The organism is Thermodesulfitimonas autotrophica (assembly GCF_003815015.1).
Lineage (GTDB): Bacteria > Bacillota > Desulfotomaculia > Desulfotomaculales > Ammonificaceae > Thermodesulfitimonas > Thermodesulfitimonas autotrophica.
Genome location: NZ_RKRE01000003.1, coordinates 115,344 through 172,024, shown reverse-complemented (window position 1 = coordinate 172,024; position 56,681 = coordinate 115,344). Strand labels below are relative to the sequence as shown.

Genomic DNA, 56,681 nt, shown 5'->3' with positions numbered 1-56,681 from the left:
TTATCTCTTTCCTCGAGCTTAAGCCGCCCGTGTAAGAGACCGATCCGGAAAGCGGGGAAGATTTCTTCCAGCTCACGCGCCAATTTGCTGGCGGCCTGAGCGGCAAGCTGCTCCGATTCTTCGATAAGGGGACAGACAAAATAGGCCTGCCGCCCCTTCTCGACCTCCGCCCGGACAAAACGGTACACCCGCCCGAGTTCCGCAGGCCGGAGCCATACCGTCTTGACCGGCTGCCTTCCCGGCGGCAGGGCGTCAATCACCGTAAGGTCGAGGTCACCGTAAAGAGTAAGCGCCAGCGTCCGCGGTATGGGTGTGGCAGTCATTACCAGAACGTCTGGAGTTTTCCCTTTGGCCTGCAGCAACCCCCGCTGCCGCACCCCGAACCGGTGCTGCTCATCAATCACCACCAGACCAAGCCGCTGAAAGGAAACCTCCTCCTGAATCAGCGCGTGGGTTCCCACGACCACCGCCGCCTCTCCGTTAGCCACCGCAGCAAGCCTTTTGAGCCGCTCTTCTTTTTTTGTGCTCCCCGTCAAAAGCACCGCTTCGATCCCGACGGCCGCGTAAAGTTCCCGGAGATTGAGGTAGTGCTGCTCGGCCAGGATCTCCGTAGGCGCCATCAGGGCTCCTTGGAGCCCGTTTTCCGCTGCCTTAGCCAGCGCCAGCGCCGCCACCACCGTTTTGCCGGAACCCACGTCTCCCTGCAGGAGCCGCTGCATCGGATAGCGGCTTTCCATGTCCCGGGCAATTTCTCGCCAAGCGCGCTCCTGCGCCGGGGTTAAGGTAAAAGGAAGGTGCTCCCTTAAGGCCCGGACTTTAGGGCCATCCGCGCCGCAGCGGTGTTCTTTTTCCACCGCCAGCACCCGCTGCCGGTGACGCAAGAGGGCCACCTGAAGCAGAAAAAGCTCTTCGAAAACGAGCCGCCGTCGCGCTTCTTCCGCCTCCGCCATGCTTTCCGGAAAATGAACCGCACATAGCGCCCGCCCCCGTTCCAAAAGGCCATGGGAGGCAAGCAGGTCCGGCGGTAAAATCTCGGGGCAAGATGCGGCCTCCGCCTTCAGGGTGTTAAAAACAACGGTGCGTAGCATGCGCTGCGAAAGTTTTTCGGTCAGCGGGTATACCGGAACGATACGCCCGGTACTGAGCCCCTCGTCCCCTTCCCCCGCTTCAAACTCCGCGACCTGGATCTCAGGCACACCGAAGCCGTATTTCACCTTCCCGGTCACCGTCAGGCGGGCCCCCACCTTGGCCACCTTTTTCACGTACGGCTGGTTGAACCAGACGGCGTAAAAGATACCCCAGCGGTCCCGCAACGCCACCCGCAAGACGCTCATCCCGGAACGGGCGCGCGTTTCCTGAACCGCTACCACCTCTCCCTCCGCAGTAGCCGTTTCCCCTTCCCCGTAGGCTTTCACCGGCCGGCAGAGCGTTCGGTCCTCGTACCGCCGCGGCAGGTGGTAGAGCAGGTCACCCACGCTGTGAATGCCGAGGCGGGCGAGGAGCCGCGCCCGCTGCGGGCCCACTCCTTTGAGGTACTGCGCCGGTTTCTCCCAGATACTCGCCACTTTTGCCCTCCGAACCAGGTTTTTCTTTCGCCGGCACCGGCTTTCGCCCTCCATCTACAACACAGGAAGGAGAGCCATCAGGTGCCCGTTCTTTAACGCAAATTTCCACACCGCGCGCCGGAATCCTACCGGGCCGCTTCGTAAAGATGACTCGCCCCGGAAAGCACCGGTGGCCGTTCGTTGACGGTAAAGAAATCTTTTGTTAAACTGGAAAATGTCAGGCGAAAAACGCATTAAACCCTCTGCGCGCGAAATAATGATAAGCGGAGAGGAGATAGCGGCCGGAACTTAAAAGTCAGAGGCCAAAACTTCGAACGGTGAACCGTGAACCTATTCCGGAGGAGTTATGCTAACAATTGGCTTTCCCCGCGCGATGGCGTATTACTACCTTTACCCGTTCTTTCGCACTTTCGCCGAAAGCCTGGGGGCCGCCTTCGTCGTTTCGCCGCCCACCACCAAGGCAACCCTCAACAAGATGGAATTCTGCCCGACGGACGAGCCCTGCGTCGCGGTTAAACTCCTTTTCGCCCATGTAAAGGAGCTTCTCGAGCGCGATATCAACCATATTCTCATTCCGTGCTTAGTGAGTGTGGAACCGGATAATTTCTGCTGCCCGAAGTTTATCGGCATTCCCTACATGGTGCAGAACGCCCTCCGCGACGACGCCAGGGTGCTTATCCCCCGGATCGACCTTTACCGGGGAGACGACGCCTGGCAGGAGTCTTTTGTAGCGGTGGCGCGAAGCCTCGGCGTCAACTCGCGCCGCCAGGCGCTCGCGGCGCTGCGGAAAGCCGCTATGGTACAGCGCAGATTCGACCGGACGGTGGCGGAAAAACGCCTCACCATCGAAGAGGCCTACCAGCTCTACGACAAGGGCAAGCTCTTCAACGGAGGGCCGCCGAGCACGCCAACAGCAAAAAAGCCGGTAATCGGCGTGGTGGGCCACCCGTACATCCTTTACGACACCATTAGCCTGGATATCCTGAAACAGGTGCGCCACTACGGTCCGGTGCTCACCGCCGAGATGGTGCTGCCGGAAGTGGCCAAAAAAGAAATCGACTCCATCGCCGAAGGAGAGCGTCTCTGGAGCTTCGAGGCGCAGGTTCTGGGCGCGGCGCTCCATTTCCTGCGGCAGCACTTGGTGGACCGCCTCATCCTGGTCGGTTCTTTTGAATGCGGACCGGAGTCGATTATCGAATCGTACGTGGAAGATGAAGCGCGCCGGCAGGGAGTTCCCTTTTTGCTGCTGACGCTCGACGAGCATACCGGTGAGGCGGGACTGGTAACGCGCATCGAGGCCTTTATGGACGTAGCTCCCGAAAAACGGCCGGAGGTACAGGTACCGGTGCCGGCACCCGAGCGCCGGCTTTTGCCCGGCCCGCCGCCCGAACGGATGGTCGTCGGCCTTCCGTCCATGGGGCACCTCGATCTCGCCATCCGCTGCGCCCTGGGCGAGTGCGGCATCGACTCGCTGCCCACGCCGCACGCCTCCAAGGAAATCATTGAACTGGGAAAGGCGCTTTCCCCCGAATTCGTTTGCCTTCCCTTCGTGATCACCCTCGGGCAGATGCGCTACCTCTTAGAGCGCGGCGCTACCCACCTCTTAATGGTCGGGGGAAAGGGAAAGTGCCGGCTCGGCTGGTACGCCCAGATTCAGGAGCAACTCCTGCGAAAGTTAGGTTACGAATTCGAGATGATCATCATCGACTCCCCGGTGCCTTTTGCCCGCCGCTGGAGCAAATTCCGGGGCGCGATTAAGGAAGCCACCGGGAACGCTTCCTGGTGGCGGATCATCAGGGCCCTGTACAACGGCTACCACCGCATCGCAGCCATCGACCGGGCCGAAAAAGAGTGCCACCGCATCCGGGCTTTCGAACGGCAGCAGGGCACCGTCGACAAGCTCTTCCGGCGGTTCGTCCGGGCTGTGGAGCAGGCACCGGATTCCACCACGGTGCAGCAGCTGCTCCGGAACTTCTTAGAGGAAGCCAACAGCATCGAAATGGAGGAAACCAACCCCGTTCGGGTGCGGGTTCTGGGTGAAATCTGGGTGGTGCTGGAGAGCTACGTGAATATGCACTTGGAGCGGCTGCTCGGTCGCTCTACCGACCCCCGGGTCTGGGTGGACCGGGAGATCTCGGTGACCAACTGGTTCCACCAGCATATTTTTCCCACCCGGGAGGCACTGCGCCGGCGGGAAGAAATCAAGCAAGCGGCCAAGCCTTATCTCGGCACCGAGGTTGGGGGGCACGGACACATTAGCGTGGGGCTCACCGCCCTCGCCCGCCAGGAGGGGATCGACGGCATCATCCACCTGATGCCCTTCACCTGCATGCCGGAAATCGTCGCGCAGAATATCCTGGTGCAGCTGAGCCAGCGTTTTGACATCCCGGTCCTCACCTGGATCATCACCGACCAGACGGGCGAGGCCGGCTTCGAAACGCGCATCGAGGCTTTCTTAGACATCCTCAAAGAACGAAAGCTCGCAGGGGGGCTTTAAGGGATGGCCAACTTTATCGGCATCGATGTCGGCAGTGTAACCACGAAGGTAGTGCTGATAGACCAGAAGGAGAATATCCTCTTCGACACCTACCTGCGTACCGAAGGAGGGCCCATCCAGGCAATCCAGCGGGCCTTCAGGCAGCTTTACGAGCAATTAGGGGAGGTCGAGGTCGCCGGCGTCGGGACCACCGGTAGCGGCCGCCGCTTAGCAGGGATAATGGTCGGGGCGGACATCGTGAAGAACGAGATCACCGCCCACGCCGTCGCCGCGCGCTGGGTGGAGCCTAAGGTCGGGACCGTAATCGACATCGGGGGACAGGACTCGAAGATCATCTTCTTTCAGAACGGCGTCCCCATCGGGTTTAACATGAACACGGTCTGCGCCGCCGGCACCGGGTCTTTCTTAGACCACCAGGCGGTGCGCCTGGGCATCCCCATCGAGCAGTTCGGCGAGTACGCCCTGAAATCGACCAACCCGATCAAAATTGCCGGTCGCTGCGGCGTTTTCGCCGAATCAGACCTGATTCACAAGCAGCAGATGGGTTACAAAAAGGAGGACCTTATCGCCGGGCTCTGCTTAGCGCTGGTCGGCAACTACCTGGCCAACGTGGCGCGGGGGCGGAAGATTGAGCCGGTTGTTCTTTTTCAGGGCGGAGTAGCCGCCAACATCGGGATGCGGGCCGCCTTCGAGCAGCGCCTCGGGATGGAGATTGTTGTCCCTGGTCCCTTCAAGGTAATGGGTGCGCTCGGCGCCGCCCTCTTAGCCAAGCGCAACTACGAGCGCCGCCGCCAACCTTCTAAGTTCAGGGGCGCCGCGTCCATTGCCTCCTTCACCTGCATCCCGCGGACCTTCACCTGTGACGACTGCCCCAACAACTGCGAAGTCAACGAGGTTTATATCGCCGGGGAACTGGTGAGCCGCTGGGGGAGCCGGTGCGGCAAGTGGAACAACCTCAACCTTTCCTCCGCCGACCGGAGCGAAAACCGCTGGGGTACAGGGTTGAAAATAAGCCGGAGCTCGTGATAGAATACCTTCACGGTGCTCAAAGGAGGTGGAGAATTTGGCCAGAAGATGCGAAATCTGCGGAAAGACGATTGCCTTCGGGATTCAGCTCAGCCACTCGCACATCCGCACCAAGCGCACCTGGGCCCCGAACCTGCAGCGGGTGCGGGCGATTGTTGACGGGCGCCCCAAGCGGATCAGGGTTTGCACCCGGTGCCTCAAGAGCGGCAAGGTGCAGCGGGCGATATAAGGTTCAACGTTCAACGTTCAGCGTTCAAGGTTAGTTCAGATCAAAAAACTATGAAAAGAATGGAAAGCCACCGGCAGGGTGGCTTTCTTCAACTTCTAACTTCGAACTTTAAAACTGCTTCATCAGGTTGGCCATCTCGATCGCGCTCATCGCCGCCGCAAAGCCCTTGTTTCCGGCCTTGGAACCGGCCCTTTCGATGGCCTGCTCTAAAGTATCAGCGGTAATTACCCCAAAGATCACCGGCACACCTGTTTCGAGCCCGACGCGGGCAATGCCCTTGGCCATCTCGCCGGCAACGTACTCGAAGTGCGGGGTCGCCCCCCGAATAACCGTACCGAGGCAGATCACCGCGTCGTAGTCGCCGCTTTGTGCCAGGCGCTTCGCCACCACCGGAATCTCGAAGGCGCCCGGAACCCAGGCGACCGCCACGTTTTCTTCGCTTACCCCGTGCCGGTAGAGGGCGTCAAGCGCCCCACCGAGAAGTTTTTGGGTGATAAACTCGTTGAAACGGCCGACCACGATGCCGAACTTTAGCCCCTCGCCTACCAGGTGCCCTTCAAAAATCCTGGGCAACGCCAATCCCTCTCCTTCCGCGTATTTTCCCGGATTCACTTCGCCCCTGCGCCACGCGTCTCCGCGTCGTTCCCTACCAGGGTAAGCAGGTGACCGAGTTTTTCCTTCTTGGTCGCCAGGTAGAAGCCGTTTTCCTTGCGCGGCGGAATCTCAATCGGTACCCGCTCCACCACTTCCAGGCCGTAACCCTGAATGCCCTTGATCTTCCGCGGGTTGTTGGTCATCAACCGCATCTTCCGCACGCCGAGGTCGACCAGGATCTGTGCCCCGATACCGTAGTCCCGGAGATCCGGCGGGAAACCAAGGGCTTTGTTTGCTTCCACCGTGTCCTTTCCCTGGTCCTGGAGCTCATAGGCCCGGATCTTGTTCAAGAGCCCAATGCCCCGGCCCTCCTGACGCATGTAGAGCAACACCCCGACGCCCTCCGCCGCAATCATCTTCAGCGCGCGCTGGATCTGCTCCCCGCAGTCGCACCGCAGCGAGCCGAAAACATCTCCCGTCAGGCATTCCGAGTGCACCCGCACCAGGGGTGCTTCCACCGACTGCAAATCGCCCATTACGAGCGCGATGTGGCCCTTGCCGTCCAGGAGGCTTTCGTAGGCGACGGCCGTAAACTCTCCGTACTTCGTCGGCAGATGTGCGGAACCCACCTGCCGGATGAGCTTCTCCGTCCGCCGCCGGTAACTGATAAGGTCCGCAATGGTGATGATTTTCAGCCCGTGCTTTTTCACGAATTCCAACAACTCCGGCACCCGGGCCATGGTCCCGTCGTCCTTCATTATCTCGCAGATAACGCCTGCGGGATAAAGTCCTGCCAGCCGGGCCAAATCCACCGCGGCCTCCGTATGGCCGGCCCGCCGCAGTACCCCGCCTTCCTTAGCCCGTAAGGGGAAGATATGTCCCGGGCGGCGGAAATCCTGAGGCCGCGCCTCTGGATCGACGATCTTTCTGATGGTAAGCGCCCGTTCGTGGGCGGAGATACCGGTCGTTACCTCGCGTGCGTCCACCGAAACGGTGAAAGCGGTCCCGTGCGGGTCGGTATTATTGGTCACCATGGGCGCAAAATCAAGCTCTTCCGCCCGCTTCTCCGTGATCGGCACGCAGATGAGGCCCCGCCCGTGAACGGCCATGAAGCTTACCGCCTCCGGGGTCGCCTTTTCGGCAGCCATCACGAGGTCGCCCTCGTTCTCCCGGTCTTCGTCATCCACAACCACGACCATCTTGCCGTCACGAATGTCGGCAATCGCTGCTTCAATCGGATCAAACATTACTCCGCCTCCCCCGGTTAAATAAAACCATGCTCTGCCAAAAAGCTTTCCTCCACGCCCCGCGGCTTTGGCGCCCGCAGGAACTTTTCTACGTACTTGCCGATCAGGTCGGCCTCTAAATTTACCGTATCCCCGGGCCCTTTAAAACCGAGCGTCGTCACCGCGGCCGTATGGGGAATAACCGAAACTGTAAAGCCTTCCTCCCAAGCCTCCACCACCGTGAGGCTGATCCCGTCAACCGCCACCGACCCCTTCTTGATCAAATAGCGGGCTACCTCCTGCGGCGCAGCGATGGTGAAAACCCAGGCGATCTCCCGCTTTTCTTTGCGTAGGATCCGGCCCACGCCGTCAATGTGTCCGGTGACCAGATGGCCCCCAAGCCTGTCGCCCAGCCGCAGCGCCCGCTCGAGGTTCACCCTGGCGCCAACAGCCAACTCACCTAGGTTGGTCTTCGCCAACGTCTCCGCCATCACGTCGGCGGTGAAACCCTTATCCTGCAAACTCGCCACCGTCAGGCAGACACCGTTAACCGCAACGCTGTCCCCCAAACGAAGGTTTTCCATTATCCTGTCAGCCCCGACCACCAGCCGGGCCGAAACCGCCTGCCGGGTGACCCCCCTGATCTGACCAAGTTCCTCGATTATGCCGGTGAACAACCGCAACCCGTCCCTTCCCAGAGCGGATAGGCCTCGATGCAGAGGTCGCTCCCGAACTGGCGCAAATTCATCTCCTTCAGGCGAATCGCCCGGGCCAGGTGCCTAATCCCAGTCCCGCCGACCGGGCTGATGGCGCCGTGGCCGCCAATGATGAGGGGGGCGATAAACCAGACTATCTTATCGACCAGCCCTTGGAGGAGAAAACTCGCATTCACCGTGCTCCCACCTTCGACGAGGAGGCTCGTAATCTCCCGCTCTCCCAAAGCAGAGAGCAGGAGCCCGAGGTCCACCGCCGGTCCGGGACCGCAGACAAGCACCTCCGCCCCGGCCTCCCGCAGCGCCGCCACCCGCTCGCCCGGCGCCATCTCCGTCACGGCGATCAAAGTAGGTGCTGTTGACTCCTGGGTAAGCACCCGGGCAGTAAGCGGCATCCGCGCGCGGCTATCCAGAATCACCCGTACCGGATCCCGTCCCCCCTCAGGTAAACGGGTGGTGAGGGAAGGGTCATCTTTCAAAACGGTCCCGATACCGACTAAAATAGCGTCGCAACTGTCGCGGAGCTCGTGAACATAGCGCCGCGCTTCGGGACCAGTTATCCACTTCGATTCCCCCGTGACGGTGGCAATCTTCCCGTCAAGGCTCATCGCCGTTTTAAGAATCACAAAAGGCCGCCGGGTAGTGATATATTTGACGAAGGCCTCGTTCAGCGCGCGCGCCTCTTTTTCCAGGAGACCGGTAGCGACCTCAATCCCCGCCTCGCGCAGCCGGGCAAAACCTTTTCCCGCCACCAGCGGGTTGGGATCGGGCATCGCTGCCACCACCCTCTTGATCCCGGCGGCGATAATCGCTTCGGTGCAGGGTCCCGTCCGCCCCGTGTGGCAGCACGGTTCGAGGTTAACGTAGAGAGTGGCTCCCCGCGCCGCTTCCCCTGCCGCCTTTAAGGCCTCAATTTCGGCGTGGGGCAAGCCCGCCTGGCGGTGAAACCCTTCACCGACCACCTGCCCGTCCCGCACAACCACGGCCCCGACTAGCGGGTTGGGGCTAGTCCGCCCCCGCGCCCGCGCGGCAAGCTCAAAGGTGCGCCGGAGGTAATCTTCATCCGTCAGTGGCTCCGTCATAGATCTATCTTTCCGAACTTAAAATACGGCTATTGCCGAAATCTGTCGCCGAAAGCAGCGCTTTTGCGATTTGTAGTTTCATTATAGGTAGGAGGAAGAGAAGGTGTCAAGCCAAACAAATCTGAGGGACCGCGTCAACCTACTGTGGGAAACCTCACCGATCCTGAAGCAGGACGAGTTCCCAAACTGAGGGCAGGCCCGGCAACATTAGCCAGGAGTTTTGCATACTCCGGCCCCAGTTTTTTGAGGTAGGCAAGGATTTTTAAATCAAGAAGCTCCTCCTGGTCATTTGGGGCAGCACACACACTCTCCTTCCCTCCTCTGCGGAATAGGGCATCCCCTTGGTCCTCTAAATCCCGAACAATTCTTCAGCATTATACCTCGCAATCCGAGCAATGATTTCTGGGGGAGCCCCGCTCAATTCCAGATACCGCACAGCCTTTGGCACGCTCAGGGGATCGTTGGGTTTGAGATTGCTGTAGTCGCTGTTCAGAACACCGCGTTGGAAACGTTCCAGATGGTTCAGTAGTAGATGGGGCGTAAGCCCTTCTTGGCGAATAGTGAGCCCGGGAACGGCCCCAAAGTCCTCGATTAAGTCAACAATGTCCAAGTTAGCGTGGTCGATGACCACCTTTCCGGGTTCCATCCCGACGGCGGCAGCAATTTCAATCGTCTTATTGGTTATCGCCACCCTATCCTGGGGCGGGGTATGAATAATTACCGGCACCCCGTACTCCTTGGCTATCTTCAATTGCTCCCTAAGGACGTCCTGTTCCCGCTGAGTCCCCTCATGCAGGCCTATTTCTCCTAAACCAATGACGCCATCCATCTTCAGATAGTTTGGAAGGGCGTCGATCACCCTGGGCCAGTCTTCCGGGGTTCCCATGGGGTGAACACCGACAGCGACGAAAAGTTTGATGCCATTTTGGGCAGCATTCTTCATCGAAAGGGTTAACATTTGGTGAAAATGATCAAAGAGGGTTTCCGTATGTTTGGCCCCGAAAAATATGGAGCAGCCGATAATCTTTTTTACGCCGGCGAGGGCCATGTTTTCCAGCCCTTCGTAAGGAAGCAACGAAACGTGTATATGGGAATCTACAATTCCTTCCATAACGATTTCATTACCCCCTTATTGTGCTGGATCGGGTCCCTTCTTTTTGTCGCTGTATGTTTAAATTGTATTGAAACGCAGGTACATAGTCAGGGCTTGATGTAGGCGTACCCTTCAGCCTGTTTTCTGGCAATTTCTGTTATGCCGGCCGGTACAACCGTTACGAAGTTAGGGAGGCTCCGCTCGTCGATAGACTGAGCTTTGAGAGCGTTCCTACATGCGGCGAAGTTTACTCCTATCTCTGACAATTTCTTCATCTGCTCCGTTAGCGATCCGGTAGCTGGTCCGCAACACTGACCACCACCCCCGGCCAGCAGGCACCTGCTCCTGAAAACGGAAACCGCCTCACCGTTGGCTACTACTTCGACGGCGGCGTTTCCTTGCCCCACATCGTTCAAAAAATTAGTGATGTTTACGAGTACCCTTTGCCACCGGTCGGATTCGTCAATGTGAAAAAGGACTTTCAGCTTATCCATCCTTGGACCCCTCCTTTGTTAAAATGCGGACTGGAGTTTATTTTAAAATACCTTTTGCCTTAAGATACTCAGGTAACTGGTCCGTACCAACGACATCCGTGCCACCGCTGTTATACACCCAAAGTCTATCTTTCAAAATAACAACATTGCAATGCGCTTCACGGTCAACAGCACATGCATTGCCACAGCCACTGATGGTGATGTTTCCTTGTAAATTGCCAGCGGAGACTATGCGCTCGGCCATAGTATGGACATCACCAACACCATTTTTACAGTACCGCGCGCCGATGCACGTCTTGATTCCTTCGCCATTCCATGCCAGCGCTGCCTTTAGGAATGGTAGAAGGCCCATCCGGTTAATAACTTCGGCCAGTCGCTCGTTCTGGGCAACCCGAAGGTAGCCTTTAGCTATCCGTTCGACAGTTTCGACTAGATGCTCTTCCTTGATAACCACGTCCAGCCGAGTACCCAATTGGGGTTGACGTCCCCCTTTGCCCCCAAGGTAAAGCCAGTACCCGTCCTGGACAGCAATGATACCTAGGTCGTTTAGTTGCGCCTCCACACATGAATTGGGGCAGCCATTCAGGGCTATCTTAAATTTTTTTGGCGTCGCCATCCCTGCAAGGCGCTGGTTGATTTGTTCTGCCAGAGGAGTAACATCACGGATAACGTGCTTGCAATACTGACTGGAACACACCTTAACGTTTCGCACCACAGGGCCGATATCAGCCAAAGGTAGATGGACCTTTTCTAACTCTTCGGCCACCTGATCAAAGTTCTCGGGTTTTATGCCGAAAATCATAATGGCTTCAGTAACCGTGAGCTTAGCTTTTCCATATTGCTTGGCCAGCCTGTATACGGCCTCTATCTGTTCAGCCTCTAGATAGCCGTTAACAGGATGAATTAAGACGGCGTAAGTACCATCCAGCTGCTGGATAAATCCCTTGTTGCCGTACTTTCGAACCATGGTGATCACCCACCTCCTTGTACCAAAAAGAACAAGTATTTTTCCCCTAAAATCAGCCTCTTCGGCCACACCTACAGGATATGGAATTGCGAAAATTATAAAACCAAAAGTCGAACTGTGTCAAGGCTTAATAGGCAAACGGACCATGCCAAAATTTAGTAAGCCCCGTCCTCCGGGGCCAAGAATAAGGCGGGCAGACCACAGCTGAAATGAGGATAAAAGGGGATTAAAATAGTGCGCGGCTGGAACCAAAGGATAGAGCACGGCTGGGGCAGATAGCCACACAGGAGCCACATTTGATGCAGTCATTGTCCCCCATAATTCCATCGCTCCGGTACTTGTACGGCATCAACTGCATCGGGCAAATCCGGGCACAGGCTCGACAGTCAACGCAGGATTGGCTGATGAAAAGGGGCTCCTTGCCTTTAGAGAGCCAGTAGCTAAGGGTACCCATAGGGCAGATATGGCACCATGCCCGGGGGTGAATAATCAGACCCAGGATAATCCCTGCTATAGTGGTAATAGTGAGAATACGTACCAAGGCCAGTCCCATGGCCGCCCCATCGCCTTTGGCCAAGTACCATTGTACTCCGATCATGACGAAAATTAAACCCAGCATGAATACCCGCACGGCGCGGCTGCGCAAAAAAGCAGGGATGATTTTTCTACGGGACAAAGGCCTGATAAAGAGATCATAAAAGGCTCCTCGGGGACACATCCAGTCGCACCAGGCCCGCCCCCGAAAAACCGCCACCCCCACTGCTCCGAGCATACACCCGAGCAACAAGAAGCCTATCCAGGGGTAAAACCATCCTACTACGGCTACCAGGGGTAAACCCACCCAAGTAAAGCTCTGCCGAAGTTTGCGCTGCTTTTCTTTTTCCTTGAGCATAACCCTGCCTCCTTAGGGGGATTAAAATCATGGGCTTCTTTTACCCGGTACCAGATTTTTGCGTTGCAATGCAGGAACATGATACCCTTACGGGTATCTGTGGTTTCCAGATTAACACAGGCCTAATGCAATGTCAATACCTTAAGCTTACACGAAATTTGCGACTAATAATCACTCGACGGAGGTTAAACTTTAATATACCATAGGGGGGTATGGTTTGCTTGGAAAGGACGAAGGATTCTCCGTTACGGGCTTAAGGTCGGGGCACCGGTTCCGGTAACGTTGGCCTGGCATAACCCGCAGGAGTGGTACGGGCTCCGGTTACCTCAGCTTTCCCGCCAAAAGGAATAACAGCTATACCCGGAAGCCATTTACCTAAAGCGGGGGTCACTTATGCAAACTTACTCGTCAGTCCACCGGATGCACCGGGCGGGACAGGCAAGCATCGCCTCCAAAATGCACTCCTCGCTATCCGCACCAGAATTGACTACCTGGGCAAACTTGCCCACCTCGTTCATTTGAAATACTTCCGGACAGATGACCACGCAGTTACCGCACCCGTAACACTCGCTTACTTCGATATAAGGGATTTTCACCATCTAAAAACCCTCCGCCGCAGGCATCCGCCACCGCACGCTTTCACTATAGATATCCCCGCCGTAGATATCGTTGGCCACTAAAGCCGGGAAATCTTCCACGATAAACTCGTGGATCGCCTCTGGGCCAAGGTCGGCATAGGCAAGCACTCGTGCTTCTCTGATTGTCCGAGCCAGCAAGGCCCCCGCCCCGCCGTAGGTAACGAAGTAGACGGCCCTGTACTCGGCCAGCGCCGCCACCACCTTCGGGGAGCGGTAGCCTTTGCCGATCATCCCCTTGAGCCCCTGCGCCAAAAGCGGAATCGTGTACGGGTCCATCCGGCCAGATGTAGTCGGCCCTGCCGCACCGACTACTCTTCCCGGCGGTGCCGGCGTTGGACCCACGTAGTAGATGACCTGGCCGGCAAGGTTTACCGGCAGCTCTTCCCCCCGGCCCAGCGCCTCAACCATCCTTTTGTGAGCAGCATCCCGGGCGGTGAGCAGCCGCCCACTAATTAAAACAGCCTGTCCCGCACGCAGGCTCTCGATCGCCGCGTCGGTCAAAGGTGTGGTTATTCTTAGCGAGTTCAATCTCTAACCTCCCCTGAGCACCGTTTCAGTTCCGCCGCGCGCTCATAAAAATTCTCACGTCTTTTCGCCCAGGTATTTATGCTTCTCCTCGGAAACATCGTTTTTACCTTCACGGTCTGCCGCCGAGCCGATGAGTCGCCAGATACCTTCCGGAAGTACCGCCGAGCGGTGGCGCGCCGCGTGACAGTTTAGGTTCACCGCCACCGGCAGGCTGGCGATATGGCAAGGGTATACTTCAACGTGCACCGCCAGCGCCGTCACCCGGCCGCCCAGTCCCAGCGGCCCGATCCCGGACCGGTTGATTGCCTCTAAGAGCTCCGCTTCAAGCGCCGCTACCAGGGGATCGTCGCTGTGGCTGCCAAGAGGCCGCAGCAGCGCCTCCTTCGCCAGCAGCGCCGCCTTTTCCATCGTGCCGCCGATGCCCACGCCAACGACCAGGGGCGGGCAGGCATTCGGCCCCGCCTTTTCCACCACATCGAGAACGAAACGCTTCACGCCCTCAACTCCGTCGGCCGGTTTTAGCATCCGCAAAGCGCTCATATTCTCGCTGCCGGCTCCTTTAGGCGCCACGGTGATCTTCAACCGGTCGCCGGGCACGATCCGGTAGTGGATCACCGCGGGAGTGTTATCGCCGGTGTTCACGCGGTCGAGCGGGTGGCGAACCACCGACTTCCGGAGGTAGCCTTCGCTATAACCTTGGCGTACACCTTCGTGCACCGCCGCCTCCAAATCGCCAGCGATATGGAGGTCCTGCCCCACTTCCAGGAAAACTACCGCCACCCCCGTATCCTGGCAGAGCGGCATTCCTTCCTCCTGGGCAAGCCGCGCATTGGCCAAAAGTTTATCCAGCACGTCCCGCCCCCGCGGTGATTCCTCCCGCTCCCGCGCCGCTTCCAGTACCTGCAGCACATCCTCTCCTAACGTTACATTTGCCTCCCGGCAGAGACGCGCCACCACTGCGGTAATCTCTCCTGCTGCGATCGTACGCAAGCCGGACCCTCGCTTTCTAAAACAAAAAAATCCCGTTCTTTTAACAAAGTAGCTGATCAACGTAGCGCCCCGAAATGGCTACTCCTCTTTCGGCCCGTTATCTCCCGCCGCCTCCGGGGCAGAAGCTGCCGGCATCTCCCCTTCGGGAACCCACCGGTTCGAAACGAGAAAAGCAAGCAGGCGGTCCATGGTCTGGGAACTTATCACGTGCTCCATTCGGCATGCATCCCGCTCCGCGACGGATGCCGGCACTCCCAAAACCGCAGTCAGAAAATAAAAGAGGGCCCGGTGGCGGCGGCGCACTTCCGCCGCCTGCGCCCTCCCTTCCTCGGTAAGCCAGACCGGCCCGTATCTCTCTTGAGTCACGAGCCCCAGACGCTTCAAATGACCCAGCGCCTGAGCGACACTGGGTTTCGCGATTCCGAGCCGTGCAGCGATGTCGGTAACCCTAACCACCTTGTTAGTGTCCGCAAGCTCGAGAATCGCTTCGAGATAATCCTCGAGAGCAGGGGAAAAGCCGCCCTCTTTTTTCACGTCTTACATATCTCCTACCAGGGTTGTACCAAGTCACACCTTCATTATAAAGAAGGCTGCCTCCCCCCGCAACCTAAACCACCCTGTTCTATGCCGCCGGTTTGACCGCCGCCACCCGCAGGACCGGCCCCCGCAGATAGATGTTCGGACCGGTCTCGAGATACCCGGTCACCGTGAGTATCTTACCTTCGTTCGCCTTAAGGAGCCCGGCGGTGAGCCGGTCAGCTGGGTCCGGTAGGAGCACGTAGGTCTCCTTGTCGGTCACCAGCTCCCAGTGGGGCTTCTCCACCGCGCTCCAAGTGAGCTTACCGGTAACGGCGACCGTCTCGGTGTAAAGGCCGAGCCGCGCGGCGAGGCGGTAGAGGATCGCCGCCGCCTGCGCCCGTGTCACCGGCGCCTTGGGCGCGAAGCGGTTTTCGCCCACGCCGGACATTAGCCCCGCCGCCGCTGCGGTGGCGACCGCCTGCCGCGCCCAGGGGGCGATCCTTTGGGCGTCGGCGAAGGCGGGGGTGAGGTCCTGGGTGCTGATGCCGGCTGCGCGCAGGGCTACCGCCGCCAGTTCTTCGCGGGTGAGGGTATCGTCGGGCCGGAATCTGCCGCCGGCGCCGACCATCAGGCCTTTTTGGTGGACAGCCGCAACCGCCCCGGCGTACCAGGCGTCAGGCGGCACGTCGCTGAAGGCGTCTCCGTGTGCGGCGGCTTTAAGCCCCAGGAACTTTGCCAGCAGCGCCGCTAACTCCGCCCGGGTGAGCGGTTTTTCGGGTTTAAAGCTGCCGTCCGGGTAGCCGGCGATCACGCCCCGCGCGGCCAGCACGCCGATCTCCTGCGCTGCCCAATAGCCGGGCAGAATGTCGGGGAAGGGCACGGGAGCGGGCCGCAAGGCCGCAGTGGTGAAGCGGAAGCTGTAGTCCCGGGTAAGGTTTATCCCTTCTAGATCTTTTATGGCGTCGGCCGGGAGGAATAAGGTGTAGGGGGTGCCGGAAGTGAGTTTGGCTACGGGTTTGAGGTAAAGGGTTTTGCCCTCAAGCTCCTTGGTGAGGGCCATGCTTTCGCCAGCGGCGTTTTTCAGGTTAATGCGCTCCCAGCCGCTGCCGGCCCGCACCGCCTCGCTGAAGGTGATGGTAATCACTGTGTCTACAGGAACGCCGGTGGCCCCGTCCGGCGGCACGGTCCGCTCCACCCGCGGCACGGTGTACCCACCGCCCCCGCCACTCAAAACCGGCCGCACGGTTACCCGGCAGGTGGCGGCGGCCCGGTTGCCGGCATCGTCGTAAACGGTGAGGGTGACGGTGTAGCCGCCGGGCTGCGTGTAGGTATGGGCGGCGTAGGGGTAATCGCTGCCGGCGGTCTGCCCGTCGCCGAAGTCCCAAAGGTACAGGGCGGCGTCGCGGGAGCCGGTGGCGTCAAAGATGATCTCTTCACCGGCGCTGGCCTCCCTGTCGGGTCCGGCCGCGGCTGCCGGCGGGGTGTTGTCGACAATGAAGCTGAGGTCGGCGCCGGCAGGGGTGAAGTTGGCGTCGGCCGCCCAGGCGGTGATGGTGTGCACGCCGTCGGGCAGGGTGTGTGGGTCTAAGGTGTAGGCGGCGGTGAGAACACTCGGGTTGTTGTCCGCCGGGACGCTCGCCAGTTCGTAACCGTCAAGGAACCAGTAAAATTCGCTGATGCCGTCGGGGTCGTAGGCGGTAGCGCTGACGGTGAAGAGCTCTTTGAGTAGGCTGCCGGAAGCTGGGCCGCTGATGCTGATTTCCGGCGGGGTCTGGACAAGGGCGGTGAGGCTTAAGTTTACGGCCTCGCCACCGGGCGGGATTTCTTTAGCGGTGATGGTGCAGGTCCACGCGCCGGGCGCGGGGTTGTCGACTGTGTAGTAGGCGTAGGTGGGGCCTTTGACGAAGCTGTAGTCGGGATCGGGGCTGTCAGGAGTGAGGGCGCGGCCGTCGGGCCGGGTGAGGGTGAGGTCAAAGTCGCTGCCGGCCCAGGTGATGCCGAAGGTGGCCTGTAAGGTGCCGGGCGCGACGGTGAGGGCGCGGGTCCGGGTTTCGCCTGCGGCGGTGAATTGCTCGCTCTCCCGCTCCTGGGCCTCCCCGCCGGCGACGGCGGCGCTCAGCTCCTGGTAGATGGCGGTGAGCGCCTGGGCGTCCGGGGCTTCAAAGTAACGCCCGCCGGTCTCCTGGGCGATGCGCTGCAGAAGCACCGGGTCGGTGTCGCTGCCCAGACCGATGGTGTAGACCCGGATGCCCTGGTCTTGGAGCTGCCGGTGGAGGTCGTCGTAGTAACCAACACCATCGGTGAGAAGGATGATCGCCTTGCGCACCTCGGGAAGTGAATCGCTCTCCAGTTCTCCGGCACCGACCACGAGCCCCTCCTGGATATCGGTGCCGCCCCAGGCAAATACCTGGTCCACCGCCTGCTTTAAGCTCTCCCGGTCCGCCGGACCTTTGATCTCCCGCAGGGCGGCGAAGAGGTAAGCCTCGTGGTTGAAGCCGACTACCGCTACCTTCTCGCCTTCCTGCATGAGGTCGATGAACTGCTTGGCGGCTTCTTTGCGCAGGCCCTGCGGGTCGTTCCAGGACATGCTGCCGCTGCAGTCGATGACTAAAGCCACGTCCACGGCCGGCCGCTTCACCCCCGGCGGGTCGATGAAGACGGGGGAGGTGTAGGCGATGCTCCCCGACTTTTCCATACGGGCGATTAAAAAGGCCCCGGCCGGGTCGGTCTTCCAAATGAAGGATTTTTCGCCGGACTGGTGCAGCAGGTCGGCGTAAAATACGGTTTGAAATTTCCGGGCGCCTTTGCCGAGAGAACAAACCCGAATGCTGCTGCCTGCCGGCGCCTTCTCCCACCAGACGGTAATCTTCAGTTCCTGCCCGGGCTTCGCCTTGACGGTATCACCCGGAAACGCCGGCGGCTCCCCCGCGTGTTTGGTATCGTGCGGCTCATCGGCTTCCCAAACGGTGATTTCCTGCCCTCCGACAGGCTCTACCGTAAGCGCCACAAAGGGCCCGCCCAAAGTGGCCACCGTATGGCCTTTCTTAAGAGCGTTGAGGATGTCGTCTTGGTTATATGCGGGTTTCTTATCCTTGAAAAGGAGGTAGGTGTAGGAGGAGCCAAGGTTAGGCCCAAGAATCCCTCCTATTGTCCCCGGACCGTTATGGTTGTCGCTGCCGCCGGTAACGAAAAAGTTAACACCCTGCCGGAGAAGATTATAGTAGAACTTCCCTGCCAAGGTGTCGAGCGTCTGGTCCCACTCCCCGATTACTCCTGAAGAATCCTGCCGCCGAGGCCCCGAGAAGATCTCCATTCCCTTAACCACCCGGCCGGCAAGAGGAGCCCCTCCGGACCGGATCGCACTCCAGGCATAGGGAGTCCAGGAATCTTTGCCAGCCGGGTGAGCAATATAACCAAAAGCACCGGCAGCACCTACCTCCTCCAGCGCTTTTCTTACGTCCTTCCGCGGCGGAAACCTATCCCAAAGCTTTTCCTTATATAGCACCTTATCCCCAGAATTAACTAAATAACCTGCATCTTGTGGGGCACCAAGCTGAATTATTTCTTCTCGTTTTTCAGATTCTTCCCATAGCTTCAGCTTCTTTTCTGACGTATCTTCGAAAGGAATCAAAACCTTCGCTACATTATCATCCGTCAAGCCGTAAACCAAAAAATGCCCCTCTGTATGGGTACTATTACCATTACCTACAGTTAGCTCGATGCCAGGAATGACCTTAATGTTCAACCTTTTCTGAGCGTCTTCTATTTCGTTTTGCCTAAGTTCCCAATCCGATACCGTAAAAAGCGGAACGATATTTGCCATTGGAAGCATAACGTCGCTATGATCGGTTACCGAAAAAGCGACTGCTTTTCCCAAAACCTCCTGAATATTTCGGGCTGCGCTCTCTATCGTTCGTTCCGCAGTCATAGAAAGTTCATCCGAATACCAGGTATGAACGTGCCCGTCAAAAGGTATCCGCTCGAAAGGAAACCCTGCTGCCGATGCCAGCGGTAACAGCACGTCACAAAAGAGAACAAAAACCAATAAAATAGCTGTAAACTGTATCTTATTGTTTCTCGGCATTTCTTTCTGCCTCCCCATCTACTGGAGAAAGCTGTTGTTTCTCCAAAAAGAAAAGCGGTAAACTTGTTAAAATAAAAACGATAAAGCCATACAGAATGAGTCCGTTCGGGTATCCCCAAAGGTCATAAGAGGTAAAAACGGGAAAATAAAGATGACCCATTAAAAGCATAAAGAAACATAAGAAAACAGGGAAAAAGCACCATAAGAGACCACCAACGACAGCCAATACCCCAGTCCAGTAAAATTTCCACTTTAGATTCGCACTATTACCCGTAGTAGCCCAAACAGTACCTAGTCCGGGGACTACGAGGTTCAGCATAAGTCCGAGAGCAGAAACAGTCAAAATCTGCAATCTTGAACGGCGTGCCGCGTCCCAGATACCGAAAACCCAAAGAATAATGTATGAAGGAAGGAAATAGATAAAAAACCGTGAAGGTGAAGCATCTACCGGATGATTAAACGAGGCGGTCCACATCACAAAGAGAATGCCCTGCCCTATAGGTACACAAACAGTCGCCAAATAGAGCAACAGGCCCACCAGAAAACGCCCTTGGACCATTTGCCCGGCGCCAGTCACTACTGCACTGAGAGCACCGTGCAGAACCGCTTGCCCTTTGAACGTCAGTTTCGGCGCAACAAACGAACCCAAAACCCAACTCAATGCAAGGAAAATAATGGTTATTGGGAAGAGGGTTAAGTGACAAGTAAGCGCCTCTATCCAGGCAATTGGCGAAAAACTCCACCAAGCAAGCATCTTTTCCCCTCCCCTACTGCACTACCGCAAACTGGCCGGGGCGCGTCACCATGACCTTTACTCCTCCCGCCTCGCCGGTAGTAACAGGCAAAGACGCCGCCGCACTCGCTTCGCCCCCCAAGGCACAAACCTTGACGGCGCCCGCGTCGGCCGTGCCCACGGTAAAGGTCAACTCTGCCGGCCGGTTGAAGAAGGGGCCGGAGAGACCCCGGCAGCGCAGCCAGACGACGGGGCCGGCAAGCTGACCTGCACCCGGCAGTTCCACCGGCGGCTCAAGCGCAAAAAGCCGCACTAAAACCGGACGCGCGGCCGGCAGCGCTCCCGGCGGGAGGTAGAGCCGCGCCACGCCGGGGAGTTCCAGTTCCCCGCCTGCCGCCGGGTCGATTTCAGCGGCGGCACACTGCAGGACCCGGAACCCAGCGCCTCCAGCCGGCCGGTCCCTGCCTTCTTTTGCAGGAGCCAGCGCCGTCTCTGCTTCGGTTCTATTAGAGACGCTGCCATTCCCGCCGCCCGGTCTCGCAAAATCAACCGCCTCGCTCCAAAAACCGTCCCGGTACGCGGCCGCCCTGACGGTTAACGCCCCGTCGGCCCCAACCTGAACCGGCCCCGCATACTTCACCGCCGTAGCGCTCACCCGCGGGTCGCTCCCGTCGGTGGTGTACCATACCTCACCGCCCGCGGCGCTTTCAAGGCGTAAAGTCGCACCGGTAAATCCCCCCGCCGGCGGCGCCGGCAGGTAAGCGGCTGCCGCCACGCCGTAGGTGCCGGTACTACCCACCGGCGCAAAGAGGTGCCCCCCTTCGGGCACCGCTGTTACCGGGTACCACCCGCGCTCGCCTTGGCAGAGGAAGACCCCGGTTTCCCCGGCAGGCAGGCCCAATTGCACCGGCGCCGGCAGCGCCGCCCCGCCGGTGTCCAGGTAGACGGCGAAAGAAATACCGGTAGTGCCGGAAGCTGCCGGGGTAACGGTAAAGGCAAGCGCCTCCATTCCCGGCGGGAAGGCCGCCGGGGTTACGTCAAGGTAAACCGTCTCTCCTACAGGGAAAAACAGCCTGACGGCGCCGCCAGCGGCGTCCCGGTAAACGGCCCGGGTAACGGCGCCGGGCAGGCTCTCACCCGCCACCGGGATAGGGGCGTAGACCGCCGCAGCAGCAGAAGCGTAAGTCCCCGCCGAAACGCCGGGGTTCTCGCCGGGCGCGCCGGCAGCGCGGGGGCATAAACCAGGCCCCAAAACGAGGGCTAAAGCAAGAAGGGCTAAAAATAAGGGCGCCCGCGCCGGTCCGCGCCAGAACGCCCGCCCCGGTTTCCCCCGGAATATGGATTTTCGCAACAACCGCGCCCCTAAAGAAATCAGGCGGCCCTTTTCAACGCCGCGGCGCTGACAGGCAGACATTTTGCTTCCCAAGGGCATTGGTCTCCCTCCTCCGGCTGGCTACCCGGGTAATTTTCGCTGAAACCAACCCGCAATGACTATTTAAGCTAATTGGCGTCTTTTTCCACGCCAGATTGACCAAATTTTACTTAGCCCTGCACTACCTGTCAAGAGCCAAAACCGCAGCGGACCGAGGCTATAAAACGTTCACGGCGCCGCTGGAAGTACTCCTTGTTGAAAACCAGGCGCCACCTTGAGGTCCGTTCAGCGTTCGACGTTCGACGTTGATAAAAGGCTGAAGTCCATAGCAACTAAATCGTTGAGTGCAAGACGTAGTTCTGCAGCAGCTGCCCGGTCACTTTCAGCCCCGGAGAAAAACTGACGCTCACCGGCGGGCTGAACGGGCCGCGGTACACCCAAAGCAGCCCGCGATTGTAGCGGACGTAGTTCTCAAGCTAAACCGGCGAAGCTTCTCGCAGAATAAGCCGTAACCGCAGCAGCACTGCCCCCAAAGGGGTTTCCTGCTAAGGCAGGGACAACAACCAACGGAAGACTGACCGTGCCCCGAAAAAACAGACTCCGTAACCGCTGAAAAATCAGATCCACCTCCTGGAAGCTGGAGACTTGGTTATCCTTCACCCGGACCTCTACCCCAGCCGGGTTTCAAGTCCTTGCAGGTAGGCTTGAAAACGTATTAATACCTGTAAAGTGCGCCTTCTCCGCCAGCGGATCGCGACAGTCCGGATCCAGCTCCCGGAGAAAGTCCGATAAAGAGCCATCATCCCTATCGGGATTCCCGCTGCACCAGAAGACCTACCGGTAGAGAACGGCCTCGCCGGCAGCGTAGCTTCCTTTTTCGCAGAGATCGTCGCGCAAAAGACAATGGAGGAGCTCTTCTTCAATAACCTGTTTCAGCCCTCTCTCTACCAGTGCCCCTTTTTCGGTTCCGTCTGTTTCTGGGCCGCCAGTTCGAAAAGTAAGCACGGCTGGCTGAATGCCGGAGGGCAGCGATTCCAACGTGCCGAAACACCTGGCCCATAGGCCGAGTTCCTGTGGAGTAAGCTCAACCTGTGGCTTGACCTCGAGGAGGAGCAAACGGGATAAACGAAGATGCAGCAAGAAGATCCCGTTTGGCCTTCAAGTGCGCTGCCATTCGGTAACATCTTTCGACTTCACTCGCACCACTTCTCGGTGTGTGCCCGCGCCATTTCGCAACGTGTAGCGTAATGTTTCTCTTTATCCTTCGGTGTAGCAGTTTTAAGGTTCCTGGTTAGATCTAGTTTCTTCCCCCTTTGCTTTTTCCTGCTCGTTCAGCAAATTTTCCCACCAACTGGAGTCCTGGCGACCGGATGCGTCCGGCGCATTCCCATAGCGGCAACTCCTTCCGGGGGTCCTCCGGTACCGTTTTGGTTCCCATTATAATGATAATCTCTCTTTGACCGCAACCTCAGCTACCGGTTTTTGCCCCAGAACCACGTCAACCCGCGGCCCTTTTACCCCGTAGCGGCGCTCCCAGCGGGGTAACAGCGCGAGCGCGAAATCCACCAGGGCTGGATCGAGCTGCAGGCCCCGCACCGCCTGAAGCTCGGCGCGGCACTCCGCCCACGTCCGCGCGGGCCGGTAGGGCCGGGCAGAGGTCATGGCGTCGATAGCGTCGCAAACGGCGATGAGCCGCACGCCCAGAGGAATGGCTTCTCCTTTAAGCCCTAGCGGGTAGCCCTTACCGTCCCACCGCTCGTGGTGGTGAAGCACGGTGCGGGCAACCGCTTTGAGGCGCGGTGACCGGCTCAAAATTTCATAGCCGATCTCGGGATGCCGCTGCATCTGCGCCCACTCGTGCGGGAAAAGCTTACCCGGTTTACGCAGGATATTATCCGGCACACCGATTTTCCCAATATCGTGCAGGTGGGCGGCGAGGTGAAGCCAAACGCACTCCCGGCGGGAGAGGCCCGCGCGGCGGGCCAGATCCCAGACCATCTCCGCCACCCGCTGCGAGTGACCCCCCGTATAAGGGTCCCTCGCCTCCAGCGCCGCAACCAAGCATTCGAGCGCCGCGTGAAAGGGATCGCTTCGCCACCACAGCAACATCCAAAGCCCTCCTTTTTCTCCTATCTCCCACCCCCCAACAAAAACCCATACGGCAAAAGCGCGCCGCCCGCTACCCTTTAACCGCAGCCTTCGTCTTACCGGCGGGCGCCGCCTCTGCCGGCACCGGTAACGTCGGAGCGCGGCCGCCATTTTTCCCCGCCGCGCTACCGCCGCTACCTTCAAGGGCAGCGTCGGGGAAACCGCCGGATCGAGAGCGCAGAAGGAGCTCGATCAGCCCGGCTAAGATTGCGTCCGCCCCCGCCGCCTGGCTTTCCTGCGGCAGAGTAAAGAGGGCCGTCGCCACCGGTAGCGGAAAGCCACCGTTACGCCTTTCCTTTTCCCCTTCAGGCGCGCCGCGCAAGCCGCGAATAACGCACCGACTGGTCACAGCCATCCCTCCTTTGCCATATCTTCTTTGCTCCGGCCTACCGCCCCGCGCCCATCGCCCTTTGCAGAGCCGGGGCAATTTCCGACCACGCCCGGGGCGCGAAAATGATCCGTTTCTTTTGCCGCCTCGCCTCTCTCTTTAGCGCCGCCACGAGCTGGTGGTTTACATAATCGGTCAGCACCAGGACTACCGCGTGCCGCTTAGAGATGCAGATACCCACTTCCCTTTTTTTTCGCCCCGTAACGTGCTCGGTGGCTTTGAAGCCGAGCGCCCGGAGCCGCTCCGGGATATTACCCAGCCGGTCACCGCCGACAATCAGGATTCTCATCCCGATTACCTCCTTTAGTTAGGTTCTCCTAACTTTTAGGGATTCAAGGGGGCCGGGCGCTGTAGCCCGGCCACCCAAGGGAAATCTACCGTTAAGCGCTAGCCAAGACCCAACAGCCGGCCCACCTGGAAGATCAGGCAGGCCACCAGCCACCCGAGAGCTAAGGTGTAAGCCGTGGCGAAGGCCGCCCAACCCCAGCCGGCCTCCCTTCGGATCGCCCCGATCGTCGCCACGCAGGGGATGTATAAGAGCGTCAGCGCCATAAAGGCGTAGGCCGCAAGCGGGGTGAAGTGGTGCTGGACGGCGGCTTGCAAACCAGCCTCCTCAACCCCGTAGACCGTTCCCAGCGTCCCCACTACGGCCTCCTTCGCCAGGATGCCGAAGAAGAGCGCCACCGCCGCTTCCCAGTGGCCAAAGCCGCACGGGGCGTAGATAGGGGCCAGCAGGTGGCCAAGGCGCGCTATGACACTTTGCTCTACGGGCGCGCCCCACGGGACGTTTGAGAGCAGCCAGACCAGCACCACCACGCCAAAGATAACCGTCCCGGCCTTTTTAACGAAGGCGGCCCCCCGCTCCCACATGTGGATGAGCGTCCCCTTAAAGGTGGGCAAGCGGTAAGGCGGCAGTTCCATCACGAAGGGTGCCTGCTCCCCTTTAAAGAGGGTAACCTTGAAAAGCATCCCCATCAGGACCGCCAGGATGATGCCCAAAAGGTAGAGGGAGAAAACCACCAGCCCCTGCCGCGCGCCAAAAAACGCCCCGGCGAAGAGGACGTAGACCGGCAGGCGCGCCGCGCACGACATCAGCGGCGCAACGAGAAGCGTGATCAACCGGTCCCGCCGGTTCTCGAGCGTGCGGGTGGCCATGATGGCGGGAACGTTGCAGCCGAAGCCAATTAGAAGCGGGATGAAAGACTTCCCGTGCAGGCCTAAAGCGTGCATGAGCCGGTCCATCACGTAAGCCGCCCGCGCCATATAGCCGCTATCCTCAAGAAAAGAAAGCCCCAAAAAGAGGAGGAAGATCGGCGGGATAAAAACCAGGACCGAACCCACGCCCCCGATGATCCCGTCTTTCACCAGCGAGGCCAGGACCGGGTTGGGAATGGCCGCTGCCCGGCCACCGAGCCACTCGAAAAAGGCCTCGGTATAACCAACGAGGGGACCACCTAAGGCGAAGGTGAACTTAAAGAGGAGCCACATCGCCCCCAAGAAAATAGGGATTCCGAGCAGGCGGTGGGTCACGACCTGGTCGATCTTGTCCGATAGGGTAAGCTTCTCGGCCGCCGTCTTCTGCCGGCTGACCGTCTCCCGCACCAGCCCGGCGATGAACCCGTACCGGCCTTCCGCCACCAGCGCCGCCGCGTCCTCGCCCGTCAACGCCGCCAGGCGCGCGGCGCTCTCCTCGACCAGTTTTAAAAGCGCGGGGTACCGCTCAAAGCGCCGCCGGACCAACTCGTCCCCTTCCAAAAGTTTCACCGCCACCCACCGCCTGGGCAGCCCGGCGACGGCCGCGGCGTACGCCGCAAGCGCCGTTTCCAGCCGTGCCAGCTCTGCCTCCACCTCCCTGCCGTAGGGAACAGCCAGCGGCTGCGGGGAACCCTCCCGCGCGCGCTTGAGCGCCGCAGCAACCAATTCCTCCATCCCCTGTTTCTTGGGCGCCACTGTCGGCACCACCGGCACCCCCAGAAGCGCGCCTAACTTCGGCACGTCAATCTTCAGCCCCCGGCCAGCCGCTTCGTCCATAAGGTTGAGAGCCACGACGAGGTTTGCCCCCATCTCCAGAAGCTCGACCGTCAGGTAGAGGTTGCGCTCGAGGTTCGTGGCGTCGACGATATTGATGATCACGTCGGCCTCCCCCGCGAGGATGTAGTCGCGGGCGATGATCTCGTCTTCGCTGAAGGCACCTAACCCGTAAACCCCCGGGAGGTCCACCACCCGCACCGCCTCGCCCGCATAAAGCATCTGCCCCTCTTTTTTCTCCACCGTTACGCCGGGCCAGTTGCCCACGTGCTGGCGCGCACCCGTAAGGTTGTTGAAGATGCAGCTTTTCCCTACGTTCGGGTTACCGGCTAAGGCTACCGTCACCCGCGCTGCCTCCTTGAACTTTGCTTTCGCGGCCTGTCCCGCCGGCACACCCGACGCCGCTTTTTCCGTCCGCGCCGCTGCCATATTGAAGCCCTCCTTTTGTTAGTTTTACCTAACTCTTTGCGTAAAAAATTCTCTCCTCAACCGAGCACCTTCTCTACCAGAATCCGCTGCGCCACGCCCCGACCAAGAGCCACGCGCCCCGCGCCTAAAGAGACGATCAGCGGCCCGCACATCTGGTTCTGCACAACGCGCACCTTCTTGCCCGGGACGAAGCCCAGCGCGGCCAGCCGGGCGTATAGCTCCTTTCCCCCACCGATCGCCCGGACAATCCCCTCCTCCCCGGCCAACAGCAACCGCAACGGTAGTGGGGCCACCTCACTTCACCTCCACAAACACCTTCGCCGCTTCGCTCTTCCGGAGCGTCAGGGGATGCCCCTTTACCTGCACCGCGATCGGGTCACCTAAGGGCGCCACCGCGGTAACCGCTACCTCCCGCCCCGGGACCACGCCCATAGCGAGCAGCCGCTGCCGCAGGCTCCCGGTAGCCTCTAGCCGCACTATCTTACCCCCTGCACCTACCGGAAGCTCACTTAACGCTTGACTAACTGGTACCATCACGCCATCACTCCTAACCAGATAAGTAAGGTCAATCTAAAGAAGTTAGTGCATCCTAACTAATCAGATTATGCCGCAGTAGAGCCGTGTCTGCAAGCGGCACCTGAAGCTATTTGGCCGCACTACCGTCGTAAAATCAGCGTTTTTCCCGCTACAAATAGTTGACACAGCATACATAAAAACATTACTATGGTAACGGACTTACGCTCATAATTTTGTGTAGCGGCTGGCAGGAAGGCCCGGGGGCAGGAGCCACCCCCGTTGCCGCACCAGCAGTGACCGTTCCGCTGTTAGCGGGCAAACCGGCCGCTTTCCCTGCCGCTCGGGGAGGGGATTACCCATGAAATACCAGCATATTTTCGGTCCCGTTTTCTCCCGCCGGCTGGGCAAATCGCTCGGCGTGGACCTGGTGCCGTTTAAAACCTGCACCTACGACTGCATCTATTGCCAGCTCGGCCGAACCACCCGCAAAACGCTTGAGCGGCAGGCGTTTTTCCCGGTGGCAGCGGTGCTACGCGAGGTGGAGGCGAAACTCGCCGCCGGACCGCCGCCCGATTACATTACGCTTTCCGGTTCGGGCGAGCCGACGCTCTACAGCGAGATCGAGGCAGTCATCGCCGGACTGAAGAAAATGACCCGGATCCCGGTGGCCGTGCTGACCAACGGCTCACTCCTCTACCAGGCGGAGGTGCGGCAAGCCCTCCTGCGGGCGGATGTGGTGCTGCCGTCCCTCGACGCCGGGGACGCCGACCTTTTTAATTACGTGAACCGGCCCCATCCCGCCCTCAACTTCCACCAGATGGTCGAAGGCCTGATCCGCTTCCGGGAAGAATACCGGGGAGCGCTTTGGCTCGAGGTCTTCCTGCTTGGCGGCGTCACCGCCATCGAAAGCGAGGTCCGCAAGTTGGCCGGGTGGATAGCGAAGATAAAACCGGACAAAATCCAGGTCAACACCGTAACCCGCCCGCCCGCGGAGGAGTTTGCCTTTGCCGTGCCGGAAAACGAATTGCGTCGTCTCGCCGCTGGCCTCGGCAAAAATGCAGTCGTAATTGCGCCGCACCGCGAGGCCACCGTTAGCGAAAAAGCCTGGCCCCAAGAGGACGAGCTCCTGAATGTCCTTGCGCGGCGCCCCGTCACTCTGGAGGAAATCGCCGCCGGGCTGGGGATTCACCCCGCCGAAGCGGCAAAGCGAGTCCAGGAACTTCTCGCTACCGGAAAAATCAAATCCCAAAAGCAGGCTGGCATCATCTATTACCTGCCGGCTGGCCAGTCTCACTAAAAGGAGGGAAGAAGATTGCCCACCTATGATTACCGGTGCCAAAAGTGCGGGCACGTTTGGGAGGCACGCCTGAACCAAGGAGACACTCCGCCCCAGAGCTGCCCGCGCTGCGGGAGCAAAGAACTCCAAAGGCTTTTCCCTGCGCCCCACGTGGCGAAAAGCGGCAGCCGGCCCGGTGGGCGGACGTGCTGCGGCCGGGAAGAGCGGTGCACCACGCCCCCGTGCACTACCGGGGGCGGCTGCCGGAAGAGCTGACCCGAAACGGGCAAAAGTAGGCTCTTAAAATCTCCCGACAAAATCGCCGCTAAACCCTTGACACGCCCCCTGGCCGCCGGATAAAATTGTCCTCAGTGTTACGTAAAGGTAACTCCTTCGTAACACTGGCGATGGGGTTCGCCTAACGCGGGATGCTGATGACCCCTGGGTCTTTTACCGGGGGTCATTTTATTTTCCAAAAACGGGGGGAGAAACCATGGATTTGTGGCTGCAGGCAACGGTATGGATGGGCTTGGCTTTTTTGGCCTCGTTGATCTCAATCCGGCTCGGCATCTCCGTGGCGATGGTTGAGATCTTCGTCGGCGCTCTGGGGGGAAACTTCTTAGGCGTCCACCCTACGCCCTGGATCAACGCTTTGGCCGCCGTCGGCAGCGTGGTCCTCACTTTTCTAGCCGGTGCTGAGGTGGAACCGGCGGTACTCAAACAACGCTGGAAGGAAAGTCTCTCCATCGGGTTCGTTAGTTTTCTCCTGCCCTTCCTGGCGGCGATGGCCTATGCTTACTACGTGGCCGGTTGGAACCTGGCAGGCGCAAAGATTGCCGGGATCGCCCTCTCTACCACCTCGGTAGCGATCGTTTACGCGGTGATGGTGGAAACCGGGCTCAACCAGACCGAACTCGGCAAGATCATTCTGGCCGCCTGCTTCATCACCGATCTCGGTACGGTAGCGGCGCTCGGCGTCCTTTTCGCCCACTATAACCTCTGGCTGCTCGCCTTCGCGCTGGCCCTGGCGATAGTCCTCCCACTGCTTGCGCCTCTTTCCCGGAAGGTCTTTGCCGCCCTGGCCGACCGGGTGAGTGAACCGGAAACAAAGTTTTTCTTTCTGGTTCTTTTTGGCCTGGGCGCCTTGGCCGTTAAAGCGAACAGCGAAGCGGTGCTGCCGGCTTACCTGGTAGGGCTTGTGGTAGCCACCGTTCTCGCCGGGCAGAAACAGTTCGTGCGCCGCCTGCGGGGTCTGGCTTTCGCCTTCCTCACGCCCTTCTACTTCCTGAAGGCCGGTGCGCTCGTCTCCTTCAAGGCCCTGTGGGCGGGGCTCGGCTTGGTCGTTATCCTGTTAGCGGTGAAAATGGCGGCCAAACTCGTCGGCGTCTGGCCGCTCACCGCCGCCTTCTGTTTCGGCAAGAACGACGGGGTTTACACGACCCTTTTAATGTCTACAGGGCTCACTTTCGGCACGATATCCGCGCTCTTTGGCCTCACCCACGGCTACATCGACCAGCAGCAGTATTCCGTACTGGTCACCGTGGTTATCCTAAGCGGGGTTATTCCCACGCTGATCGCCCAGGCTTTCTTTAACCCGGAGGTTAAAAAAGAACAGATCCCGGCGGTAGGTACTGCTCCCGTAGAAGAAGCCTTGCCGCCGCGGGCAAGTGAAGGAGGGAAATGAAGGTGTTTGAAAAAATCATCGTGGCTTTCGACGCCTCGCCCCAGTCCTTTGCGGCACTGCGGGTCGCGCTGGAAATCGCGCAGAAATTTGGGGCTACCGTGACCGCGGTCTCCGTAGTGCGGCTGCCGGAATACGCCGGCACCCTCGACGAGGTGGACGAAAATATCCAGCGCGCGCGCCAGTACTACGAGCAGCCGCTCCGCCAGGCCGCTTTCCTAGCCGCGGAAAAAGGAGTGGAGCTAAAATCGGAGGTTCTTTACGGCCACACCGGCGAGCGGCTGGTGGAGTTCGCCGCGGCCGCAGGGGCGGACCTGATCGTCACCGGCGCGCGGGGGCTAAGCGGCGTCAAGCGTTATCTCTTGGGCAGCGTCTCGAACCACCTGGTCAACCATGCGCCCTGCCCGGTGCTGGTCATCCGGGATAAGGAATTAGGCACATAGGGAACAGCGCCACCGCTACCGGAGGGAATAGCGCGGTGCCGCTTACCTACTTCTGCCAAAAGTGCTGGCGGGAAGTCCCGGCCGGCGCGCGAGGCCCGTGCCCCCACTGCGGGGCGCCGCTGGACGACGGCGCCAGCTACGCGGAAAAGCTTATCCGGGCCCTTGATGCGCCTGAAGCCGCGACCGCCTTGCGGGCGGCCTATCTCCTGGGGAAGTTGCGCGCAGCCGCCGCGGTGCCCGCGCTCGCGGCTAAACTAAAGGAAAGCCCAGACCCCTACCTGGCGGCTGCCGCCTGCGAAGCGCTGGGCCAGATCGGCACGCCGGAGGCAGAGGCCGCGGTTTGCGCCGCCCGCAAACACCGGTTTGCCACCGTCCGGCGGGTGGCGGTAAAATACTGCCACAAACCCTCTTCTGGAGAGAAAAGCGATGGTTAACATCATCCTGCTCGGCCTTGTCAGTTTCTTCACCGACGTGAGTTCCGAGATGGTCTACCCGCTGGTGCCGCTTTTCCTCACCGTCCAGCTCGGCGCCACCCCGGCCATCGTCGGCGTGATCGAGGGTCTGGCGGAGAGCACCGCCAGCCTGCTCAAAGTTTTTTCGGGTTACTGGTCCGACCGCCTCGGCCGCCGTAAACCGCTCGCCATCACCGGTTACGCCCTCTCCACCCTCGGCAAGGGCCTTTTTTACCTATCCACCTCTTGGGGCTGGGTTCTATGCGGGCGCTTAGCCGACCGCTTCGGCAAGGGGGTACGCACCGCGCCCCGGGACGCCCTCATCGCCGATTCCAGCGACCCGCGCGCCTACGGCTTGTCCTTCGGGCTGCACCGGGCGATGGACACCTTCGGCGCCGTCGCGGGAGTGGCAGCGGCCTACTTTCTCCTCCGGCACGCGCCAGCCGATTTCCGCCCCGTTTTTCTTTACGCCGTCATTCCCGCGGCCATCGGGGTATTCTTGCTCTTCTTCGTCCGGGAGAAGCGCGACCGGCGTTCCCGGACCGCCCAGCGTCTCAACCTTAACTGGCGCGAACTCGACCCGCGGCTCAAGGCCTTCCTGGCGGTGGTTTTTCTTTTCACTCTCGGGAATTCCTCCAACCAGTTCCTGCTGCTGCGGGCGCAAAACCTGGGCTTCCCGGTGCGGGACGTGCTCCTCCTATATCTTGTTTATGTAGGCGTCTACGGCCTTCTCGCCTATCCGGCAGGGCGCCTCTCCGACCGGGTCGGCCGGCGGCGCCTTCTGGTATGGGGTTACCTTACCTACGGCTTGGTTTACTTGGGCTTCGCCCTCGCCCGGCAGCCGGAAACCCTGTGGCCGCTCTTCGCCGCTTACGGCCTCTACTCGGCGGCCACCGAAGGCGTGGAGAAAGCCCTCGTCGCCGCGATTGCCCCGGCGCACCAGCGGGGCACGCTCATCGGGCTGCACGCCACCCTGGTGGGCATCGGGCTCCTCCCGGCTTCGCTTTTTGCCGGCTTGCTCTGGAAAATACTCGGCCCCGCGGCACCCTTCTATTTCGGCGGGGCGATGGGGGTCTTAACCGCCGCGGCCTTGGCCGTGGTCCTGCGCCGGCCGGCGCAAGCGCCCAGCGGGCGAGAGCGCCCGTAAAAACTCTTCTTCCGCAAGCCTTTACCGGAAAGGGGGATCGGGTTATGGCGCTTACCGCAGCCCGCGAACTGATTAACCGGACCGCCGCTTACATCGAAAGCTGCCGGGTGGCAGGCGGCGGCTACTACTTCGCCCGCATCCCGCCCGGAAGCCCGCACGATACCTTTTACGCCGTGGCGACGCTGCGGTGCCTCAGTACCGCCCCACGCGACCCGGACGGGGTGGCCGCCTTTTTTCAGGAGCTTTTTAACCGCGATGCCCTGGCAACCCCGCCGGCGATTTACTACGCCGTAGAGACTCTCGCCCTGCTCGGTAAGCTCACGCCGGCATGGCAGCCACTCGGCGAAAAGCTGCGTTCCCTCCAGGAACCGGCGGGCGGCTTTTGGGTACCCCAAACCCTATGGGTGGAAGCGGCTTCGCGCTTGGAAAACACCCTTTACGCAGTAGCGGCCCTCACGCGGTTGGGAACACCTTTCGCGGCGGCGGCGTGCGCCTCCTTCGTTACCAGGGAACTGACCGCCGCCCTGACGAAGGGAGGGCTGCCGTCCTTGGCCACAATCCACGACGCCGTGGCGATTCTCTCGCTGCTCGGGCAGCCCGTGCCCGACAGAGCTGCCCTCCGCGCCTACCTCTACGACCTCTGCTGCCAGGAGCCCGGTTTCCTCGAACACTGGTACTACATAGTAGCGACGCTGCAGCGCCTGGGCCACCGGCCGCCCGTCCCCGGAAAGATTGTCGAGTTTGTAATGGCGTGCGAACGCGCCCGCGGCGGCTTCGCCCGCTCCCCGAGCCCCTGCGCCATCCCGACGATTCTCAACACCTTTCACGCCGTAGCGATCCTCTGCGGCTTGGGCGCGTTACCCAACGGTCGGTGTTCACATTACCGATGGATAAGGCGAGTCGATGCCGCGCTGCACTCCATTCTCGCAGACCGCCCACCTCTTAGGAAACGCGATGAGAGGTGATGGAAGGCTCAGCGCTCTTGCCAAGATTAATGTTAGGTTTAATCTAGCTCGCACGGCCAGGCCTGCAGGCCGCCTTCTAAAAACTTTACGTTAGTGTAGCCTGCGCCCTCCAAAATACGCTGGGCCTCCCAGGCCCGCGTGCCCATGGCGCAGAGGACGACAACTTCCTTATCCCGCGGTACCTCTTCTATCCGCTGGCGCAGCTCGTTTAAAGGTACCAGCATGACTCTTTCATCCTCAATATACTTGGCGTTAAACTGCGCAGGCATGCGCACATCCAGCAGTACCAGGTCCTCTCCAGCATCCATCCTGGCTTTTAACTCGTGCGCCGTAATGGTCTTGGCCAGGCCGGAGAGCTTGTTGCGCAGGGTGTTGGCCGCGTGCTGTACCGCATCAATGGGCGTGGAGAAGGGCGGGGCATAGCCCAAATCCACGCTGGCCAGGTCATCCACGGTGCCGCCAAAGTAAAGAACTGTAGCCGCCACATCAATGCGCTTGACCGCCTCGCCGCCGCCCATGGCCTGAGCGCCCAGCAGCCTGCGGGTGGCCCTGTCCACAATTAGCTTGATGAGGAGGTTGTCATGGCCAGGGTAATAGTGGGCCCAGTCGCGGGTAGCGTTAACCACCGTCTCCACGTCGTAGCCCAGCTCCCTGGCCTGGAACTCACCGAGGCCGGTGCGGGCAATATTAAAGCCCAGCACTTTCAGTACAGCGGTACCCAGCACGCCCTTAAAGCGGCTCGGGATGCCCGCCAAGTTATCGCCCACTACTCTTCCCTGGCGGTTGGCCGTAGAAGCTAGGGGAATGTATACCTTATCGCCGGAAATTAAATGTACATTTTCCACGCAATCACCGAGGGCGTAAATGTCGGGGTCGCTGGTCTGCAGGTACTCGTTGACGGAGATGGCGCCCGTTTTGCCAATTTCCAGGCCAGCAGCTCGCGCCAGCTCTACATTGGGGCGGACACCTACAGCCACGATTACCAACTGCGCCTCTAAGGTTCCCCTGTCGGTTACCACCCGACTCACGCGGCCCTCTTCATCCCCTCCCAGGCGCAGCACCTTTTCGCCCAGGTGCAGTTCCACACCTTGCTCCTCCAGGCGCGCTGCCAGCACCGCCGCCAGTTCCGGGTCCAGAACCCCCGGAAGCACCTGATCCTTAATTTCCACCACGGAAACAAACACCTTGCGCTTGCGCAGGGCGTCCACGGCCTCCATACCGATAAGGCCTGCCCCGATGATCACTGCTTCGCTGACACCTTCTAAATCCTCCACGATCTTAAGAGCATCTTCAGGGTGATTGAGACGGTGCACCCCTTTTAACTCGAGGCCGGGAATGGGAGGTATAACGGGGTTTGAACCGGTAGCCAACACCAGCTTATCGTAGGGAAGGGCATAGTTTTCCCCGGTTTCGAGGTTAGTCACTACTACCTCTTTCTTTTGCCGGTCGATCACCCTGGCCTCGGTACGCGTTAGTACCCTAACCCCTTTTACGCGGGCAAAAAACTGCTCGTCCCTGATGACGCCGTACGGCGTGGTGAACAACTGGTTGAAGTCCTTGACCTGGCCGGCAATGTAAAAGGGCATACCGCATCCCGCGTAGGAAATAAACCTGCCCCGCTCAATGATGGTTATCTCTGCATCCGGCATCAGTCGCCGGGCGCGGGCCGCTACTTTCGGCCCTGAAGCTACCCCACCAACAATGACAATCCTGCTCACGTCCCGGAACATCCCCATTCGTCTTTTTCTGCCCATTGTATCTCCTACCGTAGAGGAGAGTCAAGGGACCGCCGTTAAGGAAAAGGCCCCGGCCGGGCTGGAACCTTATAAATACATCAAGGATTCCCGTAAGTAAGCGCCCCTGGTTAGTGTAAAGGTGGCTCCGTACCCAATTTAATCTTTTGTCAAAATTTGTCTGAAAAAGCATATTTCAAGACTTAAAAATTGGCCTGTATTTCCATTCCAAGGTGGCGGGGAAAATAAAAACGGAGGTGAAACTTTTGCCGAACCAAAAGCAAAAGCGCCTTTTGGTCCCGCAGGCAGCCTCCGCGTTAGACTTATTTAAAATCGAGGTGGCCAACGAGCTCGGCTACCCCACCTACGGCTTCCCGGCGATCACCCCCGAGAATTACCGCGAGGTACTCCGGCGGATGAAGTACGAGGTCGCCGGGGAGCTTGGCCTTGACCGCTTCATCCGGGAAGGCTACTGGGGCGATGTCCCCGCCCGCCTCTGCGGCGCCGTCGGCGGCCGCATCGGCGGCAAGATTGGGGGAAACATGGTCCGCCGGATGATCAAGTTTGCCGAGCAAAACTTGGCGCAGCCGCGGTAACCCCGCGGCTTTTCTTTAAAATTTTTTAAACTAGGTAAATAATCCCAGCGCTTTCTAATATACCTGCGAAATACGCTTTTAATACCCCTCTCAAGACGGCTGCCTGGGAAAAACACCTGCCGTCTGCAACCTCTCTATAATCGCGGTATTTATTTCGTCTTTGACCTTCACCGCTTCCCGAAGGTCCGCAATCGTAAAGATGCCCGTTAGCCGCACCTGGGTTTCGGTAAACTCGGTCAGGTACACAGCCGGCGGCGGTGCGGGTAAAACCGCCGGGTGCTCGGCTATCACGGCCCGTACCGCCTCTTTTACGCGCCCGATATCAGCCGCATAGGGAACGCCAAGGGTAACCCGGACCCGGACACCAGGATCCGGCCGCGCGTGATTAATGATCCGGCTGGCTACGAGGTCCTTGTTCGCCAGAACCGCTACGGTGTTATCCAACGTGAGGAGCTTGGTACTGCGGGTGCCGATCTCTATGACGTCCCCGATTAGGGGGGTTCCTAAAACCTCGATGCGGTCGCCGACCTGGAAGGGCCGGTCGAGCATCAGGATAACGCCCGCGACCATGTTGCTTAAGGTTTCCTGGGTGGCGAAAGCAATCGCGAGGGAAGCTACGCCCGCTGTTGCCAGGAACCCCGTCAAGTTCACCCCAAAGTGCCCCAAGGCGACCGTTACCGCCACAAAGTAGATGGTAATCCGCCCCGCGTAGCGGAAAAGGGAGAGGAACTGGGGGTCAAAAGAGGGGTGCTTCGCGAGACTCCGGAGGTACCAGTCGAAGAGAACACCGAAAATCCGGTCGACCCACAAGGTAAGGAAAAAGACGATGAGCAAGAAATTGACGCGATCAAGGTAGGGGAGAAACGAAGCGGTGCGGTACTCCGGTCGCACCGCGAGGTAAGCCCGCCCCACGTAAAGAAAAAGTACAAAACCAACCAACCCCAGCGGGCGGGTCGAGATAAGCGCCAGCCGCTCCCCCACCTCGCTGCGCAGGGCATGGGTAAGCCGCAGCAGAAGAACCCGCGCCAACCGGCTTAGAAGCCAGGCGGCTACTCCTGCTCCCGCAAGGTAAAGGAGAATAAGCCCAATCGTTACTAAAAGCTGGGGCCGGAGCATCTTTAACCCTCAGGAGTCAAGCTCTTTGAGGTGGCCACAATCGTTGAAAAGCATTAAAATTGCTTTCCCTTCCTCAAAAATCTCGATAATGTTAAGCGCGGTATTATCCTGGCGCAGCCGCCAGTACTGGTTCAGGTCCATCCGCAAAAACGAACCGATTGCGGCCCGGATCGTCCCCCCGTGCGAGACGACCAGCACCTGCTCACCGTCGTGGCGCGCAGCGATCTCCAGGAGCGCCCCCACAGCCCGCGCCGCCACCTCCCGCAACGTCTCGCCGCCGGGCAGCCGCGTCTCGTATGGCGCCGTCCACCACTGCTGGGAGATTTCGGGGAAGCGCGCCTTGATCTCGTCCCGCGTTAAGCCCTCCCAAGCGCCGAAATTTATCTCCCGGAGCGCCGGCACCGGGACCACCGCGCCGCCGTGGGGCTGCGCGATGATCCGCGCCGTCTCCGTCGCCCGCATAAGGTCGGAGGCGTAAAAAGCCGCGAAACGCTCGTTTTTCAGGCGCCGCGCGAGCGCCTCAGCCTGCAAGATACCCCGTTCGTTAAGCGGCACGTCCGCGTGTCCCTGGTACCTGAGGCTATGGTTCCAAATGGTTTCCCCGTGCCGCACAAGGTAAAGCCGCGTTCCCAACGGGGTAAGACCCTCCCTCTGCAAGAAATCCCCTTTTAAATTCTAACCCTGCCCGGGGGCCGCGCGCAACACGGCGCCCAAAGTCCCCACCAACCGCTCGTTTTCCGCCCGGAGGCGCACCGCCACCCGGATAAAACCGCCACCAAGTCCGGGAAAGTTGGCGGTATCGCGCACCAAAACCCGCTCCTGCGCCAATCGCCTGGCAAGCGCGGCGGAAGAAAATCCCGTACCGCGAATATCGAGCAGCAGAAAATTCGCCACTCCCGGCACCACCCGCACGCCGGGCAAGGAAGCAAGCGCGCTCGCGAGGTATGCCCGTTCGGTCGCCACCACGCGCCTGCTTTCGCTAATGTATTCTGCATCCGCCACCGCCGCCACACCCGCCACCTGCGCCAGCGAATTGACGTTCCAGGGGGGCAAAAGCGAGAGGATCTCGCGCTGCAATGGGGAAAGCGCCACGAGAACGCCCAGGCGCAAACCGGCCAGCGCAAAGAACTTGGTAAGTGAGCGCAAAACGACCAGGTGTTCCCAGCGGGGCAAAAGGTTGAGCGCCGTCAACGCCGCGGCGTCGGGGAGAAAATCGAGAAAGGCCTCGTCCACCACGAGGTAGGCGCCCGCCCGCGCTGTCGCCGCCGCCAAACGCTCCAGTTCGTCCGGCGCCAGTAACCGACCGGTGGGGTTGTTGGGCTGGCAAAGGAAAAGGGCGTCCGCCCCGGCGAGGGCCGCGGGGAGTTCTTCCCAAGGGAAGGCGAAGTCCTCTCCCTTAAGGTAAAGGTACCGGATCTCCCCGCCCCAGGCAGTGACACTCAGCGCGTATTCCGCGAAGGCCGGCGCCGGTACCACCGCCCGCCTGATACCAAGGGCCGGCACCAAAAGATTGATGAGTTCCGCCGTCCCGTTTCCCGGTATCAGCCACGCCGCCGGAACACCCAAGTAAGCGCCAAGCGCCTCCTTGAGCGCCGTGCACTCGGGGTCCGGATAGCGCCAGATTTCGCCGGCGGCCGCCTGCAGGCAAGCCAGCACCCGCGGGGAGGGCCCGAGCGGGTTGATGTTGCAGCTGAAGTCGAGGTATTCGTCCGGCCACCCGCCCCACTCCCGGGCCGCGCGGTAGGGGTTACCGCCGTGGTGCTGCCAACGCGTCAAGCTCGTGTTCAAGGTTCACGCCCTTCCCTCCAAGCAAAATTTGGGGCCACCTGCCGGCAGGACGCCCGGAAGGCCGCGCAGGAAGCGACAAAGCGCCGCGCCATCGCCGGCCGGCTTAAGAAGTGCGGGTGGAGGTAAGAGGCCACCAGGTTTTGGTAAACCGCACCGTCCACTTGCGTCTCGCCCCGCCAGTTAACCAGGCGGTAGGCCGGGGGTAAAGCTTTTCCCCAGTCAATCCGCGAGTAGTGAAAGACGTGGCCGCGGACCTTCTCCCCGCGATCCAGGAGGGGGCTGGGAGCCAGCGCTTCCGCTTCGACGTAGCCGAGACGCTGCAGCCGCTCCGTCAACACTACCCGCCCCGGGAGCACCCCTACCAGCGGGTAGGTGGCGCCGCGGTAAATGACCGCCGCGCAAAGGTAGAGGAGGCCACCGCACTCCGCGACCATGGGCATCCCGGCCGCTACCGCCCGTCTAATTTCCTCCTGCAGCGCAGTATTTGCGGCGAGTTCCCCCGCAAAGACCTCGGGGAAACCGCCCCCAAGATAAAGACCAGCGCTCCCGGGGGGCAACGCCTCGTCCCGCAGGGGGCTGAAAAAGGCAAGCTCCGCGCCGGCCGCTGCGAGAAGCTCCAGGTTTTCCGGGTAGTAAAAAGAAAAGGCAGCATCCCGGGCTACGGCGAGCCGCACCTGCGGCGGCGCAGGGACCTCAGGGAAAAGGGTTTTTTGCGGCCGGGGGACGGGTGGCGCCGCGGCCACCCGGAGGACCGCTTCCAGGTCCACGCCCTTCGCTACCGCCGCCGCGAGTTTCCCGATGCGCTCTTGTAACGCCACAGTCTCCTCTGCCGGCACCAGACCCAGGTGGCGCGCGGGAAGTTCGAGTCCCGGGTCGCGGACGAGGTACCCGAGAACCGGCACCCCCGTTTTCGCTTCAATCGCTTCTTTAACGAGCGCCGCGTGGCGCGCGCTTCCAGCGCAGGTGAGGATCACCCCCGCCAGGCCGAGTTCGGGATCGAACTCCCGGAAGCCCAGCACTACTGCCGCTGCCGAAGCAGCCATCCCCCGCACGTCGAGGACCAGCACCACCGGCGCACAAAGCAGTTTGGCTAAGTAGGCGGTGCTTCCAGGGCCGCTTCCCGACCCGATGCCGTCGTAGAGGCCCATCACCCCTTCGATAATGGCGATATCCGCCCCGCACGCGCCCCGCAGAAAAACTTCGCGCACCGCGTCAGGCGGAAGCATCCAGGTATCGAGATTCCGGGAAATACGCCCCGTAGCCGCGGTGTGAAAGCCGGGGTCGATGTAGTCGGGCCCCGTTTTGAAGCCCTGAACCTTCAGCCCCCGCTGCGTCAGCGCCGCCATCAGCCCCACGGCAACCGTCGTTTTGCCCGCGCCACTCGATGCTCCCGCGATAACTAAGCGCCGCATAGCCAAAACCCCCCTTACAGCCCGAGCCAGCGGTAAATCTCCCGGAGATTGAGGTGTTCCCGGACTGCCGCCGCCAAGCGGTCAAAGCACTCCTCTTTGAGCCGCGCGAAGGAGACACCGTAATCCACCGGTGGGAGGCCGCGCCGCCGGCGCAGCAGGTTGAGATACCTGCGGCGGAAGCCATCCGCCTCGAAGAGGCCGTGTAGATACGTCCCCCAAACCGCCCCGGCAACCGCCCCTTCGGCGGCGGTCCCGGACGGTACCTCCAGGGTAAAGATAGGAGCCGCGCCCGCCCCCCGGAAGGTTTCCCCGGCGTGAATTTCGTAACCAGAGACCTTCTCGCCCGCAAGCGGCGCCAGCATTCCCGCCCCAGAAACAAAACCCACCCGCCGCACCGTTACCTTCCCCGGCCGAAAGACCGTCACCACGTCAAGGAGGCCGAGCCCCACGTGAACCCCCGCTGTGTCCTCCAGCCCGCCCGGGTCCTGCAGCTCCCGCCCGAGCATCTGGTAGCCACCGCAGATACCTAAGAGCGGCAACCCGGCCGCCGCGCGCTCCCGGAGCACCGCCACCCAGCCGGTGGCGCAGAGCCAGCGCAAATCGGCCACGGTATTCTTCGTTCCGGGCAGGATGAGGAGGTCGGGTTGCCCCACGCAGCGCGGGTGGCTCACGAAACGGAGCGAAACGTCCGGCTCCGCAAGCAGCGGGTCGAAGTCGTCGAAGTTGGCGATCCGGGGAAGGCGCACCACCGCGATGTCGAGCGCCGCATCGGGGCGAAAGAACCCGGCGCCCAGGCTCACCGAATCCTCCGCCGCCACCCCCAAGTCAGGCAAAAAGGGGAGCACGCCGAGCACAGGCCGGCCCGTTTTTTCCTCCAGAAAACGAAGGCCAGGCGTTAAGATTGCTAAATCCCCGCGGAACTTGTTAATCACCACGCCCCGAACCCGGGCCGCTTCTTCCGGGAGGAGGAGGGCAAGGGTCCCGACTACCTGGGCAAAAACCCCGCCCCGGTCAATGTCGGCCACGAGCAGCACCGGCGCTTCTGCCAGCGCCGCCACCCGCATATTGGCGATGTCTTTTTCCCGGAGGTTCACCTCCGCCGGGCTCCCCGCCCCTTCGATCACAATCACGTCGTAGTCCTTGCTGAGTCGCGCGTAGCTCTCCCGAACCGCCTGCCAGGCGCGGCTAAGACAGTCTTCCCGGTAGCCCTGCGCGGTAAAATCGCCGACCGGGCGCCCGTGGATGATCACCTGCGCCACACTATCGCCCTTGGGTTTGAGGAGCACCGGGTTCATATCGACGGTCGCAGAAGTGCCCGCGGCTTCCGCCTGCACCCCTTGGGCGCGGCCGATCTCGCCACCGTCGGCCGTAACGTAAGCGTTCAGCGACATATTCTGCGCTTTGAATGGTGCCACCCGGTAGCCGTCCTGCCGGAAGATCCGGCAGAGCGCCGTCACCAGGATGCTTTTCCCGGCGTTCGAAGCGGTGCCCTGCACCATTAACGCCCGTGACACGGCCCGCACCCCCGCAAGAATTAATAGGCAGCCGCAGCTAAGCTGAAAAGCGCATTGACCACTGCCGCCGCCACCGCGCTCCCGCCGCGCGTCCCGCGCAGCACCACCGCCGGCAGGTCGGTCGCCAGCAGTGCTTCCTTCGCCTCCGCCGCCCCGACAAAACCGACCGGGGCCCCGATCACGAGCGCGGGGCGGATGCCGACCCGGTAAAGTTCCAGCACGCCGTAAAGCGCCGTTGGCGCGTTACCCACCGCCACCACGCTTCCAGCAAGGGTCGTCTGCAGAAGCCGGATGCCCGCGAGCGCCCGGGTAACGCCATCCCGGGAAGCTTCTGCCGCTGCGCCCGGTTCCGCTACCGCTACCCGGATCTCCGTTCCTTCCGGAAGCCGCCCCCTGATTCCCGCTGCTACCATCTGAACGTCGCAGACGAGGCGGGTCCCCTGCCGCAGCGCAGCAACGCCCGCCGCCACCGGAGCGTGGTGGAAAACCAGGTGCGCCACCACCTCCGGGTCCCCGGTGGCGTGCACCACCCGCCGCGCCACCAGGAATTCCTCCCGCGAAAGGACGCGCCGCCAGGGCGCAAGAAGCTCCTCGATGATCGCCATGCTCTGAGCTTCGATCGCCCGGGGATTACAAAGAAACTCCATCCCGCACCTCCGCAATCCGCTCCGCCACAATACCTACGATCCGGGGGTCAAAACCGATGTGCCGCGCTAAGACAAACTCGACTCCCGGATACGCACTGCTTAAGTCCGCTAACTCTTCCGGGATATCCTTCCGGATGTGGAGCCCGTCCGTTAAGAAAACCGGGGCGACAATCACCTTTCTCGCTCCCGCCGCCACCAGCTTAGCCGCGGCCCCGGCAAGGTTTTGGCGCGCCGCTTTGGGGTTCATCCAGGCCGGCTCAACCCGTGCCCCAGGAAATATTTTGGCAATTTCGGCGGCTACCCGCTCCAAGAAAAGGTTCGCTTCGTCTACTGCCGCCCGGCTCCCGTGCCCGAGCACAATTATCCCTTCCAAAAAGGAATCCTCCTTCCTAAGCCAAGGCAGAGGCTCACCGGTTGGTCCCCCGCCCCAAAATTTCGTTTACCCGCTTCAAGAGCTCCTCAGCGGTAAAAACGGCCTCCGGCGGCTCCGGCGGCCGCCGGACCACCACTACGGGGATCCCCAGATTAAGCGCCGCTTCCATCTTGGCGTCTTGGCCCCCAACCGCACCGCTCTCCTTCGTAACTACGACCGTGGCCCCGAAAGCGCGAAAAAGCGCCGCGTTGAGCTCTACCGGTAGCGGCCCTTGCAGCGCCACGATATCGCGCGGGGAAAGCCCCGCTTCGCGGCAGGCGGCAATGACCGCCGGTTCCGGTAGCACCCGCGCCACTACACGGCACCCCGCCGCCCGGGCCACCGGGAGGAAAAGGGGTAACGTCTTGCTGCCGGTGGTGAGAAAAAGCACCGGCCCCCGCGCCACTGCCTCCCGAGCCGCCGTGGTAAAGTCGGCACAGGCAATAACCCGTGGGTCAGCGGACAGCGGCGCCTGGGGACGGGTGTAGCGGAGGTAGGGCACCCCGCACTTTGCCGCCGCTCGGCTGGCGTTGCGGTGCGCTTCCGTGGCGAAAGGGTGGGTGGCGTCAACGACCAGGCGAACTCCTTGCTCGCCGATAAGCGCCGCCAGGGCCGCCGCGTCCCGCCGGCCCACTACCACCGGCCCCGCAAAACCCTCACCCGCCAGCGTTGCCCCGTAGGGTGTCGCCACGCTCACCAACACCGGCCAGCCCGCCGCTGTCAGCGTCCGGGCCGCCGCGCGCCCCTCGGTCGTACCGCCGAGAAGAAGAATCACCAGTTGTACCCCCGCGGCGTAATCATTACGCCGTTAGCCACATAAGTATGGGAGTTGCCGACGATCACCGTAGCCCGCATATCGACGGGATGCGCCGTCACCGTTGCCAGGTCGCAGAGCACCTTCCGTTCGCCCGAGCGCCCCGCGTCCCAGACGATCCCCACCGGCGTTGCTGCCGGCCGCCCGGCCCGAAGGATCGCCACCGCCTCCAGCCACCGCTCTTTTCTCTTCGTGCTGGAGGGGTTGTAGAGCACGAGCACAAAGTCGGCCGCCACCGCGGCCTCCAGCCGCTTGACAATCACCGGCCAAGGCGTGAGCAGGTCACTCAGACTCACCACGGCAAAATCGTGGCCGAGCGGCGCCCCCAACAAGGCCGCGGCCGCTGTAGCCGCCGTCACCCCGGGCACCACCGTTACCGGTACTCCTGCCGCCGCGGCCACCTCCAGGACCGGCGCCGCCATGCCGTAAACGCCCGGATCGCCACCCGAGAGAACCGCCACCCGCGCACCGTTTGTCGCCCGCGCCACCGCCGCGCGCGCCCGCGCCACCTCTTCCCGCATCCCGCTCGGGACGACCTCCTTACCCGCGAGCAGGTCGCCCACCAGCCCCAAGTAAGTGCGGTAGCCGAAAACCACCTCGGCCCGGGCCAGCGCTTCCTTAGCCCGCGGCGCAAGTAAACCCGGATCCCCCGGGCCGATCCCCACTACGGCCAGGGAGCCACCCCTACCGCTACCGTCACGCGGGGGAAGATGGTCTTCCGGACCACGAGCCTCTCTGCTCCCGCCGTTAACGCTGCCAGCTCGCATACGTTTCCCACCCCGATCTTTTCTTTCACCCGCTTACTTTCGCTTACCGCGCCCGGCCCTAAAGCCGCCTGCACCCTTTTTAGTGCCGCTAACGGTAAAAACCGCACCGGAACGCCGAGTTCCGCCGCCGCCTCCTTCAGACCCGCCTCATCCTTTTTTAGCTCCACCGTGGCCAGCTCCCGCAACCCCAAAAGCGGCAGGCCCGCTTCCGCCATCGCCAGCGCAATCGCCTGCCGGATCGCGGCTCTCCCCGTCCCCCGCCGGCAACCCACCCCGACAACGTAGCGGCGCGGGCGCAAGAAGAGATAGGGACCCGGCGGTGGCGTCACCTCCTGCTCCGTAACCAAGAGCCAAACGGCAAACCCTGCCGGTGGAGGCGCGCCGGGCCGCCAGCGCAGGACCGCCACCTCCGGCGGCCAGTGGTAATCAACCGGCGGCACCGCCTCGTCCCAGAGTAGCGCCACCCTTTCGCCGTCTAACAGGGCCCGGGCCACCCGCGATAGGTTGGTGCGCGGCTCAAGCGCGAGGTTAAATTTGGCCGCGAAGAGATCCACTGCCGGGCGCCCCAAGGAATCGCTCGCCGTAGTGACGACCGGGCAGGCACCGAGCGCCGCGGCTATTTCCTCCGCCAGGGCGTTGGCGCCGTGGTGGCCGCCCACCAAAGTGACCGCGAAGCGCCCTGCCTCATCCACCACCACTACCGGCGGGTCGGTGAATTTGTCCGCGAGGTGCGGTGCCACCAAGCGCACCGCGACGCCCACCGCGCCGATAAAAACAAGCGCCTCCACCCGCGGGAAAAGCGCCGCCACGCACTCCCTGACTGAGCGGTAAGGCTCCCCCACGCCGAGCTTAACTGGCGCGTAAATCGCCACCCGTCGCTTCTCTGCGGTTGCCGCTATCCGCTCCGCCAGGGCGTAGCCCCGAGCGCTCAAGACCACAATGGCCAAACCTTCCCGCACCTTCACGCGTCGCCCCGCTTCCGGTAACCGTGGCTGAAGTTCGGGTCGTAAAGGCGCGAAGGCTCCCCTGCCGCTTCCAGAAAATCGCCCACCAGGACCAGCGCCGTCCGGGTAATGCCGGCCCCCCGCACTGCCGCGGGAAGCTCACTCAGCCGGCAGTGAATGATTCTTTCCTCCGGCCAGGTAACTTTTTCTACTACCGCGACCGGCGTCTCCGGCGGGTAACCGGCGGCGAGAGCCGCGGCTACTTCCTCGATCAGATGGACGCTCAAGAAAAGGCAGAGGCTCGCCCGGTGTCGCGCCAGTGCTGCCAAAGATTCGGCCTCCGGCACGGGCGTCCGGCCGGCCAGCCGGCTCAAAATCAGCGTCTGGCTTACCCCGGGCACGGTAAACTCCTTTTTCAGGCGGGCCGCCGCCGCTAAAAAAGAACTCACCCCCGGCACCACCTCGCAAGGGACGCCGGCCGCCTCCAGGTCCGCCATCAGCTCCGCGATCGCCCCGTAAAGGCTTGGATCCCCTGAAGAGAGGCGCACCGCCAGTTTACCGGCCCGCGCCGCGCCGATCAGGATCCCCGCGATTTCCTGCCGGGTGAGCGTCGCGCTGTTGTGGCGCTCCGCCTCGGGACGAACATAGCGAAGAACTGCCGGCGGGATAAGCGAACCGGCGTAAACGACCACGTCCGCCTCCCCGAGTAGCCGCGCCCCCTTTACGGTGATCAGCTCTGGGTCACCCGGGCCAGCCCCGACAATGTAGACCGGTTTCACTTTTTCACCACCACGAGCGATAGATAATCCGCCACCGGGAACGCCGCCAGCGGCCCCTGCCGCCCGCCCGGAAAACCGCACCGCTCGTAAAGATGTGCCTTCTCGCTAAGACCAACACTTTCAACCGCTGCCCGCACAGCGTCGAGGTGGCGCCCCGCCTTCAAGAAAACGGCGCAGTCGAAAGACTCCAGCACCGGCGCCAAGTCCGCCGCGGCGGTGGCGGGAACCACCGCAAGCCGCTCGTCTCCCTGAACCGCAATGCCGCCAGCCGCCGCGCACGCCGCGAAGGCGTTCACCCCCGGAATCACCGCGATCTTTGCTGCCGGGTCCACCGCCCGCACCGCCCGCTCGAGGTAGGGAAAGGTGCTGTAAAAGGTAGGGTCGCCCAGGGTGACGAAGGCCACGTCCTTTTGCGCCCTGAGCCGGGCAACCACCTGCCTCGCCGCCTCCGCCCAGGCCGCTTCAAGCGCGGCGCGCTCCCGCGTCATCGGAAAATGGAGCGGCAAAAACTCCTTCTCCCGCAGCCTCTCCGGCCCCAGCACCGCCAGCACGATCTCCCCGGCGATACTCTCCTCCCCTTTTTGCGCGTGGGGCGTGCAGATTACGGGCACGCGCTCGAGTACGCGTAGCGCCTTCAAAGTAATCAGTTCCGGGTCGCCGGGACCCACGCCCACCCCGTAAAGTGTGGCCATACTTACTCCTCCTTTAAGCTTCTTCCCTGGCCGCCACCACTAAAAAAACCGGGTTGCCGCCCCGCAGCAAAGTCCTCTCCCCCACCCTTTCCCCCCGCACCACCGATAGGCCGGTGATTTCCCCCTGCCAGCCGGGCCACCGGAGCACCCCGGCCGCAATCGCCAAAGTCTCGAGGGTTACGGCGCTCACCACCAGCCGCCCCGTTGCCGGCAAGCGCTCCCGCAAGTAAGCCAAGATTTCTGGCAGCCGCCCGCCGCTGCCCCCCACAAACACCCGGTCCGGGCGCGGGAGCGCGCCTAAGGCCGCCGGCGCCTCCCCCGCCACCACGGTTAGGTTGGTAAGCCCGAAGCGTTCCCGGTTGGCCCGGATGAGTGCGGCCCGCTCCTCCTTAGCCTCAACCGCGAAGACCTTTCCCCCCGGCATCAGCCGCGCCGCCTCCACCGCCACCGAACCCGTGCCCGCGCCGACATCCCAGAAGACACCCGCTGGCGGGAGCCGGAGCTTCGCGAGCGCTACCACCCGCACCTCCTCACGGGTAAGCGGCGTCTCATCCCGTAAAAAGGCCGCGTCCGGAATGCCGGGCGTTACGTAAGGGAAATCAACCAAGGATGACCACCACCGCGTTGGGGAAAGGCGTAGAGACAACCGCAAGCTCCTGGGCCTTACCCGCAAAGCTTTTCTCTTCCGGAAGCGAGAGGTTGGAAAAAACGTGGACCCGCCGCTCCCCGAAACCGTGGGCTAAAAGCACAGCGCCCACCCGCTGGGGCGGGTACGCCGGTCCCGTGAAGACCAAGACCTTCGCCGCCCGGCGCACCGCATCCAGCAGCGCGACTTCGTTTTCTTCCCGCCCGTGCAAGCTGATAAACGCTGCGTCCTCGTAGCCGGTGCCGAGGCGGGCAAAGGCCAGCGCCGCCGCGCTGATCCCCGGCACCACCGTCACTGACAAATCGGGGTGCGCGCGCCGGAGCGTCCCTAAGAAGCTGAAAAGCCCCGGGTCACCCGAAACGAGCACCACCACGGGCACCTCCCGGCTCCGGGCCGCAACGGTAGCGGTAAGCTCCCGCCAGTTGCGCGTAATAAAGTAGCGTTCCACATCCGGCCCGCCTTCGATACCCCCAAGCACCCGCTCCCCGCCGACGAGCACCTTCGCCCCGCGGATGATCCGCCAGGCCGCGGGGGTGAGAAGATCAGGCGCCCCCGGCCCCACGCCGACCACGTAAACCCCGGGCGGCAATTCTCCGCCGCGCGCCGGCAAATTTACGCGGCAAGCCGCGGCAATTTCCCGCGCCCCCGCGTCGTAACCGAGCACTTCCCCGTCGCGGCCCAGCAGCACCGTTCCCACCCGCAGCTTCCCCCGGACAAAATCCTCCGCCCGCCGGCTCGCCCGCGCCGCCGCCGCCGCGAACACCCGCTCCAGTCCCGCCGCGCGCAGGAACGGCACCGCCTCTTCTACCGTAGGTGTCTCCAGCAGCCGCGCCACTAACGGCGGCGGGGCTCCTTCCGCGGCGGCCAAGGCGGCCAGGATCTCCCCGCGCGCGTCCGCCACCCGGCTGTGGGTGTGGAAAATACCGCCAGCAACCTTGAGGAGCTTGCCGAGGTGGCCGAAAAGCAGGATCGCCCTCGCCCCCGCGGCCGCCGCCCGCTCGAGCATGTAGCCGACAAAATTGCTTATCTGGACCACAGCCTCCGGGGGAAAGCCGTAACGTTCCACCGCTACCTTCTCCCCCGTCCGCCCCGGCACGAAGACGAGCTCCCGCCGCCCTTCGGCCACCGCCACGTCCACCGCGCAGCCGAGGCTTTCCCGGTAGGCCTCCTCCGACATCGGTTTGACAATCCCCATCGTCCCCAAGATCGAAATGCCCCCCACAATCCCCAGGCGCGGGTTGAAGGTCCTCGCCGCCACTTCCGCCCCGCCCGGCACGCTGATCGTCACTTCCGCCCCCCTACCCGGCGGCAGCACCGCCGCCACCTCCCGGAGAATGAGCCGCCGCGGCACCGGGTTGATCGCCGGCTCCCCCACCGGCACGGGCAGCCCCGGCCGCGTCACCACCCCTACCCCTTCGCCCCCGCGCAACACTATTCCTGCCGGCGCCGGCCGCACTTCCGCAAAAATTGTCAGCCCGTCCGTTACGTCCGGGTCGTCCCCCGCATCCTTCACCACCCCGCAGCGCGCCCACTCCTCTCCCCGCACCGCTTCCGCCACCGGCAGCCGGAGTTCCCGCCCTGCCGGGGTGACCACGGCCACCGCCGCCGGCGCTTCGCCCCGGAAAAGGAGCAGCGCCGCCGCCTTAGCTGCCGCCGCCGCGCACATCCCCGTGGTGTAGCCTTCCCGCAGCCGCTTCACCGCCCGCCCCTCCCCTCGCCAACGCCAGCCGCTACCGGTGGTAAAAGCGCCACGAGCGCCGCCAGATCGCGGGGCACTCTACCCCCGGCTACCAGGCCCCTTTCCCGCAGGGCCTGATAGAAACTGAGGACCACCGGGAGCCGCAGCCCCGCCCTCCTTACCAGCGCCGCGTCGGCAAAAACCGCCTCCGGCGCGCCGCCGGCCACCAGCGCGCCGCCGTCCAGAACGTAAACTATGTTGGCCCACGCGTAAGCCAGGTCCACATCCTGGGTAGCCAAGACAAGCGTGCGCCCGGAACCATGCTCCGCCACCAAAACCGCAAGCATGCGCTCCGTCTGGCAGGGATCAAGGCCGGCCGTAATCTCGTCGAGCAGTAAAACCGCCGGCTCCATGGCTAAAACGCTGGCCACACACAGCCGCTTCTTCTGGCCGTAGCTCAAAAAGTGGGGCGCCTTCTCCCTTAATTCCCAGAGGTCAACCCGCTCCAGCGCCGCCCGCACCCGGCTTTCCACCGCCGCCCAGTCGAGCCCCTGGTTAACCGGCCCGAAGGCCACCTCTTCCCAGACGGTGGGGGCAAAGATTTGCGCCTCCGGGTCCTGAAAAACGAGGCCTACACTCCGGCGGAGCAAAAGCAGCTCCCGCCGGTTTCGCCCCACCGCCGCGCCGCGAAAGCGGATCTCTCCGGCCGCCGGTCGCGCTAACCCCGCCAGCAGGAGAAAAAGGGTGGTCTTGCCCGCGCCGTTGGCGCCGAGCAGCGCCACCTTCGCCCCCGCCGGGATGGTAAGGCTTAAATTTTCGAGCGCCACCGTTCCGTCAGGGTAGGCGTAGCAAAGATCAACCGCTTCCAGAACCGGCTCCCGCACGGCCGCCACCTCCCCCGGAAAACTCCCCGCCCAGCCGCTCCTCGATGTACCCCTCCATCTCCAGGTAGACCGCCTCTATCTCCTGGCGCGTGGCGGCGTCGGCCTTCCACAACCCCCGGGCGATCGCCTCTAAGAGCCGGGCCGCGATATGCGCGAGTGCCCACGGGTTTACCGCCGCAAACCAGGTCCGCATCTCCGGGTCAAAAAGGTACCGCGCCGCCAACCCCGCGTACATCCAATCTTCGATCACCCGTGCGGTGGCGTCCCAGCCGAAAATGTAGTCCACCATGCGGGAAAGGTCACCTGCGCCCTTGAAGCCGTGCCGCTTCATCCCCGCGATGTACTTCGGGTTGAGTACCCGCGCCCGGAAGAGGCGCCGCGCTTCCTCGGCCAGGGTCCGCACCTGCACCCGGCGGGGGTCGGATGAGTCCCCTACGAAGCTCAAGGGCGCAGCGCCAAAAGCGCGCGCTGCGGCCACCATTCCCCCGTGGTAAGCGTAAAAGCAATCGTCGTCGAAGATATCCACTTCCCGGCTGTCTTCATTCTTCACCGTGCAGTCAAGCGTCGCCAGGCGCCGCGCGAAAACCGCTTTTGCCTCCCGCGCGTAGACCCGCCGCCCGTAAGCGTAACCGCCCCAGACAAGGTAGGCCGTCGCCAGGTCGGCCTCCTTTTCCCAGTTCTTATTATCGACCAGGTGGTTAACTCCCGCCCCGTAAGCCCCCGGCGGGTCGGAAAAAATCCGGAAAAGCGCTTCCTCGCTAGCGGTAGCCTGATCCTTTCCCGCCTGCAGCGCCGCAGTAAAGGCAGCCTGAAAATTGCGCCGGACCGGGTTTTCCGGCTCCTCTAACGCCGCCACCAGGCGCACCGCGTCATCTAAGAGGTGAACCACATTGAGGAAAGTATCCCGGAAGAGCCCGGAAACCCGGAGCGTCACGTCCACCCGCGGCCGGCCAAGCTCCTCCCGGGAGATTACCCTAAGTCCCTTCACCCGGCCTGTCGCCTCCTCCCAGACCGGCGCCACCCCGAGAAGGTAAAGCGCCGCCGCCACGTTTTCGCCGCCCGTGCGCATCTCCGTCGTGGCCCAGATCACCAGCCCCACATTCTCCGGATAGGTGCCCCGCGCCGCAAGATACCGGGTGAGAAGCGCCGCCGCCAGGCTTTTCCCCACTTCCCAGGCCGCGCGGGTGGGCACCGCCTGCGGGTCGACGGAATAGAAATTGCGCCCCGTCGGCAAAACGTCGAGCCGCCCCCGGGTCGGCGCCCCTGCTGGTCCCGGCGGAACGTACTGCCCCGCCAGGGCACCCACACAAGCCCCCACCTCTCCCTCTGTTGCCCGCAGCCGCGGCCAGACCTCTTCCGCCACAAAGCCGAGCATCCACTCTACCTCCGGGACCGCGCGACCGCAAACCGCCGCCACCAGCGCCGGAACACTTTCCCGCGCAAAACCGGCCGCCGCCAGGCGCCTAAGACACTCCCGGCACCTCTCTTCGACCTTTTCTAAGAGCGCCGCACCAGTCGCCCCAAACTCAGGCCACCAGCGTCCCGGCGCCGCCGCGAGCGCTTCGTAGTTGTAACCAAGCGCTGCCGCCACCGCTTCCCGCAAGGCCGGTACTTCGCCGTGGGGCAAGCGGCAGAGGCTCAGGAGCATTTCGACCAACCGCTCCCCCGCCGGCACCTCGCCCAGGATGTGCAACCCGTCGCGGATGAGGCTGTCGCCGATCTCGTGGAGGTAGCCGTGGAGCCGTTCTACAAAGGCCGGGAAGTCAGCGAATGCCGCCTCCTCGTCCACCGACAGGTCCCGGTCGAGGGAAGACTTAACCACCTGCTCCCAGATCCTTTTCTCGAGCACCGGCAGCTTCCCTGGGTCTAACTGCCGCGCCTCCTGGTACTCCCGGCAGAGCGTCTCTATCACCTCCAGTTCCCCGTACCTTCCGGCGCCCGTCATCACCGGCACTAGGTGGTCGACGACGCAGGCCCAGGCGCGCCGCTTGGCCTGCGTCCCCTCGCCCGGGTTGTTGACGATATAAGGGTAAACATTAGGCAACTCGCCAAGCGCCACGTCCGGGAAACAGGTCGCCGCCAGGCCCGCGCTTTTCCCCGGCAGCCACTCGAGCGTCCCGTGCTTCCCTAAGTGCAGCACCACGTCCGCGCCGAATTCCTCCTTGAGCCACCGGTAAAAGGCGAGATACTGGTAAGGAGGTGATAAGTCCGGGCTGTGGTAGGCCGCCTCAGCCTGAGCGTCAAAGCCCCGGGGCGGCTGGAGGCCCACGAAAACGTTGCCGAAAACCCTACCGGGAACCAGCAACTTCCCCCGGTAGCTTAAAACCTCGCCCGGTGGTGGCCCCCAGTTTTCTTGGAGCCGCTCCCGCACCGCCTCCGGCAGCCCGGCAAACCACTCCTGGTACTTTTCGGGCGGGACCTTCCCCACCGCCCGGCGCGCCATTTCTTCGGAAGGTAGCCAAGCGGTATCGTTGGTCATCCCTGCCAGCACCAGCCGGAAAAGAGCGGCTGGATCCTCCGGAAGCCCCTCCACCCGAAAACCCGCGTCCCGCAGCGCCATGAGCAGCCGGAAGAGGCTGGCCGGGGTGTCGAGCCCGAAGGCGCAGCCGATTCGGTCGGTGCGGGGCGGGTAGTTGTGCAGGATTACCGCCACCCGCCGCTCTCCCGGCGGCAGCCGCTTGAGTCTCGCCCAGTTCACCGCCAGCGCCGCCACCTTCACCGTCCGCTCGGCGTCGGGCCGGTAGCGGACCAGGGTGGCGCCAGTAAGCGGGTCGCGTTCCGTCTCCTCCCGGAAGGCAACCGGCACGGTGATCAGCTGGCCGTCAAACTCCGGCAGCGCCATGCTCATAATCACGTCGAGCGGCGCGAGCCCCTGCAGGCTCGCCACCCACTCATCCCGCGCGGTCACCGCCGCAATCGCCTTCACCACCGGCACGCCGAGCGTAAGGTAAAAGTTCTCCGGGGCCTGCCGGTTGTAAGTGGGTGTGGCCTGGGTCTGGGCAAACATCAGGGTGGAAATAACCGCGTCTACTGCCGGTTTTCCGTCCCGGCAGAGGAAATTCGCCACCACCCACGCGATCCCCCGGCTGCCGAGGGCCGCGCTCGGGGTGGCGTAGAGGAAAACCGGCAGCGCAACCGCACCCCTTGCCTCGACCGCGCTTACTAACTGGTCGATGAACGCTAAGTTTTCCGCCAGCCACCAACTCTGGTAAAAGAGAAGCGCGACCACGGGTTTTCCCGGCGCCACCGCCGCCCAGAAAGCTTCGGGCGTCACGAACCGCCCCAGCCGCGGGTGGTAGATTCCCTCCCAGGGAACCGGCTCCGGCGGGGGTGGGGGCGCCGCCCTGCCGGCCCGCCACAGGCACCAGCGCAGCAGCGCCGCAAAGTTGGTGCTCCCGCCGTAACTCACGTACCGGCGCAGAAGGTCGTAATCTGAGTCGCTTACGGTGCTCAGCGCCCGCAAAGCGGTATCGTCTTCCGCCGCTGTCGGCTGGGCGTGCAGCGCAATCCCGCGCTCCCGCGCCACGCTTGCCACGGCGTCAAACCCGGGCAGCGACTCCGGCCCGCCCATCAGGTGGAGGAAAACGAAGTCGCATTCCCGGGCGGCCGCGAGGAGCGCCTCTTCTCCGGCAGAGCCGCAAACGTCCCGCCGCGCCCGCGCAACAACCGTAAGCTTGCCCCGCTCTTCCTGGAGCACCGCCCGCACCGCGCGGGCAAGCGGCACCAGGTCTCCCTCTACGGCCGTGTAAAAAAGAACGCGGACCATCCTACTGCCCCCAAAGCCAGACTAAAACCAGCAGGGCGGTAAGTCCCGCGAAGCCGCCAACCGCCGCGCCGGAGCACTGGTGCTCCCGCGGCGGCACCAGCAGCGCATCCTGGTACCCCCGCGCCAGAAGCGCCGTGTAGAGATTCTGGGCGCGGTGGTAGGTGACCAGAAAGAGCTGGCCCGCCAGAAGGCCGAGGGAGTAAAGCCTTCCCCGCCACGACCGGTAACCGCCCCGCGCCGCCTGGGCCAGACAGATCCCGCGGGCAACCCGCTCCAGCACGAAAAGGTAGCGGTAGGTAAGCACGGCGATCTCGAGGGGCAGGGCCGGCACCCCTACCCGCCGCAGCACCCCCAGTACCGCCGGCAGCGGGGTCGTGAGCGCCAGGAAATAGAGGCAACTCACCGCCGCCAGCGCGCGGAGCCCTAAGACGTAAGCCTGGTTCAGCCCCGCGTCAGTAACGCCGACGCGCCAGGCCGCCACCTGGACACCCCACGTCACTGCCTCCCCCACGGTCACCACTAGCGCCAGCACACCAGGAAGCAAAAAGCCAAAGGGTAAAAGCAACAAGCGGAGCAAAAGGCAGAACGGCACGCCCGCGGCTAAAACCAGCACCACCGCCGCAAGGATGGTGGCAAGCGCCACCGCCGGTCCCCCCGTGAGTACGAGCCCTAGCGCCACCGCCGCAAAGGCGAGCTTCAGCGCCGGGTGGACCGCGCGCAGGCGGTTATGGTGGGCCCAAAAGTCAAAGGCGAGCATCATTCCCTGCTCCTGCGCCCCTTCAGGTAGCCGAGGTAGTAAAAGACAAAGCCGCTGCCCGCCGCCGCCTGCACCGCGAAGAGGAGGCTCTCAATCTCGCCGCTCGGCGGTTCCCAAAGCGGTTTGCACCAGGGCTTGTAGTCCGGCTTGATCTCGCTTACCACCTTCTCGGCCTGGTCATCCGCGCCGCCAAACTCCGCTCCTCGCTGCACATAAAGCGGGAAAACGGTCAGCGCCACCACTAAAAGCAGCAAAACGAGATTCTTAGTTCCCAGCGACACTCGCCTTCCCTCCCTCCGGCAAAATACCAAGCATCGCAAGCTCACTCCGGCCATGCCGCGCCAGCAGGTTGAAGACCACGACCGTGAGGAGCCCCTCGCTCACCGCCAGCGGCACCTGGGTTACCGCAAAGATTCCCATAAACTTCAGGAAGGGCCCCCAGATGCCATCCTGCGGGAAAGCCAGCGCCAACTGCAGGGAAGTCGTCACGTAAGTCAAAAGATCGCCCAGCGCGGCGGCGGCGAAAACCGCCCAGGAAAGCCGCAAAGGAGCAAGCAGCCGGTAGACGCCGTAGGCTACGAAGGGCCCCACCACCGCCATCGAGAAGGTGTTGGCGCCTAAGGTGCTCAGGCCCCCGTGCGCCAGCAAAAGCGCCTGAAAGAGCAACACGATCGCCCCCAAAACCGTCATCGGCGCCGGCCCGAAGAGCACCGCTCCCAGGCCCACGCCGGTCGGGTGGGAGCAGCTTCCCGTCACCGAAGGCAATTTGAGCGCCGAGAGAACAAACGTGAAGGCACCCGCCAGCCCGAGCAACATCTTTAGCCGCGGTTCACCCGCCACCCGCTGCCGGATCGCCACCAGCCCCCACACAAAAAACGGGAACGCTAACGCGTACCAGAAGAGACACCACTTCAGCGGCAAAAAACCCTCCATAATGTGCATCGCGTAGGCCGGCGGCGGCACGGCAAGGGCCACCAGCGCCAGACATGCCCATAACTTATAAGGATCGCGTTTCAACCCTGATCACCCTCCTCGAAAAAGACGTTCAACCTTATACCGACCTTAATAAAAACTAAAAACCCCGGTCGCTTCACGCCTAACCGGGGTCAAAACGGCATAAAAACACCATTTCGCGACCCCCTTCCCGCGAAGGACGTCGGAACACCGCTTGGGGCAGGTCTCCTGGCTTCCGTTCCTCGCCACCTCTAACCTTCCCGAGTCCATAAGAACCCAGTGGCTAATCTTAGAGGTGGCTCCCGGTTACAGTGGCGGGGCCGCGCAGGATTTGCACCTGCTTCCCTATTCTCCCCGCCCAGCACGCAGCAAGTCTGCGTGCCGGGTAGGGCACCCCGGCGGTTCAAGCCCTATTCAGTTTGGGAGTTATTATAAAGCCTCAGCCGCATCGAGTTCAAGAACCAGGTGGAGAATGGTCAGATTTCAGCAGCGAACGGCCAACCCTACCGCCAAAACGAACACTTCTAACACCTCGTTAACCGCCCCGTAAGTGTCGCCCGTCAGCCCGCCCAGATGTTGCTTGAAGAAGGCTCCCATAAAGAGTACGAGCATTAAAGCGGCCAGCGCGAGGCATAAGCCCGCCCATCCCCTAATAAGGAAGGCGATCCCGAGAGCAAAAACCGTCGCGGCCACCGTTTCCCGCCACGTAGTGTAATCCTTATAGATCCGCCCCTGGCCTTGCGGCCGTGCGTAGGGGAAAAGAAGGATCGCCCAGACCATCCCCCACCGGCTCACCACCGGCGCCAGTAAAAGGAGGTGCCAAGCACCGTCTAAAGACGCCAACAGGGAAAAGCGGAGCAACAGTAGCGTAATCCCGCCCATCACGCCAAAAGCGCCGACCCGACTATCCCGCATGATCGCCAGCCTCCGGGCAGCGTCCCGCCCGCCTAGACCGTCAACCGTATCGATAAAACCGTCGACGTGCATCCCACCGGTCAAGAGCAGCCCCAGCGCGACTAAAAGAGCCGCTACCACCAGCGGCGGGAAGATAAGCCCCGCCAGGTAGTAAACGCCCACAGACAAACCGCCGAGCAGGAAGCCGACTACCGGAAAGAATGCTGCTCCCCGGCCCAAAACCGCGGGTTCAAAGGGGACATTACCCACCGGCAGGCGGGTCAGGTTCTGCACCGCCAGCAGGAAGGATAAAGCCAGCCCGACCAAAAACCTCATTGTTTACCAACCAACCCCAAAGGCAACCAAAGCGCGCAGACTCACCCCTACAAGCAGCGCCATCCCTGCCACTACGTAAAGGAGCCGCACAGCAGCCGCAATATGCTCGGGGTGGAGCTCCCCGAGCGGATCGCCAAGATACGGGCGAAAGCTTGGGACGCCCTGATAGGTCGCCGGACCACCGAGGCGTACCCCTAAGAAACCCGCCACTGCGGCCTCAGAAATACCGCTGTTCGGGCTCGGGTGCTTCTGTCCGTCACGCCGGATCGTCCGCCAAACCCGCCGCCAATCTCCCCGTAGTAAAACCGCGGCAAGAATGAAGAGCCCTCCGGCCAGCCGCGCCGGAAGAAAATTCGCTAGATCGTCGAGCCTGGCCGCCGCCCAGCCTAGGTAGTGGTACCTTTCGTTGCGGTATCCCACCATCGAATCGAGCGTGTTCACGGCCCGGTAGGCAAGTGCCAGTGGCGCCCCACCGATAAAAGCGTAAAAAAGCGGCGCCACCACCGCGTCCACCGTATTTTCCGCGACGCTCTCTACCGCCGCCCGCACCACGCCCTGCACGTCCAGCGCCGCCGTATCCCGTCCCACAATCGCCGCCACCCGCTCGCGGGCTACCGGAAGATTACCCGCTACAAGGGGGCGCCGCACCGCCCCCGCCGCTGCCGCTAACCCCTTAAGTGCCAAGGTCGTGGCGACTATGTACACCTCGGCCGTCAGCCCCAAAACTTGATGCCACCGCGCGAGAACCGCCAGTCCCAACTTTACAGCCCAGAAAACCCCTACCGGCAGCAGGAGCGCGAGAAAAACGCCTCCAAGCCGCAAAGCAAATGGCCGCCG

56 protein-coding genes and 2 riboswitches (2 of these 58 cut by a window edge) are annotated in these 56,681 nt (G+C 62.0%); of the genes, 11 read left to right on the top strand and 45 right to left on the bottom strand.

The genetic code is table 11. The annotated features are described in order from the left end of the window. On the bottom strand, positions 1–1,565 hold the 5' portion of the coding sequence (gene recG / locus EDD75_RS08255) for an ATP-dependent DNA helicase RecG (RefSeq protein WP_123930926.1). The gene continues 496 nt to the left of window position 1, outside the view; 1,565 of the gene's 2,061 nt are visible here — the first part of the coding sequence; it begins with the start codon at positions 1,563–1,565; the stop codon falls past the left edge of the window. 346 nt (positions 1,566–1,911) lie between these two features. Between recG and EDD75_RS08250 the strand changes: the two genes are divergently transcribed. Genes EDD75_RS08250 through rpmB form a run of 3 tightly spaced genes read left to right on the top strand, consistent with a single transcriptional unit; the run spans position 1,912 to position 5,317 of the window. Continuing rightward, positions 1,912–4,062, top strand: a complete 2,151-nt coding sequence (locus EDD75_RS08250) for an acyl-CoA dehydratase activase-related protein (protein WP_123930924.1) — start codon at positions 1,912–1,914, stop codon at positions 4,060–4,062. Between the two features lie 3 nt (positions 4,063–4,065). Beyond that, positions 4,066–5,088 carry an acyl-CoA dehydratase activase gene (locus EDD75_RS08245; protein ID WP_123930921.1) on the top strand — a complete coding sequence of 341 codons (1,023 nt, stop codon included), beginning with the start codon at positions 4,066–4,068 and terminating at the stop codon, positions 5,086–5,088. 37 nt (positions 5,089–5,125) lie between these two features. Beyond that, positions 5,126–5,317: a 50S ribosomal protein L28 gene (gene rpmB, locus EDD75_RS08240; RefSeq protein ID WP_123930918.1), complete on the top strand. Its 192-nt coding sequence runs from the start codon at positions 5,126–5,128 to the stop codon at positions 5,315–5,317. Positions 5,318–5,425: 108 nt separating this feature from the next. Here rpmB and ribH read toward each other — a convergent pair whose 3' ends face one another. From ribH to EDD75_RS08125, 22 genes are all read right to left on the bottom strand, one after another. Continuing rightward, positions 5,426–5,890, bottom strand: a complete 465-nt coding sequence (gene ribH / locus EDD75_RS08235) for a 6,7-dimethyl-8-ribityllumazine synthase (RefSeq protein ID WP_123930915.1) — start codon at positions 5,888–5,890, stop codon at positions 5,426–5,428. 35 nt (positions 5,891–5,925) lie between these two features. After that, positions 5,926–7,158, bottom strand: a complete 1,233-nt coding sequence (locus tag EDD75_RS08230; RefSeq protein WP_123930912.1) for a bifunctional 3,4-dihydroxy-2-butanone-4-phosphate synthase/GTP cyclohydrolase II — start codon at positions 7,156–7,158, stop codon at positions 5,926–5,928. A 17-nt stretch (positions 7,159–7,175) separates the two neighbouring features. Next, a complete protein-coding gene (locus EDD75_RS08225) occupies positions 7,176–7,814 on the bottom strand; it encodes a riboflavin synthase (RefSeq protein WP_123931969.1) in 639 nt (212 codons plus the stop codon). After that, positions 7,799–8,932 (bottom strand): bifunctional diaminohydroxyphosphoribosylaminopyrimidine deaminase/5-amino-6-(5-phosphoribosylamino)uracil reductase RibD, encoded by a 1,134-nt coding sequence (gene ribD / locus EDD75_RS08220; protein ID WP_123930908.1) that lies wholly within the window; start codon positions 8,930–8,932, stop codon positions 7,799–7,801. The genes EDD75_RS08225 and ribD overlap by 16 nt, the downstream gene beginning before the upstream one ends. Positions 8,933–9,281: 349 nt before the next feature. Beyond that, positions 9,282–10,043, bottom strand: a complete 762-nt coding sequence (locus EDD75_RS08210) for a TatD family hydrolase (RefSeq protein WP_123930905.1) — start codon at positions 10,041–10,043, stop codon at positions 9,282–9,284. Between the two features lie 89 nt (positions 10,044–10,132). Further along, positions 10,133–10,519: a DsrE family protein gene (locus tag EDD75_RS08205; RefSeq protein ID WP_123930902.1), complete on the bottom strand. Its 387-nt coding sequence runs from the start codon at positions 10,517–10,519 to the stop codon at positions 10,133–10,135. Positions 10,520–10,556: 37 nt separating this feature from the next. Further along, complete coding sequence (locus EDD75_RS08200) at positions 10,557–11,486, bottom strand: nitrite/sulfite reductase domain-containing protein (protein WP_123931967.1); 930 nt, start codon at positions 11,484–11,486, stop codon at positions 10,557–10,559. A gap of 226 nt (positions 11,487–11,712) precedes the next feature. Further along, positions 11,713–12,378 carry a 4Fe-4S binding protein gene (locus tag EDD75_RS08195; protein ID WP_123930899.1) on the bottom strand — a complete coding sequence of 222 codons (666 nt, stop codon included), beginning with the start codon at positions 12,376–12,378 and terminating at the stop codon, positions 11,713–11,715. A 401-nt stretch (positions 12,379–12,779) separates the two neighbouring features. Beyond that, complete coding sequence (locus EDD75_RS08190) at positions 12,780–12,977, bottom strand: ferredoxin (protein WP_123930896.1); 198 nt, start codon at positions 12,975–12,977, stop codon at positions 12,780–12,782. After that, positions 12,978–13,544: a FumA C-terminus/TtdB family hydratase beta subunit gene (locus EDD75_RS08185; protein WP_170157776.1), complete on the bottom strand. Its 567-nt coding sequence runs from the start codon at positions 13,542–13,544 to the stop codon at positions 12,978–12,980. 54 nt (positions 13,545–13,598) lie between these two features. Further along, positions 13,599–14,534, bottom strand: a complete 936-nt coding sequence (locus tag EDD75_RS08180; RefSeq protein WP_123930893.1) for a fumarate hydratase — start codon at positions 14,532–14,534, stop codon at positions 13,599–13,601. Between the two features lie 78 nt (positions 14,535–14,612). Then, complete coding sequence (locus EDD75_RS08175; RefSeq protein WP_123930890.1) at positions 14,613–15,068, bottom strand: metal-dependent transcriptional regulator; 456 nt, start codon at positions 15,066–15,068, stop codon at positions 14,613–14,615. Between the two features lie 88 nt (positions 15,069–15,156). Next, positions 15,157–18,366 carry an S-layer homology domain-containing protein gene (locus EDD75_RS11455; RefSeq protein ID WP_170157775.1) on the bottom strand — a complete coding sequence of 1,070 codons (3,210 nt, stop codon included), beginning with the start codon at positions 18,364–18,366 and terminating at the stop codon, positions 15,157–15,159. Positions 18,367–19,120: 754 nt separating this feature from the next. Beyond that, positions 19,121–19,891, bottom strand: coding sequence for a hypothetical protein (locus tag EDD75_RS08165; protein ID WP_123930885.1), 771 nt, complete (start codon positions 19,889–19,891; stop codon positions 19,121–19,123). 13 nt (positions 19,892–19,904) lie between these two features. Further along, complete coding sequence (locus tag EDD75_RS08160; protein ID WP_123930882.1) at positions 19,905–21,302, bottom strand: FN3 associated domain-containing protein; 1,398 nt, start codon at positions 21,300–21,302, stop codon at positions 19,905–19,907. Between the two features lie 774 nt (positions 21,303–22,076). Next, entirely contained in the window at positions 22,077–22,280 is a 204-nt protein-coding gene (locus tag EDD75_RS08155) for a hypothetical protein (protein ID WP_123930879.1), read from the bottom strand. 399 nt (positions 22,281–22,679) lie between these two features. Next, positions 22,680–23,351 carry an HD-GYP domain-containing protein gene (locus tag EDD75_RS08150; protein WP_123930876.1) on the bottom strand — a complete coding sequence of 224 codons (672 nt, stop codon included), beginning with the start codon at positions 23,349–23,351 and terminating at the stop codon, positions 22,680–22,682. A 70-nt stretch (positions 23,352–23,421) separates the two neighbouring features. After that, the gene (locus EDD75_RS08145) at positions 23,422–23,745 is read right to left on the bottom strand and encodes a hypothetical protein (RefSeq protein WP_123930873.1); all 324 of its coding nucleotides are present in this window, start codon (positions 23,743–23,745) and stop codon (positions 23,422–23,424) included. A 31-nt stretch (positions 23,746–23,776) separates the two neighbouring features. Continuing rightward, positions 23,777–24,067 carry a DUF2325 domain-containing protein gene (locus EDD75_RS08140; RefSeq protein ID WP_123930870.1) on the bottom strand — a complete coding sequence of 97 codons (291 nt, stop codon included), beginning with the start codon at positions 24,065–24,067 and terminating at the stop codon, positions 23,777–23,779. Between the two features lie 98 nt (positions 24,068–24,165). Next, a complete protein-coding gene (gene feoB, locus EDD75_RS08135) occupies positions 24,166–26,235 on the bottom strand; it encodes a ferrous iron transport protein B (protein WP_123930867.1) in 2,070 nt (689 codons plus the stop codon). A gap of 56 nt (positions 26,236–26,291) precedes the next feature. After that, a complete protein-coding gene (locus EDD75_RS08130) occupies positions 26,292–26,528 on the bottom strand; it encodes a FeoA family protein (protein WP_123930864.1) in 237 nt (78 codons plus the stop codon). 1 nt (position 26,529) lies between these two features. Further along, complete coding sequence (locus EDD75_RS08125; RefSeq protein WP_123930861.1) at positions 26,530–26,769, bottom strand: FeoA family protein; 240 nt, start codon at positions 26,767–26,769, stop codon at positions 26,530–26,532. Between the two features lie 340 nt (positions 26,770–27,109). On the opposite strand from EDD75_RS08125, the gene EDD75_RS08120 reads away from it, so the two are divergent. The 7 genes from EDD75_RS08120 (at position 27,110) to EDD75_RS08090 (ending at position 32,715) form a co-directional block, all read left to right on the top strand. Beyond that, positions 27,110–28,048, top strand: a complete 939-nt coding sequence (locus EDD75_RS08120) for a radical SAM protein (RefSeq protein ID WP_123930858.1) — start codon at positions 27,110–27,112, stop codon at positions 28,046–28,048. Between the two features lie 15 nt (positions 28,049–28,063). Then, positions 28,064–28,303, top strand: coding sequence for an FmdB family zinc ribbon protein (locus EDD75_RS08115; RefSeq protein ID WP_123930855.1), 240 nt, complete (start codon positions 28,064–28,066; stop codon positions 28,301–28,303). 118 nt (positions 28,304–28,421) lie between these two features. Beyond that, positions 28,422–28,478, top strand: a riboswitch (Fluoride riboswitch). A gap of 42 nt (positions 28,479–28,520) precedes the next feature. After that, positions 28,521–29,711, top strand: a complete 1,191-nt coding sequence (locus EDD75_RS08110) for a cation:proton antiporter (protein WP_123930852.1) — start codon at positions 28,521–28,523, stop codon at positions 29,709–29,711. Positions 29,712–29,713: 2 nt separating this feature from the next. Continuing rightward, positions 29,714–30,151 (top strand): universal stress protein, encoded by a 438-nt coding sequence (locus EDD75_RS08105; RefSeq protein ID WP_170157774.1) that lies wholly within the window; start codon positions 29,714–29,716, stop codon positions 30,149–30,151. Positions 30,152–30,186: 35 nt separating this feature from the next. Continuing rightward, complete coding sequence (locus EDD75_RS08100; RefSeq protein WP_170157773.1) at positions 30,187–30,585, top strand: HEAT repeat domain-containing protein; 399 nt, start codon at positions 30,187–30,189, stop codon at positions 30,583–30,585. Next, positions 30,578–31,750 carry an MFS transporter gene (locus tag EDD75_RS08095; protein ID WP_123930844.1) on the top strand — a complete coding sequence of 391 codons (1,173 nt, stop codon included), beginning with the start codon at positions 30,578–30,580 and terminating at the stop codon, positions 31,748–31,750. Before EDD75_RS08100 ends, EDD75_RS08095 begins: the two co-directional genes overlap by 8 nt. 44 nt (positions 31,751–31,794) lie before the next feature. Beyond that, a complete protein-coding gene (locus EDD75_RS08090; protein ID WP_123930841.1) occupies positions 31,795–32,715 on the top strand; it encodes a prenyltransferase/squalene oxidase repeat-containing protein in 921 nt (306 codons plus the stop codon). Positions 32,716–32,753: 38 nt separating this feature from the next. Here EDD75_RS08090 and EDD75_RS08085 read toward each other — a convergent pair whose 3' ends face one another. Beyond that, entirely contained in the window at positions 32,754–34,469 is a 1,716-nt protein-coding gene (locus EDD75_RS08085) for an FAD-dependent oxidoreductase (protein WP_211328158.1), read from the bottom strand. A 245-nt stretch (positions 34,470–34,714) separates the two neighbouring features. Between EDD75_RS08085 and EDD75_RS08080 the strand changes: the two genes are divergently transcribed. Further along, the gene (locus EDD75_RS08080) at positions 34,715–35,044 is read left to right on the top strand and encodes an alpha/beta-type small acid-soluble spore protein (RefSeq protein ID WP_123930838.1); all 330 of its coding nucleotides are present in this window, start codon (positions 34,715–34,717) and stop codon (positions 35,042–35,044) included. Positions 35,045–35,134: 90 nt separating this feature from the next. On the opposite strand, the gene EDD75_RS08075 is transcribed toward EDD75_RS08080, so the two are convergent. From EDD75_RS08075 to cbiB, 21 genes are all read right to left on the bottom strand, one after another. Next, on the bottom strand, positions 35,135–36,160 hold the full coding sequence (locus EDD75_RS08075) for a mechanosensitive ion channel family protein (RefSeq protein WP_123930835.1): 1,026 nt from the start codon (positions 36,158–36,160) through the stop codon (positions 35,135–35,137). 9 nt (positions 36,161–36,169) lie between these two features. Further along, positions 36,170–36,793: an alpha-ribazole phosphatase gene (gene cobC, locus EDD75_RS08070; RefSeq protein ID WP_123930832.1), complete on the bottom strand. Its 624-nt coding sequence runs from the start codon at positions 36,791–36,793 to the stop codon at positions 36,170–36,172. A gap of 42 nt (positions 36,794–36,835) precedes the next feature. Further along, positions 36,836–37,948 carry a threonine-phosphate decarboxylase CobD gene (gene cobD / locus EDD75_RS08065; protein ID WP_123930829.1) on the bottom strand — a complete coding sequence of 371 codons (1,113 nt, stop codon included), beginning with the start codon at positions 37,946–37,948 and terminating at the stop codon, positions 36,836–36,838. After that, a complete protein-coding gene (locus EDD75_RS08060; protein WP_123930826.1) occupies positions 37,945–39,360 on the bottom strand; it encodes a cobyrinic acid a,c-diamide synthase CobB in 1,416 nt (471 codons plus the stop codon). The genes cobD and EDD75_RS08060 overlap by 4 nt, the downstream gene beginning before the upstream one ends. A 14-nt stretch (positions 39,361–39,374) precedes the next feature. Continuing rightward, entirely contained in the window at positions 39,375–40,874 is a 1,500-nt protein-coding gene (locus EDD75_RS08055; protein ID WP_211328157.1) for a cobyric acid synthase, read from the bottom strand. 20 nt (positions 40,875–40,894) lie between these two features. Further along, on the bottom strand, positions 40,895–41,521 hold the full coding sequence (locus tag EDD75_RS08050) for a precorrin-8X methylmutase (RefSeq protein WP_123930823.1): 627 nt from the start codon (positions 41,519–41,521) through the stop codon (positions 40,895–40,897). Beyond that, positions 41,505–41,894, bottom strand: a complete 390-nt coding sequence (locus EDD75_RS08045) for a sirohydrochlorin chelatase (RefSeq protein WP_123930820.1) — start codon at positions 41,892–41,894, stop codon at positions 41,505–41,507. Before EDD75_RS08045 ends, EDD75_RS08050 begins: the two co-directional genes overlap by 17 nt. Positions 41,895–41,928: 34 nt before the next feature. Continuing rightward, positions 41,929–42,708: a precorrin-6A reductase gene (gene cobK / locus EDD75_RS08040; protein ID WP_123930817.1), complete on the bottom strand. Its 780-nt coding sequence runs from the start codon at positions 42,706–42,708 to the stop codon at positions 41,929–41,931. Then, the gene (gene cobJ / locus EDD75_RS08035; protein WP_245963135.1) at positions 42,705–43,412 is read right to left on the bottom strand and encodes a precorrin-3B C(17)-methyltransferase; all 708 of its coding nucleotides are present in this window, start codon (positions 43,410–43,412) and stop codon (positions 42,705–42,707) included. Before cobJ ends, cobK begins: the two co-directional genes overlap by 4 nt. Continuing rightward, positions 43,412–44,479, bottom strand: coding sequence for a cobalt-precorrin 5A hydrolase (locus EDD75_RS08030; protein WP_123930810.1), 1,068 nt, complete (start codon positions 44,477–44,479; stop codon positions 43,412–43,414). Before EDD75_RS08030 ends, cobJ begins: the two co-directional genes overlap by 1 nt. Further along, a complete protein-coding gene (gene cobM / locus EDD75_RS08025) occupies positions 44,476–45,237 on the bottom strand; it encodes a precorrin-4 C(11)-methyltransferase (RefSeq protein ID WP_123930806.1) in 762 nt (253 codons plus the stop codon). Before cobM ends, EDD75_RS08030 begins: the two co-directional genes overlap by 4 nt. Next, a complete protein-coding gene (cobI, locus tag EDD75_RS08020; protein ID WP_123930803.1) occupies positions 45,234–45,929 on the bottom strand; it encodes a precorrin-2 C(20)-methyltransferase in 696 nt (231 codons plus the stop codon). The genes cobM and cobI overlap by 4 nt, the downstream gene beginning before the upstream one ends. A gap of 13 nt (positions 45,930–45,942) precedes the next feature. Beyond that, complete coding sequence (gene cbiT, locus EDD75_RS08015) at positions 45,943–46,536, bottom strand: precorrin-6Y C5,15-methyltransferase (decarboxylating) subunit CbiT (protein WP_123930800.1); 594 nt, start codon at positions 46,534–46,536, stop codon at positions 45,943–45,945. Further along, positions 46,529–48,274, bottom strand: a complete 1,746-nt coding sequence (gene cbiD, locus EDD75_RS11225) for a cobalt-precorrin-5B (C(1))-methyltransferase CbiD (RefSeq protein ID WP_170157772.1) — start codon at positions 48,272–48,274, stop codon at positions 46,529–46,531. Before cbiD ends, cbiT begins: the two co-directional genes overlap by 8 nt. Continuing rightward, a complete protein-coding gene (locus EDD75_RS08005) occupies positions 48,271–49,137 on the bottom strand; it encodes an energy-coupling factor ABC transporter ATP-binding protein (RefSeq protein WP_170157771.1) in 867 nt (288 codons plus the stop codon). Before EDD75_RS08005 ends, cbiD begins: the two co-directional genes overlap by 4 nt. Further along, complete coding sequence (gene cobN, locus EDD75_RS08000; RefSeq protein WP_123930794.1) at positions 49,109–52,903, bottom strand: cobaltochelatase subunit CobN; 3,795 nt, start codon at positions 52,901–52,903, stop codon at positions 49,109–49,111. Before cobN ends, EDD75_RS08005 begins: the two co-directional genes overlap by 29 nt. 1 nt (position 52,904) lies before the next feature. Beyond that, the gene (gene cbiQ / locus EDD75_RS07995) at positions 52,905–53,663 is read right to left on the bottom strand and encodes a cobalt ECF transporter T component CbiQ (protein WP_123930791.1); all 759 of its coding nucleotides are present in this window, start codon (positions 53,661–53,663) and stop codon (positions 52,905–52,907) included. Continuing rightward, positions 53,660–53,941, bottom strand: a complete 282-nt coding sequence (locus tag EDD75_RS07990) for an energy-coupling factor ABC transporter substrate-binding protein (protein WP_245963134.1) — start codon at positions 53,939–53,941, stop codon at positions 53,660–53,662. The genes cbiQ and EDD75_RS07990 overlap by 4 nt, the downstream gene beginning before the upstream one ends. Then, positions 53,925–54,677 carry an energy-coupling factor ABC transporter permease gene (locus EDD75_RS07985; RefSeq protein ID WP_245963133.1) on the bottom strand — a complete coding sequence of 251 codons (753 nt, stop codon included), beginning with the start codon at positions 54,675–54,677 and terminating at the stop codon, positions 53,925–53,927. Before EDD75_RS07985 ends, EDD75_RS07990 begins: the two co-directional genes overlap by 17 nt. A gap of 138 nt (positions 54,678–54,815) precedes the next feature. Then, positions 54,816–55,027: riboswitch (cobalamin riboswitch) on the bottom strand. 70 nt (positions 55,028–55,097) lie between these two features. After that, the gene (cobS, locus tag EDD75_RS07980) at positions 55,098–55,844 is read right to left on the bottom strand and encodes an adenosylcobinamide-GDP ribazoletransferase (protein WP_123930785.1); all 747 of its coding nucleotides are present in this window, start codon (positions 55,842–55,844) and stop codon (positions 55,098–55,100) included. Positions 55,845–55,847: 3 nt separating this feature from the next. Then, positions 55,848–56,681 carry the 3' portion of an adenosylcobinamide-phosphate synthase CbiB gene (gene cbiB / locus EDD75_RS07975; RefSeq protein ID WP_123930781.1) on the bottom strand. 135 nt of this gene lie beyond the right edge of the window, so only the last 834 of its 969 coding nucleotides appear in the window; the start codon falls outside the window, past its right edge; the stop codon is at positions 55,848–55,850.

Bases quoted from the DNA above. Each gene is read 5' to 3' on its own strand.
- EDD75_RS08250 (WP_123930924.1), top strand. From the start codon at position 1,912: ATGCTAACAATTGGCTTTCCCCGCGCGATGGCGTATTACTACCTTTAC.
- EDD75_RS08245 (WP_123930921.1), top strand. From the start codon at position 4,066: ATGGCCAACTTTATCGGCATCGATGTCGGCAGTGTAACCACGAAGGTA.
- EDD75_RS08230 (WP_123930912.1), bottom strand. From the start codon at position 7,158: ATGTTTGATCCGATTGAAGCAGCGATTGCCGACATTCGTGACGGCAAG.
- ribD (WP_123930908.1), bottom strand. From the start codon at position 8,932: ATGACGGAGCCACTGACGGATGAAGATTACCTCCGGCGCACCTTTGAG.
- EDD75_RS08210 (WP_123930905.1), bottom strand. From the start codon at position 10,043: ATGGAAGGAATTGTAGATTCCCATATACACGTTTCGTTGCTTCCTTAC.
- EDD75_RS08205 (WP_123930902.1), bottom strand. From the start codon at position 10,519: ATGGATAAGCTGAAAGTCCTTTTTCACATTGACGAATCCGACCGGTGG.
- EDD75_RS08200 (WP_123931967.1), bottom strand. From the start codon at position 11,486: ATGGTTCGAAAGTACGGCAACAAGGGATTTATCCAGCAGCTGGATGGT.
- EDD75_RS08195 (WP_123930899.1), bottom strand. From the start codon at position 12,378: ATGCTCAAGGAAAAAGAAAAGCAGCGCAAACTTCGGCAGAGCTTTACT.
- EDD75_RS08190 (WP_123930896.1), bottom strand. From the start codon at position 12,977: ATGGTGAAAATCCCTTATATCGAAGTAAGCGAGTGTTACGGGTGCGGT.
- EDD75_RS11455 (WP_170157775.1), bottom strand. From the start codon at position 18,366: ATGGAGATCTTCTCGGGGCCTCGGCGGCAGGATTCTTCAGGAGTAATC.
- EDD75_RS08165 (WP_123930885.1), bottom strand. From the start codon at position 19,891: ATGCTTGCTTGGTGGAGTTTTTCGCCAATTGCCTGGATAGAGGCGCTT.
- EDD75_RS08160 (WP_123930882.1), bottom strand. From the start codon at position 21,302: ATGCCCTTGGGAAGCAAAATGTCTGCCTGTCAGCGCCGCGGCGTTGAA.
- EDD75_RS08150 (WP_123930876.1), bottom strand. From the start codon at position 23,351: ATGTTGCTGTGGTGGCGAAGCGATCCCTTTCACGCGGCGCTCGAATGC.
- EDD75_RS08145 (WP_123930873.1), bottom strand. From the start codon at position 23,745: ATGGCTGTGACCAGTCGGTGCGTTATTCGCGGCTTGCGCGGCGCGCCT.
- EDD75_RS08140 (WP_123930870.1), bottom strand. From the start codon at position 24,067: ATGAGAATCCTGATTGTCGGCGGTGACCGGCTGGGTAATATCCCGGAG.
- feoB (WP_123930867.1), bottom strand. From the start codon at position 26,235: ATGGCAGCGGCGCGGACGGAAAAAGCGGCGTCGGGTGTGCCGGCGGGA.
- EDD75_RS08125 (WP_123930861.1), bottom strand. From the start codon at position 26,769: ATGGTACCAGTTAGTCAAGCGTTAAGTGAGCTTCCGGTAGGTGCAGGG.
- EDD75_RS08120 (WP_123930858.1), top strand. From the start codon at position 27,110: ATGAAATACCAGCATATTTTCGGTCCCGTTTTCTCCCGCCGGCTGGGC.
- EDD75_RS08110 (WP_123930852.1), top strand. From the start codon at position 28,521: ATGGATTTGTGGCTGCAGGCAACGGTATGGATGGGCTTGGCTTTTTTG.
- EDD75_RS08095 (WP_123930844.1), top strand. From the start codon at position 30,578: ATGGTTAACATCATCCTGCTCGGCCTTGTCAGTTTCTTCACCGACGTG.
- EDD75_RS08090 (WP_123930841.1), top strand. From the start codon at position 31,795: ATGGCGCTTACCGCAGCCCGCGAACTGATTAACCGGACCGCCGCTTAC.
- EDD75_RS08085 (WP_211328158.1), bottom strand. From the start codon at position 34,469: ATGGGCAGAAAAAGACGAATGGGGATGTTCCGGGACGTGAGCAGGATT.
- EDD75_RS08075 (WP_123930835.1), bottom strand. From the start codon at position 36,160: ATGCTCCGGCCCCAGCTTTTAGTAACGATTGGGCTTATTCTCCTTTAC.
- EDD75_RS08060 (WP_123930826.1), bottom strand. From the start codon at position 39,360: ATGCGGCGCTTAGTTATCGCGGGAGCATCGAGTGGCGCGGGCAAAACG.
- EDD75_RS08050 (WP_123930823.1), bottom strand. From the start codon at position 41,521: ATGGAGTTTCTTTGTAATCCCCGGGCGATCGAAGCTCAGAGCATGGCG.
- cobI (WP_123930803.1), bottom strand. From the start codon at position 45,929: ATGGCCACACTTTACGGGGTGGGCGTGGGTCCCGGCGACCCGGAACTG.
- cobN (WP_123930794.1), bottom strand. From the start codon at position 52,903: ATGGTCCGCGTTCTTTTTTACACGGCCGTAGAGGGAGACCTGGTGCCG.
- cbiQ (WP_123930791.1), bottom strand. From the start codon at position 53,663: ATGATGCTCGCCTTTGACTTTTGGGCCCACCATAACCGCCTGCGCGCG.
- cobS (WP_123930785.1), bottom strand. From the start codon at position 55,844: ATGAGGTTTTTGGTCGGGCTGGCTTTATCCTTCCTGCTGGCGGTGCAG.